Origin of the sequence: Micromonospora sp. NPDC049559 (genome assembly GCF_040676675.1) — a bacterium.
Classification (GTDB): Bacteria; Actinomycetota; Actinomycetes; order Mycobacteriales; family Micromonosporaceae; genus JBFAPK01.
Genome location: NZ_JBFAPK010000035.1, coordinates 13976 through 70317 on the forward strand (window position 1 = coordinate 13976; position 56342 = coordinate 70317).

The 56342-nt window shown below is 74.5% G+C and carries 50 protein-coding genes and 1 pseudogene (1 of these 51 cut by a window edge); 30 read left to right on the top strand and 21 right to left on the bottom strand.

Annotated features, from left to right (window positions below):
* Window positions 1-142: 142 nt before the first annotated feature.
* Entirely contained in the window at window positions 143-2578 is a 2436-nt protein-coding gene (locus tag AB0J86_RS29635; RefSeq protein ID WP_363860935.1) for a hypothetical protein, read from the bottom strand.
* Between the two features lie 672 nt (window positions 2579-3250).
* Between AB0J86_RS29635 and AB0J86_RS29640 the strand changes: the two genes are divergently transcribed.
* Together AB0J86_RS29640 and AB0J86_RS29645 are read left to right on the top strand one after the other, a co-directional pair.
* On the top strand, window positions 3251-3898 hold the full coding sequence (locus tag AB0J86_RS29640; protein ID WP_363860936.1) for a PadR family transcriptional regulator: 648 nt from the start codon (window positions 3251-3253) through the stop codon (window positions 3896-3898).
* A gap of 161 nt (window positions 3899-4059) precedes the next feature.
* A complete protein-coding gene (locus AB0J86_RS29645) occupies window positions 4060-5265 on the top strand; it encodes an FAD-dependent monooxygenase (protein ID WP_363860937.1) in 1206 nt (401 codons plus the stop codon).
* 160 nt (window positions 5266-5425) lie between these two features.
* Here the strand turns inward: AB0J86_RS29645 and AB0J86_RS29650 are convergent, their stop codons facing one another.
* From AB0J86_RS29650 to AB0J86_RS29675, 6 genes are all read right to left on the bottom strand, one after another.
* Entirely contained in the window at window positions 5426-6028 is a 603-nt protein-coding gene (locus AB0J86_RS29650; RefSeq protein ID WP_363860938.1) for a sugar O-acetyltransferase, read from the bottom strand.
* Between the two features lie 206 nt (window positions 6029-6234).
* On the bottom strand, window positions 6235-6618 hold the full coding sequence (locus AB0J86_RS29655; RefSeq protein WP_363860939.1) for a hypothetical protein: 384 nt from the start codon (window positions 6616-6618) through the stop codon (window positions 6235-6237).
* The gene (locus AB0J86_RS29660; protein ID WP_363860940.1) at window positions 6608-6982 is read right to left on the bottom strand and encodes a hypothetical protein; all 375 of its coding nucleotides are present in this window, start codon (window positions 6980-6982) and stop codon (window positions 6608-6610) included. Before AB0J86_RS29660 ends, AB0J86_RS29655 begins: the two co-directional genes overlap by 11 nt.
* Before the next feature lie 3 nt (window positions 6983-6985).
* Window positions 6986-8215, bottom strand: a complete 1230-nt coding sequence (locus tag AB0J86_RS29665; RefSeq protein ID WP_363860941.1) for a divalent metal cation transporter — start codon at window positions 8213-8215, stop codon at window positions 6986-6988.
* Between the two features lie 25 nt (window positions 8216-8240).
* A complete protein-coding gene (locus tag AB0J86_RS29670; protein WP_363860942.1) occupies window positions 8241-8699 on the bottom strand; it encodes a hypothetical protein in 459 nt (152 codons plus the stop codon).
* A 9-nt stretch (window positions 8700-8708) separates the two neighbouring features.
* On the bottom strand, window positions 8709-9209 hold the full coding sequence (locus AB0J86_RS29675; RefSeq protein ID WP_363860943.1) for a hemerythrin domain-containing protein: 501 nt from the start codon (window positions 9207-9209) through the stop codon (window positions 8709-8711).
* 289 nt (window positions 9210-9498) lie between these two features.
* Between AB0J86_RS29675 and AB0J86_RS29680 the strand changes: the two genes are divergently transcribed.
* Window positions 9499-11859, top strand: coding sequence for an alkaline phosphatase family protein (locus AB0J86_RS29680; RefSeq protein ID WP_363860944.1), 2361 nt, complete (start codon window positions 9499-9501; stop codon window positions 11857-11859).
* Here the strand turns inward: AB0J86_RS29680 and AB0J86_RS29685 are convergent.
* Together AB0J86_RS29685 and AB0J86_RS29690 are read right to left on the bottom strand one after the other, a co-directional pair.
* Window positions 11818-12204, bottom strand: a pseudogene (locus AB0J86_RS29685) (VTT domain-containing protein); the annotation flags it as partial. The gene AB0J86_RS29680 and the pseudogene AB0J86_RS29685 sit on opposite strands and share 42 nt — an antisense overlap.
* Complete coding sequence (locus AB0J86_RS29690) at window positions 12201-12974, bottom strand: MBL fold metallo-hydrolase (protein ID WP_363860945.1); 774 nt, start codon at window positions 12972-12974, stop codon at window positions 12201-12203. The pseudogene AB0J86_RS29685 and the gene AB0J86_RS29690, both read right to left, overlap by 4 nt.
* A gap of 77 nt (window positions 12975-13051) precedes the next feature.
* Between AB0J86_RS29690 and AB0J86_RS29695 the strand changes: the two genes are divergently transcribed.
* The gene (locus tag AB0J86_RS29695; protein WP_363860946.1) at window positions 13052-13573 is read left to right on the top strand and encodes a hypothetical protein; all 522 of its coding nucleotides are present in this window, start codon (window positions 13052-13054) and stop codon (window positions 13571-13573) included.
* 53 nt (window positions 13574-13626) lie between these two features.
* On the opposite strand, the gene AB0J86_RS29700 is transcribed toward AB0J86_RS29695, so the two are convergent.
* Window positions 13627-14514, bottom strand: coding sequence for a septum formation family protein (locus tag AB0J86_RS29700; RefSeq protein ID WP_363860947.1), 888 nt, complete (start codon window positions 14512-14514; stop codon window positions 13627-13629).
* A 104-nt stretch (window positions 14515-14618) separates the two neighbouring features.
* On the opposite strand from AB0J86_RS29700, the gene AB0J86_RS29705 reads away from it, so the two are divergent.
* From AB0J86_RS29705 to AB0J86_RS29750, 10 genes are all read left to right on the top strand, one after another.
* Window positions 14619-15068 carry a hypothetical protein gene (locus AB0J86_RS29705; protein WP_363860948.1) on the top strand — a complete coding sequence of 150 codons (450 nt, stop codon included), beginning with the start codon at window positions 14619-14621 and terminating at the stop codon, window positions 15066-15068.
* 960 nt (window positions 15069-16028) lie between these two features.
* Window positions 16029-17027 (top strand): glycosyltransferase family A protein, encoded by a 999-nt coding sequence (locus tag AB0J86_RS29710; RefSeq protein WP_363860949.1) that lies wholly within the window; start codon window positions 16029-16031, stop codon window positions 17025-17027.
* Entirely contained in the window at window positions 17024-19348 is a 2325-nt protein-coding gene (locus tag AB0J86_RS29715; RefSeq protein WP_363860950.1) for a glycosyltransferase 87 family protein, read from the top strand. The genes AB0J86_RS29710 and AB0J86_RS29715 overlap by 4 nt, the downstream gene beginning before the upstream one ends.
* Complete coding sequence (locus tag AB0J86_RS29720) at window positions 19345-20451, top strand: glycosyltransferase family A protein (RefSeq protein ID WP_363860951.1); 1107 nt, start codon at window positions 19345-19347, stop codon at window positions 20449-20451. The genes AB0J86_RS29715 and AB0J86_RS29720 overlap by 4 nt, the downstream gene beginning before the upstream one ends.
* Window positions 20448-21500: a lysylphosphatidylglycerol synthase domain-containing protein gene (locus tag AB0J86_RS29725; protein ID WP_363860952.1), complete on the top strand. Its 1053-nt coding sequence runs from the start codon at window positions 20448-20450 to the stop codon at window positions 21498-21500. Before AB0J86_RS29720 ends, AB0J86_RS29725 begins: the two co-directional genes overlap by 4 nt.
* A 76-nt stretch (window positions 21501-21576) precedes the next feature.
* Window positions 21577-22899, top strand: a complete 1323-nt coding sequence (locus AB0J86_RS29730; protein ID WP_363861007.1) for an aminotransferase class III-fold pyridoxal phosphate-dependent enzyme — start codon at window positions 21577-21579, stop codon at window positions 22897-22899.
* Window positions 22893-23936, top strand: a complete 1044-nt coding sequence (locus AB0J86_RS29735; protein WP_363860953.1) for an NAD-dependent epimerase/dehydratase family protein — start codon at window positions 22893-22895, stop codon at window positions 23934-23936. The genes AB0J86_RS29730 and AB0J86_RS29735 overlap by 7 nt, the downstream gene beginning before the upstream one ends.
* A complete protein-coding gene (locus AB0J86_RS29740) occupies window positions 23936-24916 on the top strand; it encodes a UbiA prenyltransferase family protein (RefSeq protein ID WP_363860954.1) in 981 nt (326 codons plus the stop codon). The genes AB0J86_RS29735 and AB0J86_RS29740 overlap by 1 nt, the downstream gene beginning before the upstream one ends.
* A complete protein-coding gene (locus tag AB0J86_RS29745; RefSeq protein ID WP_363860955.1) occupies window positions 24913-26121 on the top strand; it encodes an endonuclease/exonuclease/phosphatase family protein in 1209 nt (402 codons plus the stop codon). Before AB0J86_RS29740 ends, AB0J86_RS29745 begins: the two co-directional genes overlap by 4 nt.
* A gap of 35 nt (window positions 26122-26156) precedes the next feature.
* Entirely contained in the window at window positions 26157-27362 is a 1206-nt protein-coding gene (locus AB0J86_RS29750; protein ID WP_363860956.1) for a glycosyltransferase family 4 protein, read from the top strand.
* A gap of 151 nt (window positions 27363-27513) precedes the next feature.
* Here AB0J86_RS29750 and AB0J86_RS29755 read toward each other — a convergent pair whose 3' ends face one another.
* Window positions 27514-27945, bottom strand: coding sequence for a PPC domain-containing DNA-binding protein (locus AB0J86_RS29755; protein ID WP_363860957.1), 432 nt, complete (start codon window positions 27943-27945; stop codon window positions 27514-27516).
* A gap of 198 nt (window positions 27946-28143) precedes the next feature.
* On the opposite strand from AB0J86_RS29755, the gene AB0J86_RS29760 reads away from it, so the two are divergent.
* From AB0J86_RS29760 to AB0J86_RS29770, 3 genes are read left to right on the top strand one after another with little or no spacing between them, the layout of a single operon-like run.
* Complete coding sequence (locus AB0J86_RS29760) at window positions 28144-28518, top strand: VOC family protein (protein ID WP_363860958.1); 375 nt, start codon at window positions 28144-28146, stop codon at window positions 28516-28518.
* Between the two features lies 1 nt (window position 28519).
* Window positions 28520-28846: a metalloregulator ArsR/SmtB family transcription factor gene (locus AB0J86_RS29765; RefSeq protein ID WP_363860959.1), complete on the top strand. Its 327-nt coding sequence runs from the start codon at window positions 28520-28522 to the stop codon at window positions 28844-28846.
* Window positions 28839-29270, top strand: coding sequence for an SRPBCC domain-containing protein (locus tag AB0J86_RS29770; protein WP_363860960.1), 432 nt, complete (start codon window positions 28839-28841; stop codon window positions 29268-29270). The genes AB0J86_RS29765 and AB0J86_RS29770 overlap by 8 nt, the downstream gene beginning before the upstream one ends.
* A gap of 93 nt (window positions 29271-29363) precedes the next feature.
* On the opposite strand, the gene AB0J86_RS29775 is transcribed toward AB0J86_RS29770, so the two are convergent.
* Both AB0J86_RS29775 and AB0J86_RS29780 read right to left on the bottom strand, forming a co-directional pair.
* Window positions 29364-32765 carry a S8 family serine peptidase gene (locus AB0J86_RS29775; RefSeq protein WP_363860961.1) on the bottom strand — a complete coding sequence of 1134 codons (3402 nt, stop codon included), beginning with the start codon at window positions 32763-32765 and terminating at the stop codon, window positions 29364-29366.
* 264 nt (window positions 32766-33029) lie between these two features.
* The gene (locus tag AB0J86_RS29780) at window positions 33030-33515 is read right to left on the bottom strand and encodes an FBP domain-containing protein (RefSeq protein WP_363860962.1); all 486 of its coding nucleotides are present in this window, start codon (window positions 33513-33515) and stop codon (window positions 33030-33032) included.
* Window positions 33516-33575: 60 nt separating this feature from the next.
* On the opposite strand from AB0J86_RS29780, the gene AB0J86_RS29785 reads away from it, so the two are divergent.
* On the top strand, window positions 33576-34145 hold the full coding sequence (locus AB0J86_RS29785) for a WHG domain-containing protein (RefSeq protein WP_363860963.1): 570 nt from the start codon (window positions 33576-33578) through the stop codon (window positions 34143-34145).
* 45 nt (window positions 34146-34190) lie between these two features.
* Here AB0J86_RS29785 and AB0J86_RS29790 read toward each other — a convergent pair whose 3' ends face one another.
* Window positions 34191-35408, bottom strand: a complete 1218-nt coding sequence (locus tag AB0J86_RS29790; RefSeq protein ID WP_363860964.1) for a hypothetical protein — start codon at window positions 35406-35408, stop codon at window positions 34191-34193.
* Window positions 35401-35931 carry a SigE family RNA polymerase sigma factor gene (locus tag AB0J86_RS29795; RefSeq protein ID WP_363861008.1) on the bottom strand — a complete coding sequence of 177 codons (531 nt, stop codon included), beginning with the start codon at window positions 35929-35931 and terminating at the stop codon, window positions 35401-35403. The genes AB0J86_RS29790 and AB0J86_RS29795 overlap by 8 nt, the downstream gene beginning before the upstream one ends.
* Before the next feature lie 465 nt (window positions 35932-36396).
* Between AB0J86_RS29795 and AB0J86_RS29800 the strand changes: the two genes are divergently transcribed.
* Together AB0J86_RS29800 and AB0J86_RS29805 are read left to right on the top strand one after the other, a co-directional pair.
* Complete coding sequence (locus AB0J86_RS29800; protein WP_363860965.1) at window positions 36397-37857, top strand: hypothetical protein; 1461 nt, start codon at window positions 36397-36399, stop codon at window positions 37855-37857.
* Window positions 37858-37969: 112 nt separating this feature from the next.
* Window positions 37970-39139, top strand: a complete 1170-nt coding sequence (locus AB0J86_RS29805; protein WP_363860966.1) for a hypothetical protein — start codon at window positions 37970-37972, stop codon at window positions 39137-39139.
* Window positions 39140-39257: 118 nt separating this feature from the next.
* Here the strand turns inward: AB0J86_RS29805 and AB0J86_RS29810 are convergent, their stop codons facing one another.
* From AB0J86_RS29810 to AB0J86_RS29825, 4 genes are all read right to left on the bottom strand, one after another.
* On the bottom strand, window positions 39258-42338 hold the full coding sequence (locus tag AB0J86_RS29810) for a BTAD domain-containing putative transcriptional regulator (protein ID WP_363860967.1): 3081 nt from the start codon (window positions 42336-42338) through the stop codon (window positions 39258-39260).
* 60 nt (window positions 42339-42398) lie between these two features.
* On the bottom strand, window positions 42399-43652 hold the full coding sequence (gene fmdA, locus AB0J86_RS29815; protein ID WP_363860968.1) for a formamidase: 1254 nt from the start codon (window positions 43650-43652) through the stop codon (window positions 42399-42401).
* Window positions 43653-43761: 109 nt separating this feature from the next.
* Window positions 43762-44046 (bottom strand): FmdB family zinc ribbon protein, encoded by a 285-nt coding sequence (locus AB0J86_RS29820; RefSeq protein ID WP_363860969.1) that lies wholly within the window; start codon window positions 44044-44046, stop codon window positions 43762-43764.
* A gap of 194 nt (window positions 44047-44240) precedes the next feature.
* Window positions 44241-44822: a CGNR zinc finger domain-containing protein gene (locus AB0J86_RS29825; protein WP_363860970.1), complete on the bottom strand. Its 582-nt coding sequence runs from the start codon at window positions 44820-44822 to the stop codon at window positions 44241-44243.
* An 18-nt stretch (window positions 44823-44840) separates the two neighbouring features.
* Here AB0J86_RS29825 and AB0J86_RS29830 point away from each other — a divergent pair, with 18 nt between their 5' ends.
* The 4 genes from AB0J86_RS29830 to AB0J86_RS29845 all read left to right on the top strand — a co-directional run bounded on the left by AB0J86_RS29830 (window position 44841) and on the right by AB0J86_RS29845 (window position 48941).
* Window positions 44841-46232 carry an MFS transporter gene (locus AB0J86_RS29830; RefSeq protein WP_363860971.1) on the top strand — a complete coding sequence of 464 codons (1392 nt, stop codon included), beginning with the start codon at window positions 44841-44843 and terminating at the stop codon, window positions 46230-46232.
* A gap of 116 nt (window positions 46233-46348) precedes the next feature.
* Window positions 46349-47428, top strand: coding sequence for a prenyltransferase (locus AB0J86_RS29835; RefSeq protein ID WP_363860972.1), 1080 nt, complete (start codon window positions 46349-46351; stop codon window positions 47426-47428).
* Window positions 47429-47508: 80 nt separating this feature from the next.
* Window positions 47509-48735, top strand: coding sequence for a cytochrome P450 (locus AB0J86_RS29840; protein WP_363860973.1), 1227 nt, complete (start codon window positions 47509-47511; stop codon window positions 48733-48735).
* 14 nt (window positions 48736-48749) lie between these two features.
* A complete protein-coding gene (locus AB0J86_RS29845) occupies window positions 48750-48941 on the top strand; it encodes a ferredoxin (protein ID WP_363861009.1) in 192 nt (63 codons plus the stop codon).
* A 120-nt stretch (window positions 48942-49061) separates the two neighbouring features.
* On the opposite strand, the gene AB0J86_RS29850 is transcribed toward AB0J86_RS29845, so the two are convergent.
* Entirely contained in the window at window positions 49062-49622 is a 561-nt protein-coding gene (locus tag AB0J86_RS29850; RefSeq protein WP_363860974.1) for an XRE family transcriptional regulator, read from the bottom strand.
* A 94-nt stretch (window positions 49623-49716) separates the two neighbouring features.
* Here AB0J86_RS29850 and AB0J86_RS29855 point away from each other — a divergent pair, with 94 nt between their 5' ends.
* A complete protein-coding gene (locus AB0J86_RS29855; RefSeq protein ID WP_363860975.1) occupies window positions 49717-51045 on the top strand; it encodes a benzoate/H(+) symporter BenE family transporter in 1329 nt (442 codons plus the stop codon).
* Here AB0J86_RS29855 and AB0J86_RS29860 read toward each other — a convergent pair.
* Window positions 50992-51843 (bottom strand): helix-turn-helix transcriptional regulator, encoded by an 852-nt coding sequence (locus AB0J86_RS29860; RefSeq protein ID WP_363860976.1) that lies wholly within the window; start codon window positions 51841-51843, stop codon window positions 50992-50994. The genes AB0J86_RS29855 and AB0J86_RS29860 overlap by 54 nt on opposite strands.
* Window positions 51844-51975: 132 nt before the next feature.
* Between AB0J86_RS29860 and AB0J86_RS29865 the strand changes: the two genes are divergently transcribed.
* From AB0J86_RS29865 to AB0J86_RS29885, 5 genes are all read left to right on the top strand, one after another.
* Window positions 51976-52974, top strand: coding sequence for an aldo/keto reductase (locus tag AB0J86_RS29865; protein ID WP_363860977.1), 999 nt, complete (start codon window positions 51976-51978; stop codon window positions 52972-52974).
* A gap of 131 nt (window positions 52975-53105) precedes the next feature.
* A complete protein-coding gene (locus AB0J86_RS29870) occupies window positions 53106-54029 on the top strand; it encodes an acetamidase/formamidase family protein (RefSeq protein ID WP_363860978.1) in 924 nt (307 codons plus the stop codon).
* A gap of 172 nt (window positions 54030-54201) precedes the next feature.
* Complete coding sequence (locus tag AB0J86_RS29875; RefSeq protein ID WP_363860979.1) at window positions 54202-54897, top strand: hypothetical protein; 696 nt, start codon at window positions 54202-54204, stop codon at window positions 54895-54897.
* Complete coding sequence (locus AB0J86_RS29880) at window positions 54894-55763, top strand: transporter substrate-binding domain-containing protein (RefSeq protein WP_363860980.1); 870 nt, start codon at window positions 54894-54896, stop codon at window positions 55761-55763. The genes AB0J86_RS29875 and AB0J86_RS29880 overlap by 4 nt, the downstream gene beginning before the upstream one ends.
* A gap of 348 nt (window positions 55764-56111) precedes the next feature.
* Window positions 56112-56342 carry the beginning of a DeoR/GlpR family DNA-binding transcription regulator gene (locus tag AB0J86_RS29885; RefSeq protein WP_363860981.1) on the top strand. 531 nt of this gene lie beyond the right edge of the window, so the window shows 231 of its 762 coding nt (coding positions 1-231); it begins with the start codon at window positions 56112-56114; the stop codon falls past the right edge of the window.

The following is a 56342-nucleotide window of genomic DNA, read 5'->3' on the forward strand; positions in this document are numbered from 1 at the left end:
CGCGGGGGGGGGGGCCCCCGCCCCCCCCGCGCGCCGGGCCGGCCCGCGCCTGGGGGGCCCCCCCGCGGGGGGGCGCCCACTCCCTGTTCCGTCACGCCCCCGGTGGCCGGCCGGCCACCGGGGGTGGTGTCCGCCTACCGGGTCAGGACCGGGTGACGGTGTAGTTGCCCGAGCCGGCCCGGTTGACCAGTACGACGCCGTACCAGGCGCTGCGGGTCGGGGTGAAGGTGACCTGCTCGGTCGCGCCGGCCCCGCCACCGGTGGAGGCGGCGACGGCGGTGGAGCGGGTCCGGATCCAGGTGGCCGCGTTGGCCGGGTCGCTGTCCAGGACGAACAGCTCGGCGTCCTGGCCGGCGTTGGTCGCGGCCACCGAGATGGTCACCGGTACGCCCGCGGTGAGCGAGACGTCCCGTACGGCCACGACGTTGCCCGAGCCCATCGCGACGGTGCTGGCACCGGACGGGAGCTGCTGCGAGCCCTGCGCCAGCTCCAGCTGGTACCCGCCGCCGCCCGAGAAGTTCTGCACCCGGGGGTAGTAGTCGCCGAGCGCCCGGCGGTTGGAGTCGACCGCGACGAAGTCGACCGTGGTGCCGCCCCACGCGCTGCCGGCCAGGTACGCGGTCTGGGCGCGGTCGTCGTAGAGCTGCAGGTCCAGGTCGCCCGAGTTGGGGCGCAGGGCGACGACGGACCAGTAGACGGTCGAGGTGGAGTAGCCGAAGTTGTGCGGCGGCACCGGCGCCGGCCGCGACAGCGGGGCGTAGTTGCCCAGCGGGTCACGGAACTGGTAGTCGATCGTGTTCTGGTAGACCGAGGCGAGCGCGCCGGAGTCGGCGACGTTGAAGCCGTCCCCGGTTCGGTGGGACCAGAACTCCGCGAAGTTGTTCGAGTTGTGGTGGGTGAAGGTGAACCAGATGTTGAACGGGCCCTCGCTGTAGCGGTCCCAGGTCGCCTCGTTCGCCGCGTCGGTGATGTCGATCAGGGCGCCGGCGATCCGGCCCTCGGTGGTGTCGCCCTGGCCCCAGCCGTTGCCCCAGCTCGCGTTCTCCAGGTTGAGCGAGCCGCCGTCGGGCCAGCGGTAGAACGGGTCGTTGTAGACCGTCGCCGGGAACCACTCGGCCCAGCCCTCGGTCCAGGCGCAGCCCGCCGAGCTGGCGCCGGTGATGCTGTGCGGGTTGCAGCTCGGCGCCGCAGGGAAGGCGTCGTTGTAGACGTCGTCCATGACCGCGTGCCCGATCTCGTGCACGACCGTCACGGGCGCGTTCGGGTCGTCCGCGGCGAGGTGCACGTCGTTGCCGCCGAGCGAGTAGTAGGTGCCGTCGGTGGAGTCCGGCGCCCAGTTGATGACGAGCTGCCGGCAGCTGGCGTCGTCCTGGTCGAAGCAGAGGTTGGTCGGCTTCGGGATCCACAGCCACGCGTCGTTCGCCGAGTCGAAGGCGTGCAGGCCGCGCTGCAACGCCCCGTCACCGGAGGTGAGCGAGCCGAGGTTCAGCGTGCTACCGGTGGCGACGTCGTTGGTGGTACCGGTGCGGAAGGCCAGCGGGCTGCCGCCGCGCTGCACCTTCCACTGCGAGTTTTCCGTCACGAACCGCACGTAGATGTCGGCCGTACCGCTGTCCGGGAAGCCCTCGGACTGGGAGTCGAAGCAGATGTTGTAGTTGCCGGCGCCGTCGGTGATGCCCGTGGCGAGCAGCGAGTCGCCGAAGGTGTCGGCGTCCCAGACCTGCACCTGGAGGTTCATCTGGTTGTGCCAGGCCGCGTTCTGGTCCTGGAAGCTCCAGTTGCCGGCGACCCGGGTGTCGCAGGGCGACTGCGGCGCGACGGTGTTGACCTCCGGTCCGGCGTCGGCCGGCGGACGGACGGTCAGCCCCTCGGTGCCCACGCTCTGCGGCTTGAGCCAGCCCGGCCGGGCCGCGCGCGTCGAGGTCGGTACGGCCGCCGTGCCGGCGTCGCCGGACTTGGCCGCGTACCCGAACGTGGAGGCGCCGGACTTCTCGGCGATGGTGAGGAAGACGTTGTCCTGGCCGGCCTCCGTGTTCTCCCCGACCGCGGCGGTCGCCCGGGCCTGGATCTGCACGCTGCCCGGCTTGACCGCCCGGACCACCCCGGTGAAGGCGGCCCGCTCACCGGCGCGCAGGGTCCGGCTGGTCCGGGCCACCGAGACCGCACCGGCCCGCTCGGGCAGGACGCTGCGGGCCTCGCGCACGGCCAGCTCGGCCGGGGCCTTCACCCACTCCAGCTCGGGCGGGAGCGTCACGCTGATGTCGGCCGGCCCGAGCGTCGCGTCGGCCCGTACGGTCACCGACAGGGTCGCGGTACCGCCGACCGCCGGCGCCCCGTCCAGCTTCGCCTCCACCCCGAGGCAGCTGAGCCGCTCGTCCTTCTCGCTCTTGCCCGCCGACGGTCGCAGGCCGCACCGCGCGCCCCGCTCCGGCTCGTACGCCGGCGTGGCGCGCGCCTTCTCGGCCTCCCCCGGGTCGGCGCCGGCCGGGCCGACCCCGACCGCGAGCGCCGCCAGTGCCCCGGCCACCAGCGCGGCCAGCGCGGCCCGCCCGGGCGCCGCGGCGTTTCTGGTTTTCACCGCAATTCCTCCCCCTATGAATGGGCCATTGTTTGGCCCCGGGAGAGCATGGCATTCCATCGACGCCCGCCGCATATTCTGCCCGGTTCGCGACAACCAAAGGAGGCGCAACAAAAACACGTCGACATGAGGTCGACATTCGCCGCCGAATCGTCCGCGTCGGGGAAATTCGCACCACAGTGGACACCCGAGATACCCGATACAGTGCGGCCTCCCGGTGAAGGTGACGCGAAGGCGCGGTTACGTTGTCGCCATTACGACCAACGGATCGGGGCATGTCCGACCAACCGGCGACCCGCGCCGAAAGGGACCGACGAATGCCGCTATTTCGCGTCGGGGCAGCACCATTCCGGGCAGGTCGGCCAGCACGCCGCGGGCGCTTTCCGATCCGGCCCGACAGGATTCCGTGGTCCACCGAGGCCCGGAACGGCTCCCGGTCCCGTCGGGCCGCGGCCGACCGCTCCAACGAGAGGGCTCCGGCCGGCGCGGTTCCCGGTCGCGCCTCGCCGTGGCCGACCGCCGTCCCGGCCGGCTGGTGCAGGCCCGGGAGATGCCGCGCGGGACTCCCGGCGCCCGTCGGGCCGCTCCGGTCGAGGCCGCTTGACCCGCGACGCTCGCAGCCATATATTCGTACGCGAGTACTCGGGAACGAGGATCGCGGGGGTGAGGCGCATGACGAAGCGACGCAAGGTCGGCAACCTGCTGGCGCTGGCGGTGCTCTCGGCGCTCGCCCAACGACCCATGCATCCGTACGAGATCGCCACCGCGCTGCGGTCCTGGGGCAAAGACCAGGACATGGGGCTCAAGTGGGGATCGTTCTACACGGTCGTCCGCAACATGGACAAACACGGCCTCATCGCGGCCGTGGAGAGCGTCCGCGAAGGCCGCCGGCCCGAGCGGACCGTCTACCGCATCACCGAGGCCGGCCGCGAAGAGCTGTCGGACTGGGCGCGGGAGTTGGTCTCCACTCCCGTGCCCGAGCGTTCGCACTTCCGCGCCGGACTCTCCGTGCTCGCCGTGCTCCACCCCGACGAGGCCACGCGGCTGCTGCGGCAGCGGCTGGACCTGCTGGAACGGGACGTCACCACGGCCCGTGAGGCGCTCGGGCAGCACGCCCGGCAGATCCCGCGGCTGTTCCTGGTCGAGTCGGAGTACGACCTGGCCATCCAGGAGGCGGAGGCGGCGTGGATCCGATCCCTGCTCGCCGAGTTCACCTCGGGTACCTACCCCGGGCTGGACGCCTGGCGGGCCTTCCACGAGACCGGCGAGATCCCGGCCGAGCTGGCCGAACTCGCGGAAAGGACCGATTTCACGGAGTAACGAGCGACCCCGGTGCGGTGCGCCAACACCGCACCGGGGTCAGTACCTCGAACCGCACCAGGGAAGGCACTCGGTCCGAAGCGGCGATACCGAGGATAGCCGGGTTCCCTCCCTGGACGGTTCGGCCACCTGCGAGAACCGAGAAAACCAGGGAGAAGATCATGTCCAAGGCAAGAACGGCGATCGTCGTCGGCGGCGGCATCGCCGGTCCGGTGGCGGCGTTGGCGCTGCGCAAGGCCGGCATCGAGGCCACCGTCCACGAGGCGTACCCGCACACGGCCGACGGTATCGGCGGCACGATCGCGCTCGCGCCGAACGGCCTCGCGGCGCTGGGCGTCGTGGACGCCGACGCGGCCGTGACCGCGATCGCCACGCCGATCTCGCGGCAGGTGATGGTCGTGGGCGAGAAGCGCATCGAACTGCCCCGCCTGGCCGACCTGCCGCCGTTGCAGGTGGTCAACCGCGGCGCGCTCTATCGCGTACTGCACGACCGGGCGGTCGCCGGGGGTGTCGGCTTCGAGTACGGCAAGCGCCTGGTCGACGTCAGCGAGTCCGGCACGGGCATCACCGCGCGGTTCGCCGACGGCAGCACGGCGAGCGCGGACATCCTCGTCGGGGCCGACGGCGTGCACTCGACCGTACGGCGCCTCATCGACCCGGACGCCCCGCAGGCGCGCTACACGGGAATGCTCGGCTTCGAGGCGCTCGCCAGCCACGAGGTGGACACCGAGCCGGGGACGATGACCTTCGCCTTCGGCCGGCACGCCTACTACCTCTACTGGCCGGAGCCGGGCGGCGGCACCCGCTGGGGCGCCAACCTGCCGCAGGAGCGCCCGATGAGCACCGCCGAGGCGCGGGCGGTCCCCCCGGCCGACTGGCTGCGCACCCTGCGCACCGCGTACGGGAACGACGACCCCGGCCGCGACCTGATGCGGACCAGCACCGCCGAGGGCCTGCTCGCGGTGGGCTCCCTGCACATCATGCCGCCGGTACCGCACTGGTACCGGGGCCGGATGGTGCTCGTCGGAGACTCGGCGCACGCCCCCTCCAACAGCTCCGGTCAGGGCGCGTCGCTGGCGATCGAGAGCGCGGTGCAGCTCGCCCGATGCCTGCGCGACCTGCCCGACATCCCGTCGGCGTACGCCGCCTTCGTGCGGCTGCGGCGCGAGCGGGTGGAGCGGATCGCCGCCCGGGCGGCGCGCATCAACCACACCAAGGCCCCCGGCCCGGTGGCCCGGGTGCTGATGCCGGTGCTCATGCCGATGATGGTGAAGGTCGCCATGAACCCGGAGAAGATGCTCGGCCCGGAGCACCGCTACACGATCGACTGGGACGCGCCGGTCACGGCGGCGCCCGCGCTGCGCTGACCCGGCACGTGGAACCCGCGCTGCGCTGACCCGGCACATGGAACCCGCGCTGCGCTGACCCGGCACATGGGAGGGGTCGGCGGCCGGCACCGGCCGTCGGCCCCGGTCCGCCCAGCCGTGGCACGGCCGGCGACGGACCGGGCGCCGGCAGCCCGGGTGGTCAACGCCGCCCGGCGTCGGTCCCCGCGCCGAGGCGGCGCACGATCCGGGCCGGGTTGCCGACCGCGACGACCCCGGCCGGCAGGTCCCGGGTGACCACCGAGCCGGCGCCGACCACGCTGTCCTCGCCGATCGTCACCCCCGCCAGGACGATGACGCCGCTGCCGAGCCAGACGTTGTCGCCGACGGCGATCGGGCGGGCGGACTCCCACTTCGCCCGGCGCGGCTCGGGCTCAAGCGGGTGGCTCGGGGGAAGCAGCTGGACGTTCGTACCGATCTGCACGTCGTCGCCGATGGTGATGGGCGCCACGTCCAGCGCCACCAGGCCGAAGTTGGCGAAGGTTCGGGCGCCGACGCGCAGGTGCTCGCCGTAGTCGACGTAGAACGGTGGCCTGATCTCGGTATCCTCGCCGACAGCGCCCAGCAGCTCACGCAGCAGCCGGCGCCGCTCGTCGGGCTCCCGGGCCGAGGTCGCGTTGTAGGCGCTCATGAGGTCCATGGCGCGAAGATGCCGCTCGGTCAGCTCGGGATCGTCGGCGAGGTAGCGGTCGCCGGCGAGCATCCGCTCGCGCATCGAGCGGCCATCCGGCACGGCAGCGGTCACACCTGGGAAACCTACCGTAGTCACAAGCTCACGATCCGCCGCTAGGTCGCGTTTCATGAGGGCGGTCGAACCGAGGCGGAGCTCGGACGGCGGTCCGGCAAGGCGCGAGTTCGTCCGGATACCGGTGTGGTAGCCGGACGGAGGCGCAACGCGGCCGGCCGTCGTCCGGGCCGGCCGCAGGCCGGCCAGTCCTCATGAAACGCGGCCTAATCCAGGTGCAGGTCCCGCCACGGCACGGTACGCGTGCTCCGCCGCAGGACCGCCCGCGCGAGGATCTCCAGCAGCCACGGTCCGCGTACCTGTTCCCGCTCGTAGCCGAGCAGCCGCCCCCACGGCCCGCGCACGACCACGACCGCGTTGACGTACGGGCGGCCGTCGTCGCCGGGTTCGGCGCGCAGGTCCACGACCCGGCCGAGGTGCCGCCCCTCGGCGTCCCTGGCGGCCCGGCCGAGCAGGTCGCTGGCGCGCAACGGCCGCCCGGCCGGGGCACGCTCCGGCGCCGGCGGACCGGGCTCGGCCGGGGCGCTCTCGGTGGGGGGTTCTGGGTCGGGCGGTTCTGGGTCGGGCGGTACGTTCCGCTCAGGCGGCATGGTCGGCTCCCGGGATGCGCCCGATCAGGTGCTCGTCCAGCCACCGCTCCAGCGCCGGCGCGGCCAGCACCTCCCGGCGTACGGACAGGTGGACCGCGGAGTCGACGCGGGCGACCAGCTCGTACCCGATCCGGCGCGGCCCCAGCCGGTGCGTGTCGAGTCGGGCGGCGGTGGCGGTGATCCAGCGGCCGAGCGCCCCGCCGAACCGCGCGCCGAGCGCCTGCTGGCCGGTGAGCAGGGCGGCCACGTACGGGATCCCGTCGGGGCCCGGGGCCAGCTCGACGTCGTCGACCTTTCCGACCGGGGTGCCGTCCCGGTCGACGATCTGCCGGTCGAGCAGGTCGAAGCCGATCAGTAGGGGCATCCGTCAGCCTCCCATCCCGGTCATGACCATCAGCGGGATCGCCGCGACGGCCGCGGCGACCACGATGATCAGGTAGACGACGCCGAAGGCGTTGGCGAGCCGGCCGTTGACCCGGTCGCCGAGGTAGCCGCGGTCGTTGGCGACGACCAGGATCGGCAGGTAGGTCAGGGGCAGCACGACCGCGCTGAAGATCAGCATGTACTCGGTGAGCTGGACCGGGTCGATGGTGGTCAGCAGGGCGGCGACGGCCAGCAGGATGCCGACCAGCACCACCGTGTGGAACCGGGCGGCCTGCCGGGGCCGCAGCAGCTTCCCCCAGGACCAGCCGAGGTACTGCGCGACGGTGTAGCCGGCGGAAAGCCCGGTCTCCATCGCCGCGCCGAAGGTGGCGGCGAAGACGCCCAGGATCAGCAGCGCGAGCCCGATCTTGCCGAACGCGAGGCCGGCCGGGAGGACCGCCTGGCCGAGCGTGTCGACCTGGATCCCGCCGGGCTGGAACACGATCGCGGAGGTGGCGAGGAAGCCGAAGGCGAGCAGCCCACCGAGGGGAAACCCGAGGAAGACGTTGACCCGCGAGATCACGAGATCCCTGGCCGACCAGCCCTCCTCCACCGCGCCGGACGAGAAGAAGAAGACCTCGTACGGGGTCATCGCGGAGGCGAAGAGCGCGATCGCCATGAACCAGTAGGTGGGCCAGTTCTCCCCGGCCGGCGGCGCGAGGCTGAACGCCTGGTGCCGCAGCGCCGCCACCGGCGGGTGCAGCCAGAGCACCGCCACGAGCAGCACGACCAGGGTGAGACCGCCGAGGCCGAAGATCCGTTCGAGGGTCTCGAACTTCGCCCGCCAGAGCGCGAGCCAGAGCACCAGCGCGACCAGCGGCACCCAGAGCAGGTACGGCGCGCCGCTGAGCAGCTGCAACGCCAGCGCCACGCCACCGATCTCGGCGGCGAGGGTCATCAGCGTGATCAGGTACGAGCCGAGCAGGTTGACCAGCGCCACCCGTGGCCCGAGCCGCTCCCGTACCAGGTCGAAGACCGGCCGGGTGGAGACCGTGGCGACCCGGCCGGCCATCTCGGCGTACACGCAGATGCCGATCACCCCGACGACCAGGACCCAGGCGTGCGCGAGCCCGAACCGCGAACCGGCCTCCGAGGTGGAGACGATGTCGCCGATGTCGACGAAGCCGCCGATCGCGGTGAGGATACCCAGCGTGATGGCGAGGAGTCGCTTCACCCGTGCTCCTCGACGAAGTGGGGCTTCACCTGTGCTCCTCGACGAAGCCGGAGAGCCCGGCGGCGACCGGTTCCAGGGCGTCCACCGCGGCCCGGGTCGCGGCCGTGTCCCCCTCCTCGGTGGCCCGCTCCAGCCGGCCGAGCGCGACGTCGGCCGAGGTCAGCAGCGGGTGCAGCCGGGCCTGTAGCGCCGCGCTCGGTTCGTCGGGGGGCGCCGTACCCGCGAACCGCTTGGCCGCACCGGCCAGCGCCGCGCGGGCGTCGTCCAGGGTGCTGGTCACGTACGGGCCGGGCAGGCGCCCGTCGAGCCGGGCCCGGCCGGCCAGCCGGGCGGTACCGACCGCGTTGTAGGCGGACTGGGCGGACCGGACCGCCGTCTTGCGGTAGTCCTGCCGGTCGGTGGGGGACGTCGACAGGTACCCGCCGACGCCCCAGACCGCCACCACCGCCGCGACCGGCAGCACCGCCCACCATCGCGCCCGCACCGGCGGGCCTCAGGCCTTGACCGCGTCGACGGCCTTCTTCAGCGCGCCCGGCTCGGTCGGCTTGCGCGGGGCCTTCTCCTTCAGTTCGAGCATCCGCGCGCCGATCTCCTGGAGCTTCTTGCGGCCGAGCCCCTCACGCACCTTCGGGAACCACTCCTGCTCCTCCTCCTCGATGTGGTGCGTCACGTTCTCGATCAGCACCATCGTCTTGGCGTCGAAGCGTTCGTCGTCGGGGGACATCGAGGCGAGCTCCAGGCAGAGCACGTCGGCGACGTGGTGCTCCTCGTACGACTCCAGCACGTCGTCCTCGAGATCCGGCAGCAGCTCGCGGGTCTCCGGGTACATGCACTCGTTCTCGATGTAGGTGTGGACGGTGAGCTGCTCGATGATCTGCTCGACGAGCCGCCCCTTCTTGGCGCTGGCGTCCTCACCGGCGTCCTGGAACTCCTTGAACAGCCGCTTGATCTCCTTGTGGTCCTCTTTCAGCAGCACGATCGCGTCGGTGGACATGCGCCCTCCTCGGTCCCGGGGGTGGGGTTGCGGATGTCGGCCCTGGTACCCGGGCGCTTTCGCGCGGAAACCCCTCGCACCGCCGCTAACCAGCCGTAACGGGACGGTCGCGTCCAGCACGGACGGGCCCCCCGTGGTGCCGGCGTTTGCGCGGTGACCGCGACCGGCTCCGGCGGCGGTCGAGGGCTCCGCCCGGCCCGGCCGGGTAGCGCTGTCGGGCTGGTCACATCCGCGACAGCGGCGGCCCGCTGCCGGTTGCCCGGGTGCGGCCGTGTGCCAAGGTGGGGCGGTGACCGAGCACACCCCTCCGCCCACCGCACCGGCGGGACCTCCACCCGGGCGGGGCCGGCTGGTGCTCCGGGAGCTGCGCGCCTGGCGGCCGACCGTGGCCCGGCTGGGCGAACTGCTCCGCAGCGCGGTCACCTCGTTCGTCGTGCTGGCCGGCACGCTCTGGCTGCTGCCCGGCGTGGACGCGAACGGACTCACCGCCGTGCTCTGGGTGGTGGTCCTGGTCGCCTGCGTCGGCGCGCTGCTACGGCCGCTGCTGCTCGCGCTCGCCACGGTGCTCGGCGGGCTGGCCGTACTGATCATGGGGGCGTGCGTTCAGACGGTCGTCTTCTACGTCGCGCTGAGCCTCGCCCCCCAGGCGCACCTGGCCGGGCTGCCGGCCGCGTTCGCCGCCTCGTGGACGGCGGTCGCGCTCGCCGCCATCGTCAACTGGCTCACCGACGCCGGCACCGACGACGCCTTCGTCGGCGAGACCCGCCGGCTGATGCGCAAGGTACGCCGCGCCGCCGCCAAACACGGTACGCCGAGCGGCGGCGACGGGCTGGTCGTCGTGCAGCTCGACGGGGTCTCGACCCCGCTGCTGCGCTGGGCCGTACGCGCCGGCAACCTGCCCAATCTCGGCCGCTGGCTGCGGATGCGCAGTCACCGGCTGACCTCCTGGCACACCGGCCTGCCGGCCACCACCCCGGCGGCCCAGGCCGGCATCCTGCACGGCGACGGCCGCGGCGTGCCGGCGTTCCGCTGGTACGAGAAGCCGACCGGCCGGCTGATGGTGGCCAGCCGCCCCCGGGACGCCGCCGAGATCGAGCGGCGCATCTCCACGGGCGAGGGGCTGCTGCGCGACGGCGGGGCGAGCATCAGCAACGTCTTCACGGGTGACGCCACGGCGGCCCTGTTCACGGTCAGCCGGGCGGCGCTGCCGGGACGCGCCACCCGCGGCTACGCGGCCTTCATGACCAGCCCGTACGGGTTGACCCGGGCCATCGCGCTCGGCGTCGGCGGGCTGCTGCGGGAGCTGTACCAGGCCCGGGCGCAGCGGCTGCGCGACATCCGGCCCCGCATCGGCCGCTCCGGCGCGTTCCTGGCGCTGCGTCCGCTCACCGGCATCCTGCGGGACGTCAACGTCTCCCTGCTCGCCGAGCAGATGGCGCTCGGCACGCCGGTCATCTTCTGCGACTTCGTCGACTACGACGAGGTGGCCCACCACGCCGGGCCGGCCCGCCCGGAGGCGCTGGACGCGCTCGGCCGGCTCGACCAGGTGCTCGGCGTGGTGCAGCGGCTCTCCGCCGAGGCGGAGCGCCGGTACCACCTGGTGGTCCTCTCCGATCACGGGCAGAGCCAGGGCGAGACGTTCCAGCAGCGGTACGGCGAGTCGCTGGCCCAGGTGGTGAACCGGCTGGTCGAGGCGGCGACCGTCGAGAGCATCCGGCGGTTGGCCGCCGCCGGCGAGCCGCGGGGGGCCGAGGCGGGCGGAGCGCCCCTGGCCGCCGCCGGGGGCGGGCTACCGGTGGCCGTCGCGGCGGGCGCCCCGGCTGGGGCGGAGACGGTACTGACCGAACTCGCGGGCCGGTCCGCGCCGGCCGCGGTGGCCGGCGGGATCGGTACGGTCGACGGCGCGGACGGCGACGACCCGGCGGCGCGGACGGACGGTACGGTCGTCGTCGCCTCCGGGAACCTCGCGATGGTCTACTTCACCGGGCGGCCCGGCAAGCTCTCCCGGGCCCGGATCGAGGCCGACCACCCGGGCGTGTTGGCGGGGCTGGCCGCGCACCCCGGCATCGGGCTGGTCGTGGTGGGTGACGAGGAGGGGCCGGTCGCGATCGGCGGCCGGGGCGAGCACCACCTCCGCGACGGGCGGGTCGTCGGCGAGGACCCACTGGCCGAGTACGGTCCGTACGCCCGGACCGACCTGCTCCGGCACCAGGGGATGGCGCACGTCGGCGACCTGGTCCTGATCAGCTCGGTCGATCCGACCATGGAGGAGGTCTCGGCCTTCGAGGAGCTGGTCGGCAGCCACGGCGGGCTCGGCGGCGGGCAGAACGACGCCTTCCTGGTGTACCCCGCCGACTGGCCGCTGACCGAGGAACCGCTGGTCGGGCCGGAGAGCCTGCACCGGCAGCTACTCGCTTGGCAGCGCCTGCTCGGGCTGCGCCCGGGTCGCGCGGCGCCGCAGCAGGCTGGTGAGCTGCGTGACGACCACCACCAGGCCGACCGCGACCAGCACCCCCTGCCAGGGCTCGGGGAAGATGGAGCCGCCGAGCACGCCGATGCCGGCGTACACGCCGGACCAGAGGGCGCAGGCTGGCGCGTTCGCCAGCGCGAAGCGGCGCCAGTCCAGGTCGATCAGCGCGATGGTGAGTAGCACCGGGATCCGCCCGCCGGGCAGCAGCCGGGAGACCAGCAGCACCGGTACGGCCCGCTCGCGCAGCCGCGCGGCGAGCCCGTCCAGCCGCTGCCGGCCCCGGACCCAGCGCAGCCGGCGGGCCAGCTGCTCGCCGCCGAGGCGGCAGGCCAGGTAGGTGACGGCGTCGCCCAGGTAGGCGCCGGCCGCGCCCACGACGACGACCAGCACCACGACCAGCGAGTGCTGGTGGAAGGCGAGCGCCGCCGCCGCGCTGACCGCGGCGCCGGTCGGCACCACGGGCACCACCGCGCCGAACGCCACCACCAGGAAGAGCGAGGTCAGTACCCCGACCGGGTCGGTCACCGGACACGGTCCACGGCGAGCGCCGTACCGGGTTGCAGCTCGGTGACCCGGGTGCCGGGCGCGACCCCGGCGGTCTCGCGCACGAAGCGCGCGCCCGGCTGGTGGAACATCACCGGGCTCAGCCGCAGGCCGGCGGGCCAGAACGTGCCGAAGTGCACCGGCACCGCGTACCGGGGGGCGCTGCGGCGCACCGCCTCGGCGGCCCGCACCGGGTCGAGGTGACCGGGGCCGAGCGTCGGCCCCCAGCCGCCCACGGGCACCAGCGCCAGGTCGAGCGGGCCGAGTTCGGACATGCCGTCGAACAGGCCGGTGTCGCCCGCGTACCAGGTGTTCGCCACCCCGTGCACCGTGTAGCCGACCGCCGCCGCGCGGTACCGCGACCAGGGGCCGCGCCCGCCGTCGTGCGCGGCCGGCACCGCGCGTACGGTCACCGCGCCGACCTGGGTCCGCTCGCCGGGGGCGAGTTCGACGGCCCGCCGGGCGGCGTCCGCGCCGAGGCGCCGCCGCAGGAACGGGCCGGCGCCGGCCGGCACCACCAGCGTCACCGTGTCGGGCAGCGCGCGCAGCGAGGCGACGTCGAGATGGTCGGCGTGCAGGTGCGACACGAGGACCGCGTCCGGCGGTCCGGGCAGCCGTGGGGTGGTGCCGCGCCGGCGGCGCAGGTGCGCGACGCGGTCCCGCAGCACGGGATCGGTCAGCAGCCGTACCCCGGAGTCCTCCAGCCAGACGGTGCTGTGCCCCCACCAGGTGATCTGAACCGCGGAACTCACCCGTGCCACGGTACGGGTACCGCCGGGCGCCCGCGGCGGTGCCCCGTCGTGTCGGGCCGTGCCGCTATGGTGCCGCCGTGGCGGACATCCATGAGTTCATGGTCTCGATGGACCTGTCGGGCGAGCTGTCGGACGCCGAACTCGCCGACCTGCGCTGGCACCTGGGCCTCGGCCCCCGGCCGGAGCGGCTCACCATCATCACCGAGTTTCCGGCTCTCGTGTTCGACGACAACGGCAGGCCGGTCGAGGACCCGGACGGCGGCTGGCGCACCGAGAACGATCCGCATCCGGTCTGGGGGCGGGCGCCGTACGCGGCCTCGAAGATCGGCGGCGTGGCCTTCTCGGCGCTGGTCCAGGAGGACGGCCGGACCGGATCACGTTCGGCGCTGACCTGCCGATGGGAGATCCACCCGGACGAGCACGGCGAGGTGGCGGCGCTCTTCGACTGGCTCGCCGGCCGGCGCGCCGAGCACGACCGGTTCTTCGGCTACCTCCGCTGGTACGAGGAGGACTGGCCGGACGAGCGGCTGGAGATCGCCGACGGCCGGCTCGTGGTGCGCCGCGAGGGAGGCGCCGTCGCGCCGTTCGGGCGGGGCTGACCGCGCCGTCGCCTCCGCGCGGGCGGGCGTGCCGGCGACGGCGCGAAGGCGGTTCAGGGCTTGGGCAGGCCGGCGGGGCCGGCGTTCTTGAGCGAGCGGGTCAGCGCCCGGTCGTCGGACCAGAGGAAGCAGCGGATGCCCCGGTCACCGCGCGCCCACGCCTCCGCCGACGGGGTTCGGAAGCTCACCCCCAACCGCGCGCCGACCGTCAGCACGCTCGGCACCCGCACGTACGCCGAAATGACGAAGTAGCAGGCCGCGTAGGTGTTGTCCGGCTTGTCGACCAGCGCGTCCAGGGACGCGTCGGCCCGGACGTTGAAGATCCCGACGTACTCGAACCGGTGCGAGCTGGCGCAGTCGATCGGGGTCAGCTGCTCCAACTGGTTCTCGTTGAAGCAGCCGTACGCCAGCGGCGACGGTTTCGCGAGCACCCCGCGCAGGCTGCCGGTGTTGTCGACGACCCGCTCGTCGTCGCCCCCGTCGAGGGCGTTCAGGAGGAAGACGTCGCAGCGGTACCAGCGGCTGCCGCCCGCCCAACCCCCGGGCGACGGCGGGACCACCCGGATCGACATCCGCGCGCCGCGCCAGTCGCCGCCCACGAACTGCTTCACCCTGGCGTCGCACTCCGGGAAGACCGTCCGCAGCTCCGCCGAGTCCGCGGCCGGCGCGCTGGCCCGGTCGGCCTGCGCGCCGGAGAACCGCCCCACGTAGACGGTCTCGGTCCGATGCGGTCGCGCACAGTCCAGGACCGTGTAGGTCGAGAGGTAGCCGACCGCGTCGAGATCGGGGTGGCAGGTCCCGGTCTCCGGGGTGAACTGCGTCGCCGCGGGTAGCCGGGACCAGTGGTCGGTCAGGTCCCCGTCGGTACCGGCCGGCGCGCCGCACCCGGCCAGCGACGCCAGCACCAGCGCACCGCAGACGACCCTCCACCCTCGACGCACCGCGCCCTCCCCCGCATCCGGCACCGTCGGCGGAGCCTAACGGGTGAATGACCGCGTCCGCGGTGCACCCCCGGAGTCCGGCCCAGGTCGGTAGCCTCCCGGGCATGCTTGTGCCGGATCAGCTCGCGATCATCGACGGCCTGCTCGCCCTCCCGTTTCCGGACCGGGGCCTGCGGGAGGGGAACCTCGTGAGCGGGTCGGGCTTCCACCTCCGCGTACTGGCGGCCAGCCGGGACTTCTGGGACGACCGTGGCACGGAGGTCGTCGAGGAGGCCCAGGCGGCGGTGGACGCCGCCTTCGGCGCGGTGGCGGCGGCGCTGTCGGCGCGCTGGGGCGACCCCGAGACGGTCGATCTCGCGCCCTACCTGTGGGGTGCGGACCCGGCGCCCGAGCCGATGGGCTGGCTCTGCCAGCTCGGCGGCGCGATGGACGTCTGGCGACCGCCGGGGGTTCGGTGGGTGGCGCTCGCCGTGGGTCAGGCGGACCCCGAGTTTCCGATCGAGTTGCTCGCGGCCGTCGCCGAGACACCGATCCGGCCGGGAGGCCGGGGCTGACCGGCCACCCGGAGAACGCGTCGGTCGACCCGGTTCCTCGACCCGAACGGATCCGCCGTCCGCACGCACCCCGTCACGATCAGTAACGTCTTGCGCAACGATTTCAGACTCTTGGCCAAACTATTTCTTCCCCACGGAACGGGATAGCCACCCGATCCGCCCCCGCGCGACATCGGGCACACCTCCGTCACAGCGCGCGACACTTCCCGATTATCGGGACGGCGGGCAATCGACGGGCCTTGTGCCGCTTCCGCCGGGTCCCTGGGCAATCGGCGAACCTTGTGCCACTCCGAACGATTCCGGCGGGCGCCGCGACGAATTCATCGGCGACCGGAGGCCGGCGGCGCGTCGCGCGCCGGCACCGCCCGTACCGCGCGCACCGCGTCCCCGACCGCCGTCGAAGCGGTTCCCCGGCCGACTGCGTCGACGACGGCGACGCGTTTTTCCGCAGGTGGGAGCCGTATCGACGGCGCCGGCGACCCGCCGCCGGACGGCGGAACCAGGCGCACGGTCCATCCCGAACGATGCCGGCCGATCCCGGGCACAACAGTCCACTGTGTCCGAAAGCCGCCGCCAACGTCACCTCCCGAACCCAATGCACGATATTGATCTTTATCGAGCTTTCGAAGCAGCAGTCGTTGATGTTCAGGTGTTTATGGCCATACCTTCGCGGGAGACCGGCCGCATCCGGCGACGAATCCGACCGGGCGATGTCGAGTCCTTGACTGCCCGACCGCGAGGGCCGCAAAATATAGCCGCCCATCATTTCGCGGGGGCTCGTGATGGCTTCGCAATTTCCGGTACCGCGAGCAGGCGCGTAAGCGCAAAACCACGCCCCATTTCGGAATCCGGCCAACGAAGGCCCCGGCAACCACGCGAAACCACTCGATCAGGCGCGTCGCCAGCCGATCCGGCCACGGCCGGTGCTCGGCCGCGCCGCCGTGACCCGAGGAGGGCACAGTGCATCCGCTGGTCTCAGTCGTCATACCCTGCTACAACCGGGCCCGCACCATCGGACTCTGCGTCCGGTCGGTACGGCGGCAGACGTACCCGGACATCGAGATCGTCGTGGTCGACGACGCCAGCGGCGACGACTCGGCCGGGATCGCCGAATCGGCCGGCGCGACCGTGCTGCGTCTGCCGAGCAACAGCGGCCCCGGGGCCGCCCGCAACCTCGGTGCCGAGCACGCGCGGGGCGACATTCTCTTCTTCCTGGACGCGGACGTCGCGCTGGAACCGGAGAGCGTCGCCTCGGCCGTCGCGGCGCTGCGCGCGGAGCCCCGGCTGGGCGCGATCTGCGGCGTCCTGAGGCCGGAGTCGCTGGTCTCCCGCAACCTCGTCGCGCGGTACCGGGCGCTGCAGATGTACCACTGGTGGCTGGCGCGCGAGGGCCCGCTGGAAGGGCTGCACACCGCCCTCTGCGCGATGCGCGCCGAGGTGTTCCGCGAGATCGGGCCGTTCGACCCCACGCTGCGGCACACCGAGGCACCGGAGTACGGGTACCGGCTCCGGCAGCGGTACGAGGTGCGCAGCACCGCCGCGATCGCCGGCGTGCACGACCACGACAGCCAACTGCGGGTCCTGCTGCCGAAGGTCTTCCTGCGGGCGCACGCCAGCGCCGCCGAGGTGCGCCCCGGGGAGGTGCTCGGCGGCGCGGCCTCGCGCGTACTGGCCAGCGGACTGGTCCTCGCCGCGGTGCTCGCGGTACCGCTGCCGCTGGTCGCCGGGCCCGCCGGGCTCCTGGGACCCGCGCTGCTGCTGGCCGGCGCCGTGGCGCTGGACGCCGGCACGTACCGCCGGGTGATCGCCGACCGGGGCCCGCGCTTCGGGCTCGGCTTCGCCGGGGTGCACCTGCTCTACCAGCTCACCTCCGCGGCCGGCGCGGCCGTCGGGTCCGCCCGGCGGGTCCTGCGCCGCCCCGCCGGGCGGGTCGCCCCCTCGGTCGGGGTCTCCCGATGAGCGTGCTCGCTCCCGGCGCGCCGGGAACACCGGCGGGCCCGGGCACGCGGGGCCGCGACCGGGCCGGCACGGGCGCCGCCGCCGGGGTGCTCCTGCTCGCCGCCGGCCTCACGGCCGCCGGGATCGCCGCCGTCTCGTGGGTCGCGGCCCGCACCGGCAGCGCCTGGGCTCCCGGCGGCGACCTGGCCGTCTACCGCGACGCGGCCGCCGCGGTCCTCGCGGGCGGGTCACCCTACGAGGTGGACCGGGGCGGGTACGCCTTCGTCTACCCGCCGTTCGCGGCCCTGGTGCTGACCCCGCTGGCGGCGCTCGGCCCGGTCGCCGGCTACTGGGCGTGGACGCTGCTCTCGGCGCTCGCCGTACCGGTCGTGGTGTGGCTGGCCGTCGACCAGCTCGCCCCCGCCTGCGGCCGGTCCCGGACGCTGCTGGTGGCGGCCGGCACCCTGGCCGTGCTGCCGCTGTCGCCGATCGCGGGAACGCTGCTGCTCGGCAACGTGAACGTCCTGCTGGTCGCGCTCGTCCTGGTCGACCTGCTCCGGGTCAGGGGACGGTACGCGGGAGTGCTGACCGGCATCGCCGCCGGGATCAAGCTGACCCCGCTGATCTTCGTCGGGTACCTGCTGCTGACCGGCCGGATCCGGGCCGGGGTGACCGCGCTCGCGAGCTTCCTCGGCACCGTGGCGGTGGGATTCCTGCTCCTGCCCGGCCCCTCCGCCGCCTTCTGGGGCGGCGCGTTCGCGGACGGGTCGCGCACCCGGCCGCCCGGCGAGGAGGCGGTCGGCAGTTCCGTACGGGGCGTCGTGCTGAACCTGCTGCCGGAGCCGCTGTGGCCGCTGTGGCTGCCGGCGAGCCTGCTGGTGGGCGCGCTGGGGCTGGCGGTGGCGGTCCGGGCGAGCCGCCGGCGGATGGAGCTGACCGGCATCGTGGCCTGCGCCGTGACCGGCCTGCTGGTCTCGCCGGTGACCTGGTACGCCCACTGGGTCTGGTGCGTGCCGGTGTTGGCGCTGCTCGCCGCGCGTACCGGGTGGGCGTCCTGGCGCGCCCGGGCGCTGCTCGGCGGAGCGTGGCTGGTCTTCGCCCTGCCGCTGCCGTGGTGGATCGCGTACGTGCTGGGCTGGGTGCCGGCCTCGGAGCGCGCCTGGGTCCGGCCGGTGGAGCTGCTCTACTCGCTCACCGGCGCGGCGCTGCTGGTCCTGGCGGCGGCGTGGCTTCGCCGCCCCGCGCCCGCGCCCGAGCCTGATACTGAGACCGGAGTGGAGACCGGAGCGGGATCCGGGACCGGGGCCGACGCGGAGCCGGTGAGCGCGCGACCGGCGGACGCGGCGATCGACGCCGTGGCGGTGATCGTGCCCAACTACAACAAAAGCAAAACCCTCGCCGCCTGCCTCGACGCCATCTACGCCCAAACCCACCCACCCACCGAAGTCATCGTCGTCGACGACCACAGCACCGACGACTCCCCCGACATCGCCCGCCAATACCCCTGCACCCTCATCCAACAACCCACCAACCAAGGACCCGCCGCCGCCCGCAACACCGGCGCCCACCACAGCACCGCACCCCTGCTCTTCTTCGTCGACTCCGACACCGCCCCCGCCCCCGACGCCATCGCCAACGCCCTGCACATCCTCCACACCACCCCCCACACCGGCATGGTCCAAGGCATCTACGCACCCCACCCCCTCTACGACGACGGACCCGTCGAGGCATACCGCGTCGCCTTCGAACACTTCTGGCGCAAACGCAGCGTCGGACGGTCCCGCGCCGCCACCCTCTTCGCGGCCAGCCTCGTCCCGAGGGCCGTGTTCGACGAGGTCGGCGGCTTCGACGAGCGGCTGCGCACCGGCGAGGACGCCGAGTTCGGCACCCGGATGCCCGAGCGGTACCGGCTGGTCGTGACCGACACCGTGGTCACCCGGCACGACGACGTCGACCGTTTCCTGCCCTTCGTACGCGAGCAGTTCGGCTTCGCGACCCAGACGCCGCTGGTGATGCTCCGCGCCGGCCGGCGACGCAACGCCGGCACCGGGCTGCGGGTCAACGCGTTCTCGCCGACCGGGCTGGTGCTCTCCGGGCTGAGCCTGCTGGCGCTGCCGCTGCTGCCGCTGCTGCCGTGGCTGCTGCCGCTCTGGCTCGCGCTGCTCGCCGGGTCGGCCGCCACGAGCCACGCGTTCCTGCGCTTCACCTACCGGTTCCGGGGCGCCGGCTTCGCGGCGTACGCCACCGGCATGCACCTGCTGCTCTACGCCCTGGCGGTGGTCGGTACCGGCGTGGGGACGCTGCGGGTCGCGTACGTCCTGGCGCGGGGGTGGGCCCGGTGAGCGCGCGACCGGCGGACGCGGCGATCGACGCCGTGGCGGTGATCGTACCCAACTACAACAAAAGCAAAACCCTCGCCGCCTGCCTCGACGCCATCTACGCCCAAACCCACCCACCCACCGAAGTCATCGTCGTCGACGACCACAGCACCGACGACTCCCCCGACATCGCCCGCCAATACCCCTGCACCCTCATCCAACAACCCACCAACCAAGGACCCGCCGCCGCCCGCAACACCGGCGCCCACCACAGCACCGCACCCCTGCTCTTCTTCGTCGACTCCGACACCGCCCCCGCCCCCGACGCCATCGCCAACGCCCTGCACATCCTCCACACCACCCCCCACACCGGCATGGTCCAAGGCATCTACGCACCCCACCCCCTCTACGACGACGGACCCGTCGAGGCATACCGCGTCGCCTTCGAACACTTCTGGCGCAAACGCAGCGTCGGACGGGACACGGGTGCGCTGCTGGCCGCGAGTCTCGTCCCACGGGCCGTCTTCGAGGAGGCGGGCGGGCTCGACGAGCGGCTGCGGTCGGGCGAGGACGACGAGTTCGGCACCCGCCTGCCGGCCCGGTACCGGCTGGTGGCGACCGACCGGGTGCTGACCCGGCACGACGACGTCGACCGGCTGCTGCCGCTGCTGGCCGAGCAGTTCGTCCGGGCCAGCGCGAAGCCGCCGCTGATGGTGCGCACGTGGCGGCGGCAGCGGGCCGGCGCGGCGGGCGCGCGGGTGGAGATGATGTCGCCCGAGCGGTACCGGCACCTGGAATGGTCCGCCCGGCTCTCCCTGCTCGCGGCGGGGCTGGCGCTGTTGACCGTGCCGGTGGCGCCGCTCGCGCCGTGGCTGGCGCTGACCTGGCCGGCGTTCGGCGCCGTGCTGGCGGCGGCCAACCACGAGTTCCTCCGGTTCGCCCACCGGCTGCGCGGACCGCGCTTCGCCCTCTTCGCCGCCGGGATGCACGTGCTGAGCCACGCCGCCCTGGTGGCGGGCCTCGTCGCGGGGCTACCGCGGGCCGGGTACGCGCTGCTGCGCGAGCCGACCCGCGACCGGGTCGAAGCGGACCGGACGGCGGCGGACCGGGCGGGGGTGCGGCGATGAACCCGGTGCCGGTGGGCCCCGACGCGTCCCTCGAACCGGGCACGGCCACGGCCCAGGGCCCGGACCGGCCCTGGCGCCGGCGGCTGTGGCGGTCGGTCACGGTCGCGTTCGGCCTGGTCGTGGCGGTCGCGGTCGCGCGGGCGCTGGCCGGCCAGGACTGGTCGGTGGTGGCGGTGCTGCTCGGACGGCGCGACGCCGCCCAGGTCGGCCTGCTGCTCGCCGGCGCGCTGGCCGCCGCGACGGCGGGTCCGCTGCTGGGAATGCTGTCGTGGCGGGCGGTGCTGCTGGAGCTCGGCCCGCCGGTCGACGCGATCCGGGTCATGCGGATCTTCTTCGTCGGGTTCCTGGCCAAGTACGTGCCGGGCAAGGTCCCGGGGATCGTCGCGGCCGTCAGGGTGGCCACCTCGAACGGCGTGACGCTGCCCCGGATGCTGCTGGCCGGAACCCTCACCACGCTCCTGGTCCACCTGACCGGGCTGGCCGTCGGGCTGCTCACCGGGGCGCGGCTGCTCGGCGGGCGGGCGGCGTGGCTGCTGCTGGCGGCCGTACCGGTGCTGGTGGCGGTGGGCTGGCCGGGCCTGGTCGGCCGCGCGGCCGGCCTGCTGCTGCGGCTGCTGGGCCGTGCCGAGCCGGCCCGGTCGCCGTCGCCCCGGGCGGTCCGGGTGGCGGTCGCCTGGCAAACCCTGTCCTGGCTGGTCAGCGGCGTACACCTGTGGCTGCTGGCGGTGGCGATGGGCGCCGAGGCGGGGTCCGCGCTGCCGCTCTGCGTGGGCGCGTTCGCGCTCGCGACCGTGCTCGGCGTGCTCGCCGTGGTGGTACCGGACGGGTTGGGCGTACGCGAGGCCGTGCTCTCGGCGGCGCTGGCCCTGCTGCTGCCGGTCCCGTCAGCGGTGGCGGTGGCGGTGGCGAGCCGGTTGGTCACCACCGTCGGCGAGGTGGTGCTCGGCGGGGCGGCGCTGGGAGTCGTGGAGATCGTCCATCGAAGGTCGTCCGCAAAAGCTGCGGCGGTTGGGGAGGAGATGAGTGGTGGGCAGGTTGATCGGGCTTGACGAGTGCGAGCAGCTGACGACACGGGAGGTGCACGACCTCTACCGCCGGTACGTCAGCCGGTCGCAGGTGTCGCTGATGACGACGTTCGGCTTCGGCCGGGAGTTGGTGGAGCGGGCCGAGGGGCCGTGGGTCCACATGCGCGACGGCAGCCGGGTGCTGGACCTCTCCGGCGGGGTCGGGGTGCTCAACCACGGGCACAACCACCCGCGGATCCTCGCCGCGCGGACCCGGTTCGCGCAGCGGCGGCGGATGGAGATCCACAAGGCGTTCTTCTCGCCGTACCTGGCCGCGCTGAGCCACAACGTGGCGGAGCTGCTCCCCGGCGACCTGTCGATCTCCTACTTCCCGAACTCCGGCGCGGAGGCGAACGAGGGCGCCATCAAGATGGCGTACAAGTACCACGACGGGAAGCGCGACACGATTCTGCGCGCCGATATCAGCTTCCACGGCAAGACGCTCGGCGCGGGCAGCCTGACCGGCTCGGCGGAAAACCACTTCCGCTTCCCGGGGCTGCCCAACGCCGTGGTCTACCCGTACGGGGACGTGGCGGCGGTACGGGCGGCGGTCGAGGCCAGCCGCCGGCCGGACGGCAGCAGCGACGTCTACGCGGTCATGGTGGAGCCGTTCAGCGCGTCGAGCCTGCGCAGCTGGTCCGAGCCGGCGCTGCGGGAGCTGCGGCAGCTCTGCACCGACGAGGACATCGTGCTGATCTTCGACGAGGTCTACACCGGCTGGGGCAAGACCGGCAGCCTCTTCTACTTCATGCGCCACGACGGGCTGCTGCCGGACATCGTCACCTACTCGAAGTCCCTGGGCGGCGGCAAGGCGTCGATCTCCGGGTACACGGCGCGGGAGCGGCTGTTCCGCCGGGCGTACGACCGGCTCGCCGACGTGATCCTGCACAGCACCACGTACTACGGCTTCGGCGAGGAGACGGCGACCGCGATCGAGGCGGTCAACGTGGTGGTCGAGGAGGACTTCCCGGGCCGGGCCCGGCGGATCGAGGCGGTCCTCGGGCCGGGGCTGGAGCGGATCCGCGCGGCCCACCCGGAGGCGGTGGACCGGGTCGCCGGGGTCGGCTCGCTGCACGGCGTCTTCCTCAACAGCGGCCCCAAGCTGCTGGAACTCGCCGGAAGGCTGGTACCCGGCTTCAGCCGCGACCCCCGGTTCGGCACCAAGCTGATCACCCTGTCGGTCATCGCGCACCTCTACCGCGAACACAAGATCATGACGTACTACAGCCCGAACGCGGAGAACCCGCTGATGGTCGCGCCGTCGCTGGTGGTCGAACCGGCCGAGCTGGAGTACTTCCTCACCGCGCTGGACGCCACGCTCGCGCTGGGGCTGCGCCGGCTGCTGACCGGATTCGTCCGGGAGAAGGTCGGTGCGGCGTGGTAGGCGACGGCCGCCCGGTCGTGGTGACCGGCGCGAGCGGGATGCTCGGCGGTTTCGTGGTACGGCGACTGACCGCCGAGGGCGTGCCGGTGCACGGCGTCGACCTGCGCGTACCGGCCGAGGCGGGCATCGCCGCGACCGTGGCGGACGTGCGCGACCGGGCCGCGATGACCGCGGCGTTCCGGCGGGCCGGCGCGGTCGTGCACTGCGCCGCCGCGCTGCCGAGCTACGCGCCGCAGGAGATCCGGTCGGTGATCGTGGACGGTACGCGCAGCGTGCTGGCCGCCGCGCTCGACGCGGGCGTACCCCGGGTGGTGCACGTCTCCACCACGGCCGTGTACGGCCTGCCCGAGCTGGTCCCCACCCCGGAGACCCACCCGCGCGACCCGGTCGACACGTACGGGCGGGCCAAGGCCGCCGCCGAGGAGCTGGCCGAGGAGTTCCGGGGGCGGGGACTCTGCGTACCGGTGCTGCGGCCGAAGACGTTCCTGGGCCCGGGCCGGATGGGGCTGTTCGCCATGCTCTTCGAGTGGGCGCACGAGGGGCGCCACTTCCCGATCCTGGGCCGGGGCGACGTACGCATCCAGATGTGCGCGGTCGAGGACCTGACCGAGTGTGTGCTCGTCGCCCTGCGCGCCGCGCCGGCCGTCGCCGACGACACGTTCAACGTGGCCGCCGCCCGGTTCGGCACCCTGCGGGAGGACTTCCAGGCGGTCCTCGACGCCGCCGGGCACCACCGCCGGGTGATCTCCGTACCGGCCCGGCCCGCCCTGCTCACCCTGCGGCTGCTGCGGCGGGCCCGCCTCTCCCCCGTCTACGACCGGCTGCTGCGCAAGCTGCTCGCCGACTCGTACGTCAGCACCGACAAGGCGCGCGACCGGCTCGGCTTCACGCCCCGGTACTCCAACCAGGACGCGCTGCTGCGGACGTTCCGGTGGTGGCGGGAGCAGCGCGACCGCGGCGGCGCCGCCCAGGCGGGCCGGACCAGCCGCGACCCGTGGTCGCAGGGCGCGCTGCGCGTGGCGAAGGCGTTCTTCTGATGAACCCGACCGCCCCCACCGGCCTCGCGCTGCCCACCCCCGGCACGCAGCCCGTCGAGACCGCCCCCGCCCGTCGCGCCGGGGGCGTCGCCGGAGCCCTCGCCGTCGCCGCGGCCCTGGTACGACTCGCCCGCCCCGGGCAGTGGCCGAAGAACGTCCTGGTCGTCTCCGTACCGCTGCTCGACCCGCGGAGCTGGACCGTTCCGGCGCTGGGCCACCTGCTCGCCGCGATCGTCGCCTTCACCCTCGGCTCGGTCCTCGTCTACGTCGTCAACGACCTCGTCGACCGCCGCCGCGACGCGGCGAACCCGGCGCGGCGGCACCGTCCGATCGCCTCCGGCCGGCTCTCGCCCCGCGCGGCGGTGCTCTTCGCGGCGGTGGTGGCGGCGCTGCTCGGCGGCCTGCTCCCGTTCCTCCCGGCCGCAGGTGCCTGGCCGCTCGGCGCGTACCTACTGCTCAACCTCGGGTACTGCCTCGGCCTCAAGCACGTACCGCTGCTGGACGTCTTCCTCGTCGCCACCGGCTTCGCGCTGCGGCTGGTGCAGGGGTACCTCGCCACCGGCGTCGAGGTCTCCGGCTGGCTGCTCACCGCGGTCTTCACGGTCTGCCTGCTGCTCACCCTCGGCAAGCGCCGGCAGGAGCTGCGCAGTACCGGCGGCACGTACCGGCCGGCGCTGCGCGGCTACACGGTCGCGCTGACCGAGCAGCTCATGCAGCTCTCCGCCGCGCTGGCCGCCGGCAGCTACCTGCTCTACCTGCGGCACGAGGCGCCGCTGGCCGGGTACGCGCCGGTCGCGACGACCCTGCTCACCCCGCTGGCCATCTTCGGGCTGTTCCGCTACCTCCAGCTCGTCTTCGTGCACGACGCGGGCGGCAACCCGGTACGCACGCTGGTCCGCGACCCGGTGCTGGTCACCAACGCGACCCTCTGGGCCGCCGCGTCCGGGGCGCTGCTGCTGGCCGGGCGGGCCCAGTGGTGACCGCCGTCGACCCGGCCGCGCCGGGCGAGGCCCCGACCCGGGCACGCCGCCGGCACCGCTGGCCCGCGATCCGCCGGCCCCGACGGCCCGCGTTCGGCGCGACCGGGGGGCGACGCTGGCCCGGCCGGGTGCTGCTCGGCGCGGCCGGGGCGTGGCTGGCCTTCGTACTGGCCCACCTGTCGCTGTCCGGGCGGGCCTGGTGGTGGAACCTGCCGGACCTGCTGCCGCCGCCGCTCTTCCTCGCCGTGCCGCTGCTCCTGCTGCCGTTCGCGCCGGTGCCCCGGGCCCGGCCGGCGCGGGCCGGGTACGCGGCGCTGGTCGCGGCGGCGCTCGGGCTCGGCTGGCCCCTCGCCGGGGTCAACCCGGCCGCGCTGCGGCCCGCCCCGCCGCCGGCCCCGCCCGGTGCGGTCAGCGTCTTCTCCTGGAACACGTTCTACTGGGACCAGCTGCTGGCGGCCGGGCCGGCCGGCGAGCCGATCCGCGACCCGGACCGGCTCTACCGGCACCTGCACGCCCAGCGCGCGGACGTCTACCTGCTCCAGGAGTACCTCTACCTGGACCCGGAGTGGAACCCGCTGCCGGTGCACGCGCTGGAGCGGATCCGCCGCGAGTTCCCCGGCTACCAGGTCGCCGTCGCCGGGGAGCTGCTGACCCTCTCCCGCTTCCCGATCACGCTGGAGCGGGCCGTGGACGTACGCCCCTGGCTGTCCCGGCCGTGGCCGGACCTGCCGCCGGCGGACTCGCGGCTGCCGGCGTACCACACGGTCAAGACGCTCCGTACCGACCTGCTGGTCGCCGGCCGGGTGCTGTCGGTCTACAACGCGCACTTCCAGGTGCCGGTCGTCGGGCTGCCGGCCCGCGACCCCGACACCGCCGAGGACGCGCTGGCCCGCACCGACCTGCGGCGGGCCAACTACCGCGCGGTCGCCGCCGACGTCGCCGGCAACCCGAACCCGGTCGTGCTGGCCGGTGACCTCAACACCTCGCCGGCCATGCGGCTGCTGCGTACCCTGCCGGACCGGCTGGTCGACGCCACCGCCGCGCAGCGGTCGCTCTACCCGACCTCCTGGACCCGGTACGGCCTGCCGCTCTGGCGGCTCGACTGGGTCTTCACCAGCCGGGACGTCGGGGTGCACGAGTACCGGATGGTGCCGCCGGCCGGCCTGTCCGACCATGCCGGACAGTTCGTCGTCCTCTCCCTCTGACCCCGGAAGATCCGCGCGAAAGGAGACCCGTGCCGATGACCCACGCCCGGACGCGGTACGACCTGACCGTCGCCCTCACCTACTACCTGCCGTACATGAGCGGGGTGACCCACACGGCGCGTACCGTCGCCGAGGGGATGGCGGCGCGGGGCTGGCGGGTCGCCGTGGTGACCAGCCAGCACGACCGTTCGACGCCGCGCCGGGAGACCATCGCCGGCGTGGACGTGTACCGCTCCCCGGTGCTCGGGCAGATCACCCGGGCGCAGATCAGCCCGGCGTACCCGGTCGAGGCGGCCCGGATCGCGCGCCGCTCCTCGCTGCTCTACCTGAACCTGCCGATGGCGGAGGCCGCGCTGCTCTCCCGGCTCGCCCACCCCACCCCGATCGTGAGCATGCTGCACATCGACCTGTACCTGCCGCCGGGGCTGCTCAACCGGGTCGCGGTCGCCGCCTCCGACGTGACCTCCCGGGCCGCGCTGCGCCGCTCCGCCGCCGTGATCACCAACAGCGAGGACCAGGCCCACGCGTCGAAGTTCTGGCCGCTGGTACGGCGCAAGCCGTTCCGCGCGATCCCCGCCCCCTGCCTCGACCGGCGCGGCGGCCGGCCACGGTACCGGCGCGGCGGGGGGCTGCACGTCGGCTTCCTGGGGCGCATCGTCGAGGACAAGGGCATCCCGTACCTGGTCCGGGCCTTCCGGCAGATCACCGACCCGGACGCCCGGCTGCTGATCGCCGGGAACCACCGGGATGTGATGGGCGGTGACAACCTCGCCGACATCCGCGCGGAGATCGGCGCCGACGACCGCATCCACGTCCTCGGTGAGCTGCGCGGCCAGGAGATCGACGACTTCTACGCCTCGATCGACGTCTTCGCGCTGCCGTCGCTGGCCGAGTCGTTCGGCATCGTGCAGGCCGAGGCGATGATGTGCGGCGTACCGTCGGTCACCTCCGACCTGCCCGGCGGGCGGTACCCGGTGCTGGCGACCCGGTTCGGCACCCTCGTACCGCCGCGCGACCCGGACGCGCTGGCCGGGGCGATCCGGCGGCTCGCGGCCATCCCGCCCGACGTACGGGAGGCGAAGGCGCGCGAGGCGCGCGCGCTCTTCGCTGCCGAGCGCGGCCTGGACGCGCACGAGGAGCTGTTCCGGCTGGTACGCGACCGGGCGGGCGCGACCGGGGCCGTGGACCCGCCGCGGCCGCGACGGTCGGTGCTGGCCGAGGACGTCGAGCCACGGAGCTAGGCCGGCCGGGCCGCGATTCCGTGGTGGTGCGGATAGTTCCGTTCCGCCGGACCGACGGCACGGGGCCGGGCCGGCTCGGTCCGGCTCCGGCTCCGGCTCCGGCTCCGGCCTCGGGCCAACCGGGCGGCTCCGACCTGCTCTGCGCGGACGATCAGGGCGAGAGCAGCGCCAGCCCGGTCTCCCGGTCGACGCGCTTGGCCAACTCCGGCCCGACCTCGGTGACGATCACCTCAAGGGTGGGCCAGACCTCCCCGCCGAGCAGGTGGCCGCCCACGGTCGAGCCGTCCCGCCTGCCGAGCACGGCGTGCAGGTGCAACTGCGTTTCGTCGCCGGCCTGTGCCACGTCGCCGAGCAGGGAGAGCACCTCCACCTGCTCGTCCACGGGTATGCGCAGGTAGTCGTGGCGCCCCCGGTCGAAGTAGCCGAGTTCGGCCCTACGCAGCCCGCCGACCGCGGTGACCTGCGCGGCCCGGATCCCGTGCTCCCGTACGGCGTCGAGCAGCACGTCCGGCACCCGGTCGCCCTTGTCGCAGGCGACCACCAGGGTCCGCCGGCGCTGGTCCTCGATCTCCCGCAGCCGCATCGGCCGCACCTCCCCATGCTGGCGCTCTCCATGCTGGCGTCGCCGCCCGGCGCCGGGCGGTGTCCCCGGCATACCCGGTCGGGCCGGCGCCCAACCCTCTCCCGGACCCCGGCGGCCCGGACCCCGGCAGCCGGGCACCCCGGCGGCCCCGACGGCCGGCTTGACAGGTAGGAATTCTCCTACCTATGGTCTCTGACCATGGCAATCTCACACATCAAGCTGCTCTCCGTGCCGGTCACCGACCCGGACCGGGCAAAGGAGTTCTACACCGGCGTGCTCGGCTTCGAGCTGCTCGCCGACAACCACATGGGGCCGGCCCAGCGGTGGGTGCAGGTCGCGCCGAAGGGGGCGGCCACCTCGATCACGCTGGTCACCTGGTTCGACACCATGCCGCCCGGCTCGCTGCGCGGGCTGGTGCTGGAGACCGACGACCTCGAAGCCGACGTCGCCGCGCTGGCCGCGCGCGGGCTGGAGATCCCCGACGGCGTCCAGAACGCGCCGTGGGGGCGGTACGTGCGGTTCACCGACCCGGACGGCAACGGGCTCGTACTCCAGGCCACGGCGGGCCGCTGAGGTGGACGTCTTCGCGGCGGTGGCCAACCCCACCCGCCGGCAACTGCTGCGGATGCTCCTGGACCAGGGACCGCAACCGGTGCAGGAGCTGGCGGAGCGCTTCGAGATGCGCCGGCCCAGCCTGTCGGAGCACCTGAAGGTACTCAAGGACGCCGGCCTGGTGGTCGAGCGACGGGCCGGACGCCAGCGGCTGTACTCGCTGCGGGCCGAGCCGCTGCGCGAGATGACGGAGTGGCTGGCGCCGTACGAGCGGTTCTGGCGGGACAAGTTGACCAACCTGGGCGAACTGCTGGACAGCGGCGCCGCGGACGGGGACGACGATGAGTGAGCGCGGGGTCGTCCGGGTCGACCAGTACCTCGCCCACGCACCGGCCAAGGTCTGGCGGGCGCTGACCGACCCCGAGCTGCTCGGCCGCTGGCTGATGCCGAACGACTTCAAGCCCGTGGTGGGGCACCGGTTCACGTTCCACACGACACCCCGCCCGCAGCAGGAGTTCGACGGCGTCGTGCACTGCGAGGTGCTGGAGCTGGCGCCGCGGCGGCTGCTGCGGATCGCGTGGCGGGGCGGCCGGCTCGACACCACGCTGACCTGGACGCTGGTGCCCGAGGGGCGCGGCACCCGGCTCCTGCTGGAACACGCCGGCTTCGACCCGGACGACCCGGTACAGCTCGGGGCGTACACCCTCATGGGCGGCGGCTGGCGCGCGCGCGTGCTGCCCGCGCTGGAGCGGGTCCTGGCCGAGACCGGCTGACCCGCCGGCGGCCGACCGCGCCGCGCTCGACGAGCGCTCCGGCGCCGGTCGACCCGGACGCGGCGCCGGTCGGCGCCGCGTCCGGGTCGCCGCTCAGTACCGGTAGGCGCGGACGACGGTCTGCCGGACGGTGTTGCCGCCGGTGTCCGTCGCGGCGGCCCGCAGCGAGACGAAGCCGGAGCCGGTCGGGTTCTGCACCCAGGCGACCGCCTTCTCGCCGGAGCGCCGCACGGTCAGCCGCCGCCACGTCCTGCCGTCGTCGAAGGAAGCCTCGACGGTCAGGCTGCTGGTCCGGCTCGGCGCCGCACCGACCTGCCGGTCGATGGAGATCGGGATGGCGAAGCGCCGGCCGGCCGGCGCCCGGTTGTCGAGGTCCAGCTCCGGGGTGTACCGGATCGCCGTCATCGGCAGCTTCACCAGCTCACCGTCGGGCACGTGCCCGGATCTGAAGGTCCACTCGGCGTCGACCACGGTGGACAGGGTGAACGCCGGGTCGCTGCGGAAGGTCGCGGTCAGCCGGTAGTCGCCCTTCTCCGCCGGTACGTCCCAGGTCCAGGGGGCCTGGTCCGCGTCTCCGATCCTGACCCCGTTCCGGTACAGCTCCACCCGCACGCTGCCGCCGACGACGTGCCGGAAGCCCATGTGGCCGGCACCGTCACCGTGCAGCGGTCCCGGCCCGCCGATAGTGTCGCCCCAGTAGCGGGTGGCGTACTGCTGGCCGAAGTTCGGCTCCGGGAAGACCGGCCCGACCACCCCGTTGGCCCACGCCACCGTGTACGTGCGGCCGGGCTCGAAGCGGGTCCACGGCGACTGGTAGTACGTGTACCCCTGCTGGGCCGAGGTCGACTGCCACACCGCCTGCTTGTCCTGGTTGTAGTACTCCGTGATGGTGCTCGGCACGTCGTAGCTGAAGCTCGGCGGGGTGACCCGCCCGTCGTTCGACCGGGAGATCGGCGAGTTGCCGGGGGCGTGCGCGAACGCCTGCCGCGACACCGGCACACCGGCCACGTCCGCGCCGATCCGGGAGCGGACCGTGGCGAAGTCGCCCGTACCCAGCCGGCGGGTCAGCCCGGTCATCATCCGCTCCGGCTCGTAGAGGTAGACCCGGTAGACGTACGGGCTGTTGTGCAGGCCGCCGTCGGAGTCGACCCGGCCCCAGATCCCGTTGACGTAGGAGACGAAGCCGGGCGTCCTGCCGGTCCCGATCTGCGCGGTCCGCACGTGGTCGAAGGGGACGTTCATCAGCACGCCGTACGGGTCGTTGCTGCCCCAGATCTGCGGGGCCTCGGTCCGGATCGTCCAGCCGGACTCCTGGAAGACCGCGGTCGCCTCCGGCCTCGGTACCGACACCGCGACCGGCTTGGCCAGCCGGGCGTCCATGGTCAGCGCCTGGTCCCGGGTCAGGTCGAGACTCGGGCGCACCAGCGAGGTGATCCGGGGGAAGGACGGGTCGCCGGTCTCCAAATAGGTCTGGACCAGGTAGCGGCCGGCGCGAACCCGGTACCGGGTGGTCGCGGGGTCGCCGAGCACCAGGAGGGTCTGCCGGTCCAGGTCGGTCAACACGGTCACCCAGCCCTGGTCGGCCGAGGGCCCCGCGCCGTCCGGGCCGACCAGCGTGAGGGCCAGTTCGTGGCGGGCGACGTCGAGCGCGACCGGGGTCTGCACCCGCACGTCGCCGCCGACGGCGGTCACCTCGCCGCCGAAGTAGCGGTCGGGCAGGTCGGCGCCGGCCCGCACGGTCACGGCGACGGTGGCCGTGCCGCCGGCCGGGACCGTCACCGCGGCGGCGCTCAGGCCGAACAGGCCGGCCGGCGCCGCGGCGCCGTCGGCGTCCCTGGCGTCGAGGGAGACCGCCAGCGTCACGGCCGAGGAGCCGGAGTTCGCGTACGTGACCGTGCGCGTCTGCGCGGTGGCGGCCCGCTCGAAGGCGACGCTGACCGGGCTCGCGGTGACCGGCTGCCGGATCGCCCGGGCGACGTCGAGGAAGCCCGCGCCCTGCTCGTAGACGCCGATCGCGGCGTTCGGCCGGGCGGCGGCCATCAGCGTGGACTTGATCCGATCGGGGCCCCAGTCCGGGTGCTGCTGGGCCAGGATCGCCGCCGCGCCGGCCACGTGCGGGGTCGCCATGGAGGTGCCGTTGAGGCTGGCGTAGCGCGGGTTCTCGTCGTCGGGCCACAGGTCGGAGGTGGAGCTGCGGGCGGCGACGATGCCGACGCCGGGCGCGGTGAGGTCCGGCTTGATGCCGGCGTCGCCCGTACGCGGACCCCGGCTGGAGAACTCGGCCAGCTCGCCCGTCTTGGTCACGGCGCCCACGGTCAGCGCCTCGGCCACGCTGCCGGGCGAGTCCACCGTGGACTCGCCGGCCGCGCCGCTGTTGCCGGCGGCGACGACGAAGAGCACGCCGTAACGGTGGCTGAGGTCGGCGACGGCCGCCTCGATCGGGTCGGTCTCCGGGCTGTCCGGACCGCCGAGGCTCATGTTGGCGACCTTGACGCCCTGCTGCGCCGCCCAGGTCATGCCGGCCAGGATCGCCGACTCCGGGCAGCCCTCCTCGGTGCAGACCTTGGCGCTGTAGAGGGTCGCGCCGGGCGCCATGCCCTTGTACCGGCCCTGCGACGCGGCGGCGGTGCCGGCGATGGTGGAGGCGACGTGCGTACCGTGCCCGACCCGGTCGAGGACGTCCGGGTCGGCGGTGAAGTTCGCCGCGGCGGCGACCCGGTCGGCCAGGTCGGGGTGGGTCTGGTCGACGCCGGTGTCGATGACGCCGACCTTCACCCCCGCCCCCGTCCAGCCGGCCTGCCAGGCCTCCGGCACGCCGGTCAGCGGGACGCTGACGTCGAGGGTGGGGTGGCGCAGCCCGTCGAGCCAGATCCGGTCGACGCCGGCCCGCAGCTTCCGCTCCCCGCCGCCCGTCGCGGAGGTGACGGCGTTCCAGAAGGAGACCGCCTCCGCGCGGCTCTCCGCGACCGCGCTCGCCCCGGAGAGCGCCCGGGTGGTCCGGGCACCGGCGAGGCCGGCCGGGGCGGCACCGCCGTGCTCCACGATGAGCGGCAGGCTGGTTCGGCTGTCGTCGTAGCCGAAGCCGACCAGCGTCGAGACGTCGAAGAGCCGCGCGTCGAGCCGGCCCCGGTTGAGCAGGCCGACCGCGTCGGCGGGGATGACCCGTACGTCGTCACCGGCGCTGTGGGTGATGAAGGGGATCCGCTCCCGTCCCCGCCCCGGCACCACGTCGACGGTGGTCCGGCCGTCGACGGCACCGACGTGGACGGTGTCGCCGGTGAGCAGCGTGACCGTCCGGGGCTTGGCCGCGACCGCGGGGGTGGTCGCGCGGCCCGCGGCCGGCGGCGTGCTCGGCCGGTCCGCGGCCGGGGGTGTGCTCGGCCGGCCCGCGGCCGGGGGCCGCGCCGAGGCCGGCGAACCGCCTCCGGCCAGCGCCGAGACGCCCGGCACCAGCAGCGCGAGCGCCAGTGCCGTTGTCGTGCGAACTGATCGCATCGTTCTCCCTACAGACATGCAAAAGGTGTCCGGTGTCCCGGACATGACCAGCGGGGGTACCAGGTCGTCCCGGGTCGCTCGGGTGAGCTCCCCAGGTGGTGGCGGCGGTGATGATCATGCGGGGGCTACCGTATCCGGCGCGCGCGGTCCTGGATAGAGCGTCGGCCGCCGCCCGGTGACCCGGACCGGTCGGAGGAGCGGTCCGAGGCGCGGTCAGCGGTCCGAGGCGCGGTCAGCGGTCAGCGGTCCGCGGCGGAGCGGACGTCAGTCCATGACCCGGCGGAGGAAGGCGGCGAGGGCGGCGTCCGTACGCTCGATCTTCTCGGCCAGGGTGATGGTCTCGTCGAGGCGCCGCCCGGCGTCCTTCTTCCCCCGCAGGTAGAGCGAGCAGGCCAGGTCGGTGCAGAGGTAGGCGCCCACGGAGTCGCCCTGCCGCCCGCTCCGGCCGGCCTTGCGCGCGGTCATCAGCGAGACGCCGTCGCCGGTGTGGGTGGTCAGGCAGAGCGAGCACATGCTGCGGCGTACCCGCCCGGTCTGCGGCGCCACCCGCAGCGCCACCCCGACCAGCCCCGTGCCGGACTCGGCGACCAGGTAGGCCCGCTCCGCCGCGGCCGGGTCCCGCCAGCCGAAGAAGTCGAGGTCACCCCAGGGGCGTTCGGCCAGGTCCTTCGGTACGGCCAGCCGCCGCGCCTCGCCCTTGGTGCAGTTGACGAAGGCGGCGCGGATGGCGGGCTCGGTGAGGGGTAGCATAGGCACTAGCCTAAACTCTTTAGGCAGATGCCAAAATGATTTAGGTGTGGGGTGGGGCACATGACGCGCGCGGGCCTGAGCGCCGAGCGCCTGACCCTGGCGGCGGCGGAGCTGGCCGACCAGGTCGGCATCGAGAAGGTGACCATCACGGCGCTCGCGCGCCGCTTCGGCGTGAAGGAGGCCAGCCTCTACTCCCACATCAGGAACGCCCAGGACGTACGGGTCAGGGTGGCGCTGCTGGCCATGGCCGAGCTGGCCGACCGGGTCGCCGCCGCACTCGCCGGCCGCGCCGGCAAGGACGCCCTGGTCGCGTTCGCCAACGCGTACCGGGACTACGCGCACCAGCACCCGGGCCGGTACGCCGCGATGCGGGTGGACCTGGACCCGGAGACGGCGCTCTCCAGCGCGGGCCCCCGGCACGCGGAGATGACGCGGGCCATCCTGCGCGGCTACCGGCTCGCCGAGCCCGACCAGACCGACGCGGTACGGATGATGCACAGCACCTTCCACGGCTACGTGAGCCTGGAGCGCGCGGGCGGCTTCCGGCACCACCCGCGCCCCGCGGACGCCTCCTGGTCCCGGACCCTGGACGCTCTCGACGCCCTGCTGCGGAACTGGCCGGCGGGCTGACCCACCCGGTGGCGGCGGCCGGTACCGCCGCCACCGGGGGACGGCTCACCTGACCGTGAGCGTGGCCCTGTTGTCCCAGTCGCCGAAGTCGACGGCGACGCCGCCCTTGTCGTCGAGCGTCTGGAACGCGACGGTGCCCCTGGTCGGCGGCTCCGTACCGGTGGTGAGAATGTGGAAGGTGAGCTTGCGTTCGGTCCTCGGCGCCATCGGCGGCAGGTCGCAGTAGAGCTTCTCACCCTCCGTGCTGACCTTCTGGCAGGCGTACCAGCCGGGGCTGGCGGTGGCCTGGCCGCCTCCGGGGCTGAGCGTGAAGACGAGCCGGGGGCGTTCGGCCGTCAGCTCACCGAGGTTGTTCATGGTGACGGTGACCGCCCCGGTGCGCTGGCCGGCGTCGTCCGCCGCCCCGTAGACCAGGTCGGTCGCGGTGACGGCCAGGCTCATCCGGCGCGGGTTCTCGGGGAAGCCGCGCTCCCCCTCGGACTGGACGAACCTCTTCCCGTCCCAGGTGTAGCCGCGCCACTGGCGCAGCGTCCAGGCGACGTCCCAGCCGCCGCCCGGCGCGATGTCGCCCAGCTGCACGCGGACCAGGCCGTCGGGGCGCACCTCGACGTCGTCGAAGATCCACTCGGGCGGCCCCTGCTCGGTCCGGGTGACCCGGCCCATCGCGACGATCCTGCCGCTCTCGTCCCGGTCGAACGCGACCACCTGCCGCGGCCCGTGGGTACCGACGACACAGTGGACGGTGGCCACCGTCTCGGTCGCCCCGTCGCGGTCGACGTCACCGTAGGCCAGGGCCACGAGGAGGTTGTCGCCGTCGCGGGCCGTCTCCTCCGTCAGCCGTACCCGGCTGTTCTCGCAGGGCGACCTGGCCGGCCAGGCGGGCAGGTCGAGCCGGGCGCCGAGCAGTTGGGCCCGGGAGATCCGGCCGTCCGGTACGCCGGGGGTGGCCGAGACGGTCGGGGTCGGGGCGGCGGTCGGGGTGGGCGCCACAGTCGGCGACGGGGTCGGCCGGCCCGTGCTGGCCGGACCGGTGGGCGGAGGGGAGTTCCGGCCCAGCGCGGCGTACCCGGCCACCGGGGCGAGCACGAGCACCAGCGCCACGGCCAGCCCGGTGGTGATCGCGACCCGACGGCGACGGCGGACCGTGTGCCGTACCGCGTCCGGACCGGGCGGGCTCACCCGGCCGGACAGCTCCGTACGGAAGGCGACGAACGCGGCGTCCAGCGCGCCGGCGTCGTACCCGGTGTCGTTGTGGTCAGCCATCGTTCCGCTCCTTACGGTCGGCCAGCTCGGCGGCGAGCGCGACCCGGCCCCGGTGCAACCAGGACTTCACGGTTCCCTCCGCCACGCCCTCCTGGCGGGCGATCTCGGCGACCGCCATGTCGGCGAGGTAGTGCAGCACCACCGCGCGCCGGTGCTGCGGTGGCAGGAGCGCGAGCGCGGCGGTGAGGGCGACCCGGTCCGGGGTCGGCCCGGGAACGTGCTCCTCCCGCTGCCGGCGCAGGTAGGTCTGGGCGGTGCGCAGCCGGCGCCACCGGCTGGTGGCCAGGTTCCACGCGACCCGGCGGACCCAGGCGACCGGATCGTCGTACCGGACCACCCGGTCCCAGCGCGCGAACGCCCGGCAGAACGCCTCCTGCACCAGGTCCTGCGCCTGCCCCAGGTCTCCCGTGTAGGCGCAGAGCTGCAATGTCATGGGCCGGAAGTGGGCGTGGTAGAACGCGTCGAAGTCGATCCCCGCGGACCCGCCCGTACCGACGTCGTCGGCGGGCGTGACCGGTGGCAACGCGTCAAGGTTCAGTTCTGTCGTCACCGTCGGCCATCCTCCCCACCCCGGGCCCCCGCCGGGAGACGCCGTTAACACGCCCTCCGGGCCGCGCGGGTTGCGCAGCCCCCCGGCGCGGCGGCTGTCGGTTGCCCGACGCGGCGCGGCTGGCCTGGGCGCTTTCCGCCGGGCGGGCTACGGCGGTTATGCGGAAAGCGGTTGGTAAGCGCCGGACAGCATCCTCGGTTCCAGCCAGATCCGGATCCCGGAAAGGGGACTCACATGGTCAAGCACTACATCAAGCACGCCCTCAGCACGCTCGCCGGCGCGATGTTCGTGCTCAACGGCTGAGCGACCCGCCTCGCCAGGGCAGGCGCCGGCCGGCGCGAGCCGGGGCCACACCGGCGTCTGCCCGAGGCCAGCACGTCGTTCCACCCCGGAGCCGATCTCCCGCCGGCTCCGGGCCCTCCCGCCGGAAGGTTCCGCGTGTTCGCCACCGCCATCCACCAGCTCCGGTACGCCGCCGGCCTGCTGCGCGGCGAGGAGATGCCCGTCGCGAGCCTCGCCCGACTCGCCCGTGACCTCGTCGCCACGGTCGCCGAGTTCGGCGAGCCGGGCGAGGATTCCCAACTGCTGCCGGGCCAGCAGCAGGCACCCGACCCCGAGGTCGCCCGTACGATCACCACCCGCAGCCTGCGCAAGACCGCCGGCCGGGCCGCGGCGCGTACCGCCTACTACGCGCGACTCTTCGCCGACGGCGCGCCCCCGCCGGCGGAGCTGACCCTGGAGAGCTGGACGGAGCTGCCGGTCACCCCCAAGGCCGCCCTGCGCGGCATGCCCGCCGCCTTCGTCGCCGCCGGGGTCGAGCCGGCCCTGCTGGCGCTCACCACCGGCACGACCGGCCAGCCCACCTCCGTCTGGTTCAGCCGGCGGGAACTGGAGCTGCTGACCGCGCTCAACACCATCTCGGCGGTGCTCAGCCAGCGGCTGCGGCCCGGTCACGTGGTCGCCTTCGCCGGCTCGTCCCGGGCGACCGTACCGCTGCTGGGGGTCGGCACCGCCGTACCGGCGGTCGGGGCGACGTTCGTGCAGTTCGGCACGATCGAACCGCGGGTGGCGGTCGAGCGGCTCGCGGCCCCGCTGCCGCTGCCCGGGTCGCCCCGGCAGGTCACCCACCTGACCGCCAACACGTCCTACCTGGCCGCCCTGGTCGCGGTCGCCGAGCGGGAGGGCTGGCGCCCGGCCGACTTCGGCCTGGAGTCGATCCAGGTCGGCGGCGAGGTGCTGACCGAGGCGCTGCGCGCCCGGGCCGCCGCGGTCTTCGGTGCCGAGGTCAACATCGGCTACCTGCTCACCGAGGCGGTACCGGCCGGCGCCGCCCGCTGCACCGCCGGCCACCTGCACTACGGCCGCGAGTTCGCGCACTTCGAGTTCCTCGACCCGGTCACGTACCGGCCCGCGGAACCGGGCGGTACCGGCATCGTGGTGATCACCCCGTTCGTCCCGTACCGGGAGTGCACGCTGCTGCTGCGGTACGCGACCGGGGACCTGGTCCGGCTGCTCGACACCGCGCCGACCTGCGAACTGGCCGCGATCCCGGCCACCTCGGACGTCATCGGCCGGTACACCGGCGAGCTGAGCCTGCGGGTGCCGCACCGGGACGTGCTGGAGGTGCTCGACGCCGAGCCCGCCGTGCCGCTGCCGGTCCGGTACGCGCTGGTCGACCAGCGGCTCGGCCCGGTGCTGCACGTGTCGGTGGAGCGCTCCTCCCCCGCGCTGCTGGCCCGGCTGGAGGAGGCGGTCGCCGCGCGCGGGCTCGACATCTGCGGGGTCATGCTGCACGAGGACGCGGCGGACCTGCCGCGGACCCCGCCGCTCCGCGCCGACCTGACGGAACGCTCCTTCGACCGGTACGGGGTGCGCGCACGGACACCAGCACCCGTGTGAGCCGCCCAGCGCCACCCCGCACCGCCCCGGTCCGCGCGCACCGCCGCGCGCGCCCACGCCCGAGACCCGGCCCCGCCCGCGACCCGGCCACCCCGGCTGAAAGGTGAACCCGATGGTTCCCGCGATCGTCACGCTCAACGTCTGCGTGGCCGCGCTGGTCGGCGCCACCGTGGCCTTCGCCGGCCGCTACCGGCTGCCCCGGCCGCCGATCGGCACCTACACGTACGGCGACATGATGATCATCATCACGATGGTGGTGGTCGCCCCGCTGGCGTACCTGGCCCTGCCCGGCCCGGTGGTGGCCACGGTCTTCGGGCTGGTGCTGCTGGTCGCCGTGCAGCTGGGACTCGCGCCGCTGCTCGGCGGCCGGGTGGCGTGGCTGGTCGCGACCGGGCTCTGCCTGGTCACCGCCGCCGCCTGGCTGCTCGACCGGCCGGTACCGGTGATCCTGCTGACCGACGCGCTGCTCGCGGTCGGGGTGATCGCGGTGGCGAGCCTCTGGGCCGGCAGCGGCATGCGCGCCGGGCACGTGGCCTTCCTGGCCGCGCTGCTCACCGCGTACGACCTGGCCGCGACCACGCTCACCACGGTGATGACCCGCTTCTTCGAGCAGGTGCAGGGGCTGCCGTTCGCGCCGCTCTTCCTCGTCTCGCACGGCGCCGAACCCGTCGGTATCGGCCTCGGCGACCTGCTGATGCTCGCGCTCTTCCCGCTCGTCGCGCAGCGCTCGTTCGGCCGCCCGGCCGGGCTGGTGGCGGCCGTGACGGGGTGCGCGGTCACGGCCACCGTCGGGGTGCTCTTCGCGACCGGCGTACTGAGCACCGGCGTACCGCTGCTCACCGTGCTCGGGCCGCTGATCGTCGGCCAGTACGCGCTCTGGCGCGCGCTCGGCCGGCGGGAGCGGCGCAACTGGCAGTGGCAGCGGGGTCTGCCGGCCGTCGGGGCGGGCCCGGTCGGGCCCGATCCGGCGCTGGTGACGGCGCTCGGCCTGGCCGGGCCGGACGGTCCGCCCGAGGAGGAGTGGCTCGCCGTGCACGAGGGACGGATCGTCGGCGCGGGCGCCTCGCCGGGTCTGGCTCGGCGCGCCGCCCGCGAGGGCGGATGCGCGGCGGTTCCGCTGGTCCGCCGCGCGACCGGCCTCGACCCGACCACGCCCAGCGCCGGCACGGAGGCACCCGGCCTCGACCCGACCACGCCCAGCGCCGGCACGGAGGCACCCGGCCTCGACCCGGCCAGGACCGACCGCGCCGGGGCCGCCCGGCCGGCGGCGCGGAACCGCTGACCGGGCCCGCCGTGCCGTCCGATACGAACCGGGGGCGGACGGCGCGGCGGGTCCGGCAGCGGAACCAACCGTCGAGGGCCGTCCGGATCGGCCAGCGCCGCGCCGACCGCACCGCCCGTCAGGGGCCGTCCGGCTCGGCCAACGCCGCGCGGGCCCGCTCCGCGCCGGCCAGGGCGCCGATGTCCAGGAAGGTCTCCTCGGCCTCCCGCAGCCGGGCGGCGGCCAGCTCGTGCTGACCCAGCCGCCGTCGCGCCGTGCCGAGGTCCAGCAGGGCGGGTGCGCGCAGCCGGGGCACCGGCAACCGCCGTACCGCCTCCTCCAGGTAGGGCACGGCGCGGTCGATGTCGCCGCCGCGCAGCTCCAGCCGGCCGAGGGCGTGCAGGGTACGGCCCATGCCGCGGCCGTCGTCGGAGCACTGGAACCAGGAGAGGGCCGCGGTCAGGTACTCCCGCGCCTGGCCCAGGTCGGGCCGGTCCACGAAGACCAGGCCGATGTTGAGCAGCAGGTACGCCTCGCCCTCCCGGTCCTGGATCTCGCGTACCAGCCCGAGGCACTCCCGGTAGCCGGCGAGCGCCTCGACGATCCGCCCCTCCTGCTCGTGCCACATCGCCACCCGGCGCAGCCCGAGGGCGAGCGACCGTGGGCTGCCGACGGCCCGCAGCAGGGCCAGACCCCGGCGGAAGTGCCGCGCCGCGACGGGGCTGTTGCCGTACTCGTAGCGCATCCGGGCCAGCGCGGTGAGCGCCAGCCCCTGGCCGGTACGGTCGTCGAGGAACCGGTACAGCCAGAGCGCGGCCCGCAGCCGGCCCAGCGCGGCCGGCACGTCGCCGAGCTGCTCGTGCAGCTGGGCGAGGAGGAACGCGGCCCGCGCCGCACCCCACGCGTCGGCCAGCCGGTCGAAGGAGTCCGCGGCCGCCCGCGCCGCGGCCAGCGCGCCGGGCAGGTCACCGGCGTCGTGGCGCCCGCCGGCCAGTTCGAGCTGGGTGTAGGCGACGCCGAGCGGGTCGTCCGCCGCCCGGGCCGCGCCGAGCGCGCGCCGGAAGATCTCGATCCGCTCGCGGGCCCGGGCGGTCAGCTCCAGGTGGTACGCCATCGCGACGGGCAGCGCCCACACCGGCGGCCCGAGGCCCAGCTCGCCGGCCTGGCCGACGAGCGCGAGCAGCGAGGGCAGCTCGGCCTCGAACCACGTCATCGGGTCGGCCAGCAGCCGGCCCGGGTCGGTCGGGAACCACCGGGGCACGCCCGCGGCCGAGAACGCGCGCAGCGGCGCGTCGGCGGCCGTCAGCTCCCGCAGCCGCAGGTCCGCGGCGCCGGCCAGGCCGAGCCAGCCGTCGATCACGCGGCCGAAGACGTCGCGCCGGTCCGCGTCGGCGTCCTGCGCGCCGGCCCGCTCCCGGGCGTACGCGCGGACCAGGTCGTTCAGCCGGTACCGGTGCTGCCCGGCCCGGTCCACGCCCGCGTACTCGATCAGGTGCAGGGTCACCAGCGAGTCCACGACGGACTCGCCCGCGACGGGGTCGTCGGCGATGGCCGCGAAGACCCACTTCGGTACGTCCGGCGCCGCCAGCAGCGCGACCATGCGCAGCGCGCGGCGGTGCTCGGCGGGCAGCGCCCGGTACGACAGCCCGATGCTGGCGCGCACGTCGAGGTCCCCGGCGGCGAACGGGTCCAGCCGCTGCCCCGCGCCGGCCAGTTCGGCGGCGACCTCTCCGAGCGTCAGGTCCGGGCGGGCGGCCAGCCGCTCGGCGATGATCCGGATGGCGAGCGGCAGCCCGGCGCAGCGCCGGAGGATCTCGGCGCCCGCCTCCGGCTCGGCGGCCAGCCGCGCCGCGCCGACCACCGACCGGAGCAGCGTGACCGCCTCGGGCTCGGAGAAGGAATTCAGCTCGAACCGGTGCGCGCCCTCCAACCCGGACAGCGGCCGGCGGCTGGTCACCAGCACCCCGCCGCCGGCGCCCGGGAGCAGCTGCCGGACCTGGGTCTCGTCGGCCGCGTCGTCGAGCACGAACAGGTACCGCCGGTCGACGGTGAGCGAGCGGATCAGGGCGCCCCGCTCGTCCGCGTCGGTCGGGATGGTCCGGCCCGGCACGCCGAGGGCCCGCAGCAGCTGCCCGGCCGCGCCGATCGCGGTCAGCGGGGCCGAGAAGCCGCGCAGGTTGAGGTAGAGCTGGCCGTCGGGGAAGTCGACCCGGAGCCGGTGCGCCACCCGTACCGCCAGGGTGGTCTTGCCGACGCCGGCCGCGCCGCTGAGCACGATCACGGTACGGGTGGCGGCCGGGCCGGCCGGGTGGCACCAACCGGTCAGCCGCGCCATGGCGTCGTCGCGTCCGACGAAGTCCGGGACGTCGGCCGGGAGGGTGCAGGGGGCGCTCGGCCGTGGGCGGTTCTCCTCCGGGTAGCCCTGCCGCAGCACGCCGAGGTACGCCTCGTGCAGCACGCGGCTCGGGTCGACGCCGAGCTCGTCGGCGAGGCTGTCGCGCACCCGCTCGTACACCGCCAGCGCGTCGGCCTGCCGGCCCGCCCCGGCCAGGGCCCGTACGACGATCGCCTGGGTCGCCTCGTCGAGCGGGTCCTCCTCGGCCAGCGGCGACGCGAGCGCCAGCGCCGCGCCCCAGTCCCCGGCCGCCAGTGCGGCCTCCGCGCCGGCCACCGCCACCTGGCGCCGCTGCCGGTGCAGCTGGGCGATCCCGAGACCGTCGTGCACGGGTACGTCCGCCAGGGCCGGCCCGCGCCAGAGGGCGAGCGCCTCGATCACCCGCTGGACCGTGACGGCCGGCGCGGTCGACTCGACCCGGGCCGCCAGGGCGTGGAACAGCTCCACGTCGGTCATCCCGCCGGCCAGGTCGAGCCGGTACCCGGTGCCGGAGGTGTGCAGGGTGACGCCGGCGCCGACCTCGGCGAGCCAGCGGCGCAGCCGGTGCACGGCCAGGTGCACGCTGCGCTTGGCGGATCCGGCGCCGCCGGCGGGCCAGGCCGCGGTGTAGAGCCCGGCCACGGTGACCTCGGTGCCCGGGGCGAGGGCGAGCACGCCGAGCACCGCGCGGAGCAGGGGCGAGCCCGGCGTGTCCCAGCCGGCGCGGGTGCGTACCAGCAGCGGGCCGAGCAGCGCGACCCGCACCGGTTCCGGTGGGCCGGCCGCGACCTCCCCGTGGTCCGGCGCGGACGCGGGCGATGTCCGGCGGGCCGGGGGTCCCGTCACGTTCACCACAATGCCGCCCGCGCGACATGTGATCAAGTGCGTTCCGGTTACCGGTGGATGTCAATTCGCCGCGCGCGGCGCACCCGGCCCGGCGTCGACCCGGGCCGGACCACCGGTCGACGGGCGTACGTCGAAGTCGAAGATCTCGGTCGGCAGGTAGACGGTGGCGCAGGAGTTCGGGATGTCCACCACCCCGGAGAAGCGCCCCTCGATCGGCGCCGCGCCGAGGATCAGGTACGCCTGCTCGGGCTGGTAGCCGAACCTGGTCAGGTAGTCGATGGCGTGCAGGCAGGCCCGCTGGTACGCCAGCGTCGAGTCGAGGTAGCGCTGCTCGCCGTCGGTGCTGACGGAGATGCCGGAGAAGGCGAGCCAGCGGCAGTACTGCGGTGCGGTGTTGCCGGGCAGGAAGATGGCGTTCTCCGTCACCCCGTACGTCGACATCCCGCCCTTGATCAGGTCGACGTGCAGGTCGACGAAGCCGCCCATCTCGATCGCCCCGCAGAAGGTGATCTCACCGTCGCCCTGGGAGAAGTGCAGGTCGCCGACGGAGAGGTTCGCGCCCGGCACGTAGACCGGGTAGAAGACGCGGGAGCCCTTGGTGAGGTTCTTGATGTCCTGGTTGCCGCCGTTCTCGCGCGGCGGGGCGGTGCGCGCCGCCTCGGCCGCGGCCCGCTCGAAGTCCCCGCCGGAGAGCGAGCCGAGCAGCGCGTCCTGCGGCAGCGGCGGCAGCGACAGCGGCGGTACCCGGTCGGGGTCGGTGGCCCGTAGCGCGCCCTCCCGCGCGTTCCACTTCGCGAGCAGCTCGGCCGAGGGCGCGGTACCCATCAGTCCCGGGTGGATCATGCCGGTGAAGCTCACCCCGGGGACGTGCCGCGACGTCGCCCGCTGCCCCGTGAAGTCCCAGATCGCCTTGTACGCGTCGGGAAAGTAGTCGGTGAGGAAGCCGCCGCCGTTCTCCCGGGCGAAGATCCCGGTGTAGCCCCAACCCTGGCCGGCCAGGGGCCCGGAGTCCTCCTGCGGGATCGGTCCCACGTCGAGGATGTCCACCACGAGCAGGTCCCCCGGCTCGGCACCCTGGACCGCGAACGGCCCGCTCAGCGCGTGCACGATCGACAGGGGTGCGTCCCGTACGTCCTGCGCCGAGTCGTCGTTGTGGATCTCACCGTCGAACCACTCCCGGCAGTGCACCCGGAACGACTGTCCGGGCCGGACGGTGGCGACCGGCGGGACGTCGGGATGCCACCGGTTGTGGCCGATCTTCTCCTGGTCGCGGAACTTCCGGTTCGAGTCCAGTGGGAACAGCACCTCGGGCATCTGCGCCTCCTTCCGCCGGGTTCGTGTCGGGTCGCTCTGCTCGCCGCGCGCCGGGCCCGCGCCCTCGGGCCGCGTCGCGGCGCCGGTCCGGGGGCGGGTGCCCGGCCGGTCAGGGTCGGGGCAGGCGGGGGTACCCGGGGTGCGCCGCCGCCCGGGACCGCGCGCCGCGCCGGTCCGGGATCCGGGTCACCACCTCGGGCGTCTCGGCGGTCCGTGCGGCCCGGTCGATCGCCCCGACCAGTCGCCGCGACATGGCGGCCAGCCGAGGCGCGGAGATCACCCGGACCGCCTCCCCGCGGCAGACCGGACAGCGCGCGGCCGGTGCGGCCTCCCCGATGGGAAACCGCAGGTCGAAGTCGCCGTCGCGGGGACACCGGTACCCGTACGTCGCCATCCCGCCGCCCTCCTGTCCGCTCCCCTGTCGCCGGAGCTTCCCCGGTCGTGTGCCGACCGGACCGGGCCGGGGCATGCCCAGCATCGGCCGCCCGACGACCGGTCCGCAGGCCAACGCCGCAACTCGTGGACGGTGTTGCCAGGGTGGCGGATGCGGCGGCAGCCAGCGCCGACGGGGCGGCCAGCCGCGTTCGTTCAGCCGCGTTCGTCAAGCTGCGCCGCGGCGGCGTCGCGGACCTGGGCGCGGTGGGCGGCGACCCGTACGCGGGCGGCGCAGGTGGCGGTGCAGTAGCGGCGGGTCCGGCCCGGCCCCTGGCGCAGCAGCGCGTGGCGGCAGTCCGGGGCGGCGCAGCGGGCCAGCACGTCGACGCCGTGCTCGGCGACGGCCAGGGCGAGCGCCATGCCGCCGGAGGCGGCCAGCCAGCCGCCCCAGGTCGAGTCGGGCGCGTCCACGTGCAGGTGCAGCGGTACGCCGTCGTGGCCGACCAGCCGGGGCCGGGCGGTACGGGCCAGCAGCGCGTTGAGCAGCTCGGCGATCCGCCGCTCGTCGCCGGCGGCGGTGAAGACCGCGGCGAGTTCGGTGCGCGCCGCCCGGGCCTCGGCCAGGTCGACGTCGGTCACCACGACCGGCTCCGGCTCGTCGTGGGCGAGCAGCAGTTCGCGCAGCCGGGCGGGCTCGGTGAGCAGGTCGCCGTGGCGCGGCGAGGGTTCCGTGTTCACCAGGGCCACCGCCAGGCGGGCCCAGCGGGTCGAGCCGAATCGCGTGTCCGCACCCATGCTGTTACGGTATCAGCCGTGCAAACCGTAACAGCGACCGGCCGGCTGGGGCACCGGGGACTGCGACTGGTCCTCACCGCCACGGTGTCGCGGCTGGTCGACGAGGCCGCCGGGGTGGCCGTGGTGCTGGTCGTCATGGAGCGGACCGGCGACGCGCGGCTCGCCGGGCTGGTCGTGTCGGCCTTCGCGCTGCCGACCCTGCTGACCGGTCCGCTGCTCGGCGCGCTGCTCGACCGGCTCCGCTCCACCCGGGCGCTCTTCCTCGCGAACCAGGTGGCGCTGGCCGGCGCGCTCGCGGGGATCCTGCTGCTCGCCGGGCGGGCACCCGGGCCCGCGCTGGTGGGCCTGGGACTGCTCGCGGGGCTCACCGCGCCCGTGCTGACCGGCGGTTTCAGCAGCGTGCTGCCGCGCGTCGTGCCGCCCGCCGGGATGCCCCGCGCCAACGCCGCCGACGCGGCCTCGTACAACGTCGCCGGGCTCGGCGGTCCCGCGTGCGTCGCGGCGCTGGCCGCCAGCCTCGGCGCCGGGCCGGCCCTCGCCGGCGCCGCCGGGCTCGCGGCGGTCGGCGCGGCGCTGGTACTGGTCGCGCCGCTGCCCGCCCCGGCGAGCACCCCGGCGGCCGGCCCGGAACCGGCACCGCCCGCGCCGACTGCCCGGCCCGGCGGTCCAGCGGCCCGGCCTGGCGGCGCAGCGGCGCGGCCTGGCGGCGCAGCGGCGCGGCCGGGTGCCGGGGAACCCCTGGTCCGGGCGCTCGCGGACGGGCTGCGGCTGCTCTGGCACCGCCCGCGGCTGCGCCGGACCACCATCGCCACCACCGTCGGCTACGCGGCCCAGGGTCTGCTCCCCGTCGCCGTGCCGCTGCTCGCCGTCGCGCTCGGCGAGCCCGCCGCGCGCGGCGGCTGGCTGCTCACCGCGCTGAGCGGGGGCGCGCTGGTCGGGGCGCTCGCCTCCGAGCGGCTGCTGCGGCGGTACCGGGCGACGAGGGTGCTGGCCGGCGCGCTGGCCGGGGCGGGTCTCGGCTTCGCCGCGGTCGCCGCCGCGCCGACGCTGGCGGTGTCCGTCCCACTGGCGGCGCTCGCCGGGATCGCCGGCGGTCCGGTGCTCGCCGCCACCCTCGCCGTCCGCCAGGAGCAGACCCCGCCGCACCGGTACGCCCAACTCGTGGCGACCGCCGCGAGCATCAAGACCGGCGCGTACGCCCTCGGCGCCGCCGCGACCGGGCTGCTCGCCGCGCAGCTGAGCCCGCGCGGGCTGCTCGCCGTCGTCGCGGCGGGCCAGGCGCTGGCGCTGGTACCGCTGCTCTGGCCGGCGCCGCGCCGCCGGGGTTCGGCGGATACCGATCGGATTGCCGACATGGCAATGGTTGGCACAGACCTGGGCCGCGCCCCCGACCGCGATTACAGTTTCTGACCGGTTGCCCTACGGAGCGTACCGGGGCCCGCCCGCCGGCCATCCGCGGCCGATCGCGGCGGCGGCGGGACGCCCGGGCGCCGCCACGGGTCGGACGACGACGGGAGCGGGCCGCGATGACGACGACTGCGGAGGCGCCGGCGACGCCGACCGGCCGGGCCCGGTTCCGGGGCTTCATCCGGCTGGCCCGGCTCAGGTTCCTGCTCTACAACGTGCTACCGGTCGGCCTCGGCGTGGCGGTCGCGGTACACGAGGGACACCCACTGCACCTCGGCTGGTACGCGGTCGCGCAGCTCTTCGCCTGGGTCGTGCACGTCATGACGCACTACTGCAACGAGTACTTCGACCTCGACGCCGACCGGGCCAACGTCTACCACACCCCCTGGACCGGCGGCAGCAGGGCACTGGTGGACGGGCTGGTCGCCCCGGTCGTCTCGCTCGGCACCGCCTTCGTGCTCTGGACCGGCACGGCCGTGCTGATCGCCGTGATGCCGACCGCGCAGGCGCGGCTGATCGGCGTACTGACCGTGGCGCTCGCCTGGTTCTACACGGCGCCGCCGCTGCGGCTGAACTACCGCGGCCTGGGCGAGTTGACCGTGGCGGCGATCCTCAACGGACTCTGGCCGGCGCTCGCCGCCCTGCTGCAGGCCGGTACCGTCCCGCCGCTGCTGCTCGCCGTGCTGGCACCGACCGCGCTGCTGCAGGCGGCCCGGATGATGGTGATGAACCTCGGCGACCGGGTCTCCGACGCCTCGGTCGGCAAGCGGACCCTGCCGGTGCTGCTCGGCTACCGCGCCGCTATCGGGATCGTCACGGCCGCGCAGGTCGTGGCGTACCTGATGCTCACCGCGTTCGCCGTGCTGGGCTGGCTGCCCTGGCTGGCCTGGGCGCTGATGGCCGCCACCGCGCCGCTCTCGGCCTGGCTGGTCCGCCGCCTGCGGGCGGGGGCGATGCGCGACGTCCGTCCCGAGCTGATGACACCGGTGGTGTTCTGGGCCTCCAACCACGTCTCGCTCGTCGTCTGCGCGGCCATGGCCGGGGTGGTCCTCGACGCGGCGCTGGCCGGCACCGGCGGTACCGCGACCGCGCTGCTCGGGGCCGTGCTGGCGGGGTACGCGGCGCTCTTCGGGCACCGGCTCTGGCTGGCCCGCCGCCTCGCGCATCATACGCGCGCGGCGGCCGGTGGCCATCGATGACGATCCTTGTTGGACCCTCGGGCGCCGGGTACCGTGTGGAGGTGTTCGCGCACGGAACGTGACCATTCGGGAGGCTCCAGATGACCGGTACCGCCTTCGAGGAGCTTCCGGCGGCCCCCTTCCTCACCCCGCCGCGGGACCCGTTCCTGCCGATGGAGCGGGCCGACCGGCGGCGGTTGACGGCACCGGTGACCCGGGTGCGGCTGCCCAACGGCCAGCCGGCGTGGCTGGTGACCGGGCACGCCGAGATCCGGCAACTGCTCCGCCACCCCGGCCTCAGCGCCGACGCGTCCCGGCCCGGCTTCCCGCTGCTGCGGCCGCTGCCGCCGCCCCGTTCCGAGGCGGACCGGCAGGGCCTGTTCATCCGGATGGACGGCGAGGAGCACGCCCGGCTGCGCCGGATGCTGACCGCCGAATTCATGATCAAGAGCATCCGGAGGCTGGAGCCGATGATCCAGCGGACCGTCGACGAGGCGCTGGACGCGATGCTCGCCGCCGGACCGCCGGCCGACCTGGTGACGTCGTTCGCGCTGCCCGTACCGTCCATGGTGATCTGTCACCTGCTCGGCGTGCCGTACGAGGACCACGCCTTCTTCCAGGCCCGCAGCCGCCGCCTGCTGGACCAGACCATCCCCGCCCAGGAGGTCCTCGCCGCCGCCGACGAACTGCGCGACTACCTGCGTACGCTGATCGACCGCAAGCGGGGCTCGGCGGAGCGCCACGACGACCTGCTCAGCCGCCTGATCCGCGAGCGGGTGGCGACCGGCGAACTCGTGGCGAACGAGCTGGTCGGGATCGGCCTGCTGCTGCTCGTCGCCGGCCACGAGACCACCGCCAACATGATCGCGCTGAGCACCCTGCTGCTCCTGCGACACCCCGGTCACCTGGACCGGCTGCGCGCCGAGCCGGAGCTGGCCCCCGGCCTGGTCGAGGAGCTGCTGCGCTACCTCACCATCGTGCGTACCGGCCTGCCGCGCCTGGTCGTCACGGACCTCGAACTCGCCGGTCGGACGCTGCGCGCCGGCGACGGTGTGATCGCCCTGCTGCCGCTGGCCAACCGCGACCATGCCGCCTTCGTCGACCCGGACGACTTCGACCCGTACCGGGAGGCGCACCAGCACCTCGCCTTCGGCTTCGGCGTGCACCAGTGCATCGGCCAGCCGCTCGCCCGCGCCGAGCTGCGGGTGGCCCTCGTCGAACTGGCCCGCCGCCTCCCCGGGCTGCGGCTGGCGGTCCCGGGCGACCGGGTCCCCGCCCGGGAGCACTCGGTGGTCTACGGCCTCGCCGAGCTGCCGGTGACCTGGTGAGCGGGGAGCGCGCGGTGCGGGTCCGGGTCGACCGGGAGCGGTGCTGCGGCTCCGGGAACTGCGTGCTGGCCGCGCCCGAGGTCTTCGACCAGGACGACGCCGACGGGCTCGTGCTGCTGCGCCGCGCCGAGGTGCCGCCGGAACTGGCCGACGGGGTGCGCCGGGCGGTCGACCTCTGCCCCGCCGGGGCGCTCGGCCTCCGGTAACCCGCACCCCGCGTCCCGCCACCGCCCGGCCGCCCCCGGGTCGACCCCGCCGCCGTCCGGCCGCCCCCGCATCCCGCCGCCCGGCCGCCTCCGGGTCGACCCCGTCGGCGTCGGCGGGCGTCACGCGGCGGGTCGGGGCGAGCGGATCAGCAGGCTGGAGACGACCTCCTCGTCGCCGACCGCGGCGTAGCTGTGCGGTACGTCGGCGCGCCAGGAGTGGTGCTGGCCGGGTCCGACGGTCGCCGGCTGCCCGACGGGACCGACCCGGAGCACGCCGCGGAAGACCGTGACGTGTTCGGTGACGCCGGGCGCGTGCGCCGGCGAGGTCTGCACGGCGCCGGGGCGTACCCGCATGAGCAGCAGCTCGAAGGTCACGCCCGGCTCGTGGAAGACCTCCAGCAGCGTGGCGCTCACCGCCGACCCGCGTACGTCCGCCGCGGCGTGCGGCGGCGCGCCCGGCTCCAGCAGCAGCGCGGTGAGCGGTACGCCGAGCGCGCCCGCGATCGCGTACAGCGTCTCCAGGGTCGGGTTGCGGGTGTCGTGCTCCAGACCGGAGAGCGTCGCCTTGCCGATGCCGGCGCTGCGGGCGAGGGCCGAAAGCGAGAGCCCCCGCTCCTGCCGGAGCCGGCGCAGGCGCTCCCCCACGGTCGGCTCGGCCGGGCTTGTCCTTGGCGCGTCCACGCCGTTATGGTGACACCCGGCTCCGGCCGTTCCGTAAACGGAACGATGGTGCGGTCCGGTCGTGAGGATGCGGGCCGGCCGGGAGGGAGGACCCGTGGCGCGGCGAGGGGACCTGGCGCAACCGATCCTGGCGGGCGTGGTGAGCGCCGTGGTCGGCTACGCGAGTTCGTTCACGGTGGTCCTCGCCGGTCTGCGAGCCGTGGGGGCGACCCCGACCCAGGCCGCCTCCGGCCTGCTCGCGCTCTGCCTGGGCATCGCGGCCCTCGCCATCGGCCTCGGGCTGCGGCACCGGATGCCGATCAGCATCGCCTGGTCCACCCCCGGCGCCGCGCTGCTGGTCGCGACCGGGCCGGTACCCGGCGGGTTCCCCGCCGCCGTCGGGGCGTTCCTGGTCTGCGCGGCGCTCTTCGTGCTGGCCGGGCTCTCGCCCTGGCTGGCCCGGGCCATCGCCGCGATCCCCCGCCCGATCGCCGGGGCGATGCTCGGCGGGGTGCTGCTCAGCCTCTGCACCGCGCCGGTCCGGGCGATCGTCGACGTGCCGCTGCTGGCCGTCCCCGTCGTACTGACCTGGGCGGTGCTGACGCGCTACGCGCGCCGGTGGGCCGTACCGGGCGCGCTGCTCGCCGCGATCGTGGGCATCGCGGTGCACGGGCTCGACGCGCCGCTGTCGGCCGGCTCGCTGCGGCCGACGGTCGACCTCACGCTGCCGGTCTTCGACGCGACCGCCCTGGTCAGCATCGCGGTGCCGCTCTTCCTCGTCACCATGGCCGCGCAGAACGTGCCCGGCATGGCGGTGATGAGCACCTACGGCTACACCCCGCCGCTGCGTACCGTGCTGGTCGCGACCGGCCTGGCCAGCGCGGTGGCGGCGCCGTTCGGCGGGCACGCGCTGAACCTCGCCGCGATCACCGCCGCGCTGACCGCCGGCCCGGAGACCCATCCCGACCCGCGCCGGCGCTGGGTGGCCACCGTGGCGCTCGGCGCCGGTCAGCTCGCCCTGGGCCTGGGCGCCGGTTTGGCCACCGCGCTGGTGCTGCTCTCCCCGCCGGTACTGGTGATCGCCGTCGCCGGCCTGGCCCTGCTGCCGGCGCTCGGCTCGGCGCTGGCGAGCGCGGTGGAGGACCCGGCCGGGCGCGAGGCGGCCGTGGTCACCTTCGTGGTGACCGCCTCCGGCACCACGATCCTCGGCATCGGCTCGGCGTTCTGGGGGCTGGTCGCCGGGGCGCTGACGGCCCTGCTGCTGCGCCGCCGGACCGCCCCGACGGCGGCTCCGCCGCCGCAGCAGATCCCGCGGCCGGCGGCGGAGCCGGGTGGACCGGCGGCCGAGCCGGGCGCGGGGACGGAGCCGGACGCGGGGCGGCCGGCCGGCTCACCGTACGGGCGTGTCGGCGGGAAACTCCTCGACGCCGAGCACCCGCAGTAGCTCCAGCCGCTCGCGGGCCTCGGCGTCCGCCGGGGTGAGCACCAGCAGTTGCTGCCCCTGGTCGGGGGTGACCAGGGTCTCGCAGTCCATGGCCACGCGACCCACCACCGGATGCACGAAGGTCTTGCGGTCGGCCCGCCGGACCGCCACCTCGTGCTCGGCCCAGAGCCGGCGGAACTCGGCGCTCGCGGCCCGCAACCGCTCGACCAGCCCGGTGACGGCGGGGTCGCCGGAGCGGCGGCCGGCGGTGGCGCGCAGGTCGGCGACGATCTGGCGGGCCTGGTGCTCGCGCTCCTCCGGCAGGTGGCGGGCCTGGGCGTCGGGGTCGGTGAACCAGCGGTACGCGAGGTAGCGCCGGTCGCCGGAGAACCCCCTGAGGTCGCCACCCAGCAGGACGGCCGCCCGGTTCTGCGCGAGGACCTCGCCGAGGTCGGAGATGACCAGGGCGGGAACGTCGCCGAGCAGGTCGAGCAGGCGCAGCAGGCCGGCGCGGGCCAGGCCGGCCACCCCGTCGGCGGGCGGAGGCCGGTGACCGGCCAGGTGGAACAGGTGGTCGCGCTCGTCGTCGGAGAGGCGCAACGCCCGGGCCAGCGCGCCGAGCAGCTGCGTCGAGGGCTGGCTGCTGCGGCCCTGCTCCAGGCGTACGACGTAGTCCACCGACATGCCCGCGAGCATCGCCACCTCCTCCCGCCGCAGCCCGGCGGTGCGGCGGCGGGGGCCGTCGGCGATGCCGACCTCGGCCGGACGGATCGCCTCTCGGCGGCGGCGCAGGAAGTCGGCGAGCTGGTCACGCTGCATGCCCCCATGCTCGCTCGCGGCCGGCCCGCCCAGCCAGGGAGCGGCGCTCCCACGATGAACGCTCCGTTCCCGGGTGACCCGCTCCGGGCGCAGGGTGGGTGGCGGACGACATCGACGACTTGGGAGAACACGATGCGGACACGAACCCTGGGCAGCGCCGGCCCGACCGTTTCGGCGGCGGGGCTGGGCGCGATGGGCATGTCGGGGGGCGCCTACGGGACACCCGACCGCGCGGAGAGCATCGCCACGGTGCACGCCGCGCTGGCGGCCGGCGTCACGCTGATCGACACCGGCGACTTCTACGCCATGGGCCACAACGAGTTGCTGCTCGCCGAGGCCCTGCGCGGCCGGGACCGGGACAGCTACCTGCTCAGCGTCAAGTTCGGCCAGCTGCGGGGGCCCGGCCGGGAGCTGGGCGGGCAGGACAGCCGCCCCGAGGCGGTACGCAACTTCCTGGCCTACTCGCTGACCCGGCTCGGTACCGACCACGTCGACATCTACCGTCCGGCCCGGCTGGACTCGGCGGTGCCGATCGAGGAGACGGTCGGCGCGATCAAGGAGATGGTCGAGGCGGGACACGTGCGGTACATCGGTCTCTCGGAGGTCGACGCCGCCACGATCCGCCGGGCGCACGCCGTGCACCCGATCGCCGACGTGCAGATCGAGTACTCGCTGCTCTCCCGCGCGGTGGAGACGGACGTCCTGCCGACGCTGCGGGAGCTGGGCATCGGCCTGACCGCGTACGGGATCCTCGGCCGGGGACTCATCTCCGGGCGCTGGAGCGCCGGCCACGTCGCCGGCCCCGGCGACTTCCGTGCGCTCAGCCCCCGGTTCTCCAGCGGGAACGTGGAGCACAACCTCGCCCTGGTGGAGGCGCTGCGGCGGGTCGCCGGGGCCAAGGGGTGCACCGTCGCGCAGCTGGCCATCGCCTGGGTGGCCGCGCAGGGCGAGGAGATCGTGCCGCTGGTCGGCGCCCGTACCCGGGAGCGGCTGGCCGAGGCGCTGCCCGCGCTGGAGCTGGACCTCGCCCCGGACGACCTCGCCGAGATCGAGAGGGCGGTGCCGAAGGGCTCGGCGCGCGGCGACCGGTACCCGTCCGCGCTCATGTCCAGCCTCGGCGTGGGGAACTGAGTCCGGCCGGCGAGCCGGCGACCGGGATGGTGGCGGCGGTCAGGGACGGTGGCGGCCGGGGATGGTGGCGGGGGTGGTCGGGATGGTAAGGAGAGAGCCGAGATCCGACCCCCGTCCGGAAGGACCCGCGCATGGCCCGGCACCGGCTCGACCCCGCCCCCGGCGGCGTGACCGACGTCTTCTCCCGCGACCTGCCGCCGGTGCTGACCGTCGATCCCGGCGACACGGTCGTCGTCCGGTCGCTCGACGCGTCGGGCCACCTGGAACGGCAGCGGGTACCGGGCGAGACGAAGCCGCGGCTGATCAGCCCGTCGCGCGGGCACTGCCTGGCCGGGCCGATCGCGGTACGCGGTGCGCGGCCCGGGACGATGCTGGCGGTACGCCTGGTCGACCTGCGCCCCGACGACTGGGGCTGGACGGTGGCCGGGGCGCGGGACATCCCCCTCAACCGCCGGCTCGGGGTACTCGACGGGCCGCCGTCCTGGCTGCTCTGGGAGCTGGACCCGGAGAAGGGCACCGGTACGGACCAGCACGGCCGGACGGTGCGGCTGGCGCCGTTCCTCGGCGTGATCGGGGTGGCGCCGGCCGAGCCGGGCGAGCACTCGACGATCCCGCCGCGCCCGTCGAGCGGGGGCAACATCGACTGCCGCGACCTGGTCGCCGGCTCGACGCTGTACCTGCCGGTCAACGTGCCGGACGCGCTGCTCTTCCTCGGCGACGGGCACGCCGCGCAGGGCGACGGCGAGGTCTCCGGTACCGCCGTCGAGTGCGCGATGACCACCGAGGTCGTCCTCGACCTGGTCACCGACGCGCCGGTGCGCGGCGTGCACGCGGTGACCCCCGGCGGCCGGATCACCTTCGGCTTCGCGGCCGACCTCAACGACGCGATGGCCGACGCGCTGGGCGCGATGCTGGACTGGCTGCAGTCGCGGTACGGCATCGGCCGCGCCGAGGCGCTGGCGCTGGCGAGCCCCACCGTGGACCTGCGGGTCACGCAGGTCGCGAACGACGTCTGGGGGGTACACGCGGTGCTCCCCGACGGGGCGATCCAGTGACCGGGGCGCGGACCGCCTCGACGAGGCGGTCGCCGTTCGCGCCGTTGCCCACTCCGTTACCATGAGCGGCATCGATCAAGGCTGACGTGGCAGGTACTCTGGCGTGAACGATCCGGTGACCGAGACCGCGACGGAACCTGCGCAGACTCCGCTCGCCGGTGCCGTCTTTGGCATGATCGTTGCCGGCGTGGCCGGTCTCGTCACGTTCCAGGCCGTCGTCGGGGATCTCAGCGTGATCACCGTCCTGCTCGCCGCCTTCGTCGGCGGGCTGGCCGCGGCCCTCACCCGATGGCTGGTCTCCGCGATCGACCTTTCCGGGCAGGGGTCCGCGGCCTGGGAGCGCCAGGCTCGCGCCCGTACCCGGGTGGCGATGAACAAGTATCTGGCCACCCTTGCCCGGCACGCCCCGGAGAACGCGCGGGAGCAGGAGCGTCGGGCGCTGGAGGAGCTGACCCTCGTCCAGCTCGACGAGTACCACTCGATCGCCACCAGGCAGAGCAAGATGTCGTTCTACACCGCCCAGGCGGCGATGTTCGGCGGGTTCGTGCTGCTGCTCGTCTTCGCGGTGATCGCCTTCAGCGCCCCCAGCTCCACCGCGAGCATCGTGGCCGGCGCCCTGGGTGCCGCGTCGGCGGCTCTGGCGGGATACATAGGACGGACGTTCGTGCACGCCCAGGACGGCGCCGCGAGCCGCCTCCGCTCCTATTTCGACCATCCTCAGCACACGTCGCGCTATCTCGCCGCGGAGCGCCTGCTGGCGACCGGGAACCTGACCGACGACCAGCGGGCGGCGGCCCTGGCGGTGCTGGTGCAGGGAATGCTCGTCGCCGGTGAGCCGGCGGCGACCAATGACGGAGGAGTCCAGTGAGGGCGCTGCCGCAGCGTTTCGGCAGGCTGATCTACGTCACCGCGCTGGCCGTGGTGATCGGTGTCCTCGCGGGACTTTCGGGCGGGTCGCTGTACAACCTGGTCAGCCGGCAGATGAGGGCCAACGACCAGCTGCCGTCCGTACTCCGTGGCCCCGCCGTGCAGGTGGTGGTCAGCGACACTCCGGGATTCGCGGCCTTCAAGGACGGCACCTTCGCCGGGTTCGATATCGAGCTGGTCGACTTCCTGGCGGCCGACGCCAAAGTCCGGCCGGTCTACGTCCCGTCGGCCCCCTTTGACAAGCTCGCGATGCTGCAATCGGGAATGGCGCACCTGGGAGCCGGGGTCGTGATCACCGAGGAGCGCCGTCGACTCGTCGATCTTGTCGGGCCCTACCTGATATCGCATGACGGTGTCATGACCAGGGCCGACGATGGTCGCATCGACGCGGCCGCCGATCTGGACGGCAAGCGGGTCTGCGCGCCAATGGGGACGACAACCGCCGCCGACGCCCAGTCAGGTCAGGTCCGGGTGGAGATAAAGAGCCTGGCGGCGTGCGTCGAATCGCTGCTTGCCGGCCAGGTCGAGGCGGTAGCCGCGGACGAACTCTCGCTTCGCTCGATCGTCAAGGCCAGGCCGAAGGACCTGAAGGTGATCGGCGACATCGAGTTCGGCTCGTCGTTGCGCTACGGCATCGCGCTGTCACCCGGGCACGCCGCCGACTGCCGGGAACTGGCGCGGGCGCTGCGGGAGTTCATTCTCAGCGACCGCTGGGAGGAATCCTTCAAGGCCCACTTCGGCCCCCAGGCTGATGCCGCGCGGTTCCGGCCGGATCCCAATCAGCTGGAGCACTGCCCGTCGGCCTGACGGCCCGGGGCGGCGGGCGGTCCACCCACCCCGCCGGCCCGACGGCCCTCGGTCGTGGCGATCCACCAACCCCGACGGCGCTCGATCGCGGGCGGGGTCCACCCGCGCCGACGATCAACCACACAATCGGACATCACGCCCGGATACTCGCAGGTGGACGTGTTCGGGTCGCCGGGCCGTCTCGCGCGCCGTCTCCGCAGCTCAGGTGCGGTTTTCAGGGCCGGCTCGGCGCCCGTCGTCGATGCCGTGGACTCGGACCGATGACGAAAAAGTTACGGCGACATGTTGACTTGCCACAGACTCGGGCGTAAACAAAACCAAAGCCAAATCGAGCGGGCAAGGAATCACATGTACGCCGAGGAACGCCAGCAGGAGATCCTGCGTCTCGCCCGGAGCCAGGGGCGCGTGGACGTGATGACCCTGGCCGAGGGGATGGGCGTCACGGCCGAGACGATCCGGCGTGACCTGACCGTACTGGAGCGCGCCGGGGTGCTCCGCCGGGTGCACGGCGGCGCGATCCCGGTGGAGCGGATCGGCTTCGAGCCGGCGCTCGCCACCCGGGACGCCGTACTGATCAGC

What these genes read in the sequence shown, in the direction of transcription:
- AB0J86_RS29705 (WP_363860948.1), top strand. Translation starts at nt 14,619, where the DNA reads ATGCTTGTGCCGGATCAGCTCGCGATCATCGACGGCCTGCTCGCCCTC.
- AB0J86_RS29725 (WP_363860952.1), top strand. Translation starts at nt 20,448, where the DNA reads ATGAACCCGGTGCCGGTGGGCCCCGACGCGTCCCTCGAACCGGGCACG.
- AB0J86_RS29730 (WP_363861007.1), top strand. Translation starts at nt 21,577, where the DNA reads ATGACGACGTTCGGCTTCGGCCGGGAGTTGGTGGAGCGGGCCGAGGGG.
- AB0J86_RS29760 (WP_363860958.1), top strand. Translation starts at nt 28,144, where the DNA reads ATGGCAATCTCACACATCAAGCTGCTCTCCGTGCCGGTCACCGACCCG.
- AB0J86_RS29840 (WP_363860973.1), top strand. Translation starts at nt 47,509, where the DNA reads ATGACCGGTACCGCCTTCGAGGAGCTTCCGGCGGCCCCCTTCCTCACC.
- AB0J86_RS29780 (WP_363860962.1), bottom strand. Translation starts at nt 33,515, where the DNA reads ATGCTACCCCTCACCGAGCCCGCCATCCGCGCCGCCTTCGTCAACTGC.
- AB0J86_RS29870 (WP_363860978.1), top strand. Translation starts at nt 53,106, where the DNA reads ATGGCCCGGCACCGGCTCGACCCCGCCCCCGGCGGCGTGACCGACGTC.
- AB0J86_RS29860 (WP_363860976.1), bottom strand. Translation starts at nt 51,843, where the DNA reads ATGCAGCGTGACCAGCTCGCCGACTTCCTGCGCCGCCGCCGAGAGGCG.
- AB0J86_RS29790 (WP_363860964.1), bottom strand. Translation starts at nt 35,408, where the DNA reads ATGGCTGACCACAACGACACCGGGTACGACGCCGGCGCGCTGGACGCC.
- AB0J86_RS29645 (WP_363860937.1), top strand. Translation starts at nt 4,060, where the DNA reads ATGTCCAAGGCAAGAACGGCGATCGTCGTCGGCGGCGGCATCGCCGGT.
- AB0J86_RS29805 (WP_363860966.1), top strand. Translation starts at nt 37,970, where the DNA reads ATGGTTCCCGCGATCGTCACGCTCAACGTCTGCGTGGCCGCGCTGGTC.
- fmdA (WP_363860968.1), bottom strand. Translation starts at nt 43,652, where the DNA reads ATGCCCGAGGTGCTGTTCCCACTGGACTCGAACCGGAAGTTCCGCGAC.
- AB0J86_RS29675 (WP_363860943.1), bottom strand. Translation starts at nt 9,209, where the DNA reads ATGTCCACCGACGCGATCGTGCTGCTGAAAGAGGACCACAAGGAGATC.
- AB0J86_RS29785 (WP_363860963.1), top strand. Translation starts at nt 33,576, where the DNA reads ATGACGCGCGCGGGCCTGAGCGCCGAGCGCCTGACCCTGGCGGCGGCG.
- AB0J86_RS29825 (WP_363860970.1), bottom strand. Translation starts at nt 44,822, where the DNA reads ATGGGTGCGGACACGCGATTCGGCTCGACCCGCTGGGCCCGCCTGGCG.
- AB0J86_RS29865 (WP_363860977.1), top strand. Translation starts at nt 51,976, where the DNA reads ATGCGGACACGAACCCTGGGCAGCGCCGGCCCGACCGTTTCGGCGGCG.
- AB0J86_RS29875 (WP_363860979.1), top strand. Translation starts at nt 54,202, where the DNA reads ATGATCGTTGCCGGCGTGGCCGGTCTCGTCACGTTCCAGGCCGTCGTC.
- AB0J86_RS29640 (WP_363860936.1), top strand. Translation starts at nt 3,251, where the DNA reads ATGACGAAGCGACGCAAGGTCGGCAACCTGCTGGCGCTGGCGGTGCTC.
- AB0J86_RS29655 (WP_363860939.1), bottom strand. Translation starts at nt 6,618, where the DNA reads ATGCCGCCTGAGCGGAACGTACCGCCCGACCCAGAACCGCCCGACCCA.
- AB0J86_RS29755 (WP_363860957.1), bottom strand. Translation starts at nt 27,945, where the DNA reads ATGCGGCTGCGGGAGATCGAGGACCAGCGCCGGCGGACCCTGGTGGTC.
- AB0J86_RS29820 (WP_363860969.1), bottom strand. Translation starts at nt 44,046, where the DNA reads ATGGCGACGTACGGGTACCGGTGTCCCCGCGACGGCGACTTCGACCTG.
- AB0J86_RS29770 (WP_363860960.1), top strand. Translation starts at nt 28,839, where the DNA reads ATGAGTGAGCGCGGGGTCGTCCGGGTCGACCAGTACCTCGCCCACGCA.
- AB0J86_RS29775 (WP_363860961.1), bottom strand. Translation starts at nt 32,765, where the DNA reads ATGCGATCAGTTCGCACGACAACGGCACTGGCGCTCGCGCTGCTGGTG.
- AB0J86_RS29740 (WP_363860954.1), top strand. Translation starts at nt 23,936, where the DNA reads ATGAACCCGACCGCCCCCACCGGCCTCGCGCTGCCCACCCCCGGCACG.
- AB0J86_RS29835 (WP_363860972.1), top strand. Translation starts at nt 46,349, where the DNA reads ATGACGACGACTGCGGAGGCGCCGGCGACGCCGACCGGCCGGGCCCGG.
- AB0J86_RS29715 (WP_363860950.1), top strand. Translation starts at nt 17,024, where the DNA reads ATGAGCGTGCTCGCTCCCGGCGCGCCGGGAACACCGGCGGGCCCGGGC.
- AB0J86_RS29660 (WP_363860940.1), bottom strand. Translation starts at nt 6,982, where the DNA reads ATGCCCCTACTGATCGGCTTCGACCTGCTCGACCGGCAGATCGTCGAC.
- AB0J86_RS29750 (WP_363860956.1), top strand. Translation starts at nt 26,157, where the DNA reads ATGACCCACGCCCGGACGCGGTACGACCTGACCGTCGCCCTCACCTAC.